The organism is Pseudomonas sp. F-14 TE3482, from assembly GCF_053629455.1.
Window position 1 is genome coordinate 4,491,424 of record NZ_JBRJII010000001.1, and the last position, 56,482, is coordinate 4,547,905.

General features: G+C 57.0%; 53 protein-coding genes and 2 tRNA genes (1 of these 55 cut by a window edge). 23 read left to right on the plus strand and 32 right to left on the minus strand.

Translation table 11 applies throughout. From position 1 onward, the window contains the following. Together AB7M26_RS20155 and AB7M26_RS20160 are read right to left on the minus strand one after the other, a co-directional pair. Positions 1–205 carry the start of an RraA family protein gene (locus AB7M26_RS20155; RefSeq protein WP_123494800.1) on the minus strand. Its footprint begins 458 nt before the window's first position, so 205 of the gene's 663 nt are visible here — the first part of the coding sequence; it begins with the start codon at positions 203–205; its stop codon lies off the left edge, out of view. Next, complete coding sequence (locus tag AB7M26_RS20160) at positions 205–870, minus strand: RraA family protein (RefSeq protein WP_123494799.1); 666 nt, start codon at positions 868–870, stop codon at positions 205–207. The genes AB7M26_RS20155 and AB7M26_RS20160 overlap by 1 nt, the downstream gene beginning before the upstream one ends. A gap of 105 nt (positions 871–975) precedes the next feature. Between AB7M26_RS20160 and AB7M26_RS20165 the strand changes: the two genes are divergently transcribed. The 4 genes from AB7M26_RS20165 (at position 976) to AB7M26_RS20180 (ending at position 4,737) form a co-directional block, all read left to right on the plus strand. Continuing rightward, positions 976–1,869, plus strand: coding sequence for a LysR family transcriptional regulator (locus tag AB7M26_RS20165; RefSeq protein ID WP_429376355.1), 894 nt, complete (start codon positions 976–978; stop codon positions 1,867–1,869). Between the two features lie 199 nt (positions 1,870–2,068). Then, positions 2,069–2,887 (plus strand): alpha/beta fold hydrolase, encoded by an 819-nt coding sequence (locus AB7M26_RS20170; RefSeq protein WP_429385861.1) that lies wholly within the window; start codon positions 2,069–2,071, stop codon positions 2,885–2,887. A 176-nt stretch (positions 2,888–3,063) separates the two neighbouring features. Further along, positions 3,064–3,951, plus strand: a complete 888-nt coding sequence (locus AB7M26_RS20175; RefSeq protein WP_429385863.1) for a universal stress protein — start codon at positions 3,064–3,066, stop codon at positions 3,949–3,951. An 81-nt stretch (positions 3,952–4,032) separates the two neighbouring features. Further along, positions 4,033–4,737, plus strand: coding sequence for a phosphoribosyltransferase (locus AB7M26_RS20180; RefSeq protein ID WP_123494794.1), 705 nt, complete (start codon positions 4,033–4,035; stop codon positions 4,735–4,737). 36 nt (positions 4,738–4,773) lie between these two features. Here AB7M26_RS20180 and AB7M26_RS20185 read toward each other — a convergent pair whose 3' ends face one another. After that, positions 4,774–6,198: a homospermidine synthase gene (locus AB7M26_RS20185; RefSeq protein WP_123494793.1), complete on the minus strand. Its 1,425-nt coding sequence runs from the start codon at positions 6,196–6,198 to the stop codon at positions 4,774–4,776. Between the two features lie 241 nt (positions 6,199–6,439). Between AB7M26_RS20185 and AB7M26_RS20190 the strand changes: the two genes are divergently transcribed. Beyond that, complete coding sequence (locus AB7M26_RS20190) at positions 6,440–6,766, plus strand: hypothetical protein (RefSeq protein WP_008076480.1); 327 nt, start codon at positions 6,440–6,442, stop codon at positions 6,764–6,766. On the opposite strand, the gene AB7M26_RS20195 is transcribed toward AB7M26_RS20190, so the two are convergent. Next, positions 6,763–8,958 carry a TonB-dependent siderophore receptor gene (locus AB7M26_RS20195; protein WP_429385866.1) on the minus strand — a complete coding sequence of 732 codons (2,196 nt, stop codon included), beginning with the start codon at positions 8,956–8,958 and terminating at the stop codon, positions 6,763–6,765. The genes AB7M26_RS20190 and AB7M26_RS20195 overlap by 4 nt on opposite strands. A 149-nt stretch (positions 8,959–9,107) precedes the next feature. Continuing rightward, positions 9,108–10,010 (minus strand): LysR substrate-binding domain-containing protein, encoded by a 903-nt coding sequence (locus AB7M26_RS20200; RefSeq protein WP_063343779.1) that lies wholly within the window; start codon positions 10,008–10,010, stop codon positions 9,108–9,110. 106 nt (positions 10,011–10,116) lie between these two features. Here AB7M26_RS20200 and AB7M26_RS20205 point away from each other — a divergent pair, with 106 nt between their 5' ends. Together AB7M26_RS20205 and AB7M26_RS20210 are read left to right on the plus strand one after the other, a co-directional pair. Further along, positions 10,117–11,514 carry an MFS transporter gene (locus tag AB7M26_RS20205; RefSeq protein WP_123494790.1) on the plus strand — a complete coding sequence of 466 codons (1,398 nt, stop codon included), beginning with the start codon at positions 10,117–10,119 and terminating at the stop codon, positions 11,512–11,514. Beyond that, positions 11,511–12,785, plus strand: a complete 1,275-nt coding sequence (locus AB7M26_RS20210) for a glucarate dehydratase family protein (protein ID WP_429385867.1) — start codon at positions 11,511–11,513, stop codon at positions 12,783–12,785. Before AB7M26_RS20205 ends, AB7M26_RS20210 begins: the two co-directional genes overlap by 4 nt. An 81-nt stretch (positions 12,786–12,866) precedes the next feature. Here the strand turns inward: AB7M26_RS20210 and AB7M26_RS20215 are convergent, their stop codons facing one another. Next, positions 12,867–13,547 (minus strand): glutathione S-transferase family protein, encoded by a 681-nt coding sequence (locus AB7M26_RS20215; RefSeq protein ID WP_429385869.1) that lies wholly within the window; start codon positions 13,545–13,547, stop codon positions 12,867–12,869. 307 nt (positions 13,548–13,854) lie between these two features. On the opposite strand from AB7M26_RS20215, the gene AB7M26_RS20220 reads away from it, so the two are divergent. Next, positions 13,855–14,772 (plus strand): alpha/beta fold hydrolase, encoded by a 918-nt coding sequence (locus AB7M26_RS20220; protein ID WP_123494786.1) that lies wholly within the window; start codon positions 13,855–13,857, stop codon positions 14,770–14,772. Here AB7M26_RS20220 and AB7M26_RS20225 read toward each other — a convergent pair. Genes AB7M26_RS20225 through AB7M26_RS20240 form a run of 4 tightly spaced genes read right to left on the minus strand, consistent with a single transcriptional unit; the run spans position 14,749 to position 19,368 of the window. Then, positions 14,749–15,213, minus strand: coding sequence for a response regulator (locus AB7M26_RS20225; protein ID WP_007901111.1), 465 nt, complete (start codon positions 15,211–15,213; stop codon positions 14,749–14,751). The genes AB7M26_RS20220 and AB7M26_RS20225 overlap by 24 nt on opposite strands. Beyond that, on the minus strand, positions 15,210–17,537 hold the full coding sequence (locus tag AB7M26_RS20230) for an ATP-binding protein (protein WP_429385872.1): 2,328 nt from the start codon (positions 17,535–17,537) through the stop codon (positions 15,210–15,212). Before AB7M26_RS20230 ends, AB7M26_RS20225 begins: the two co-directional genes overlap by 4 nt. Further along, the gene (locus AB7M26_RS20235; protein ID WP_429385874.1) at positions 17,534–18,187 is read right to left on the minus strand and encodes a response regulator; all 654 of its coding nucleotides are present in this window, start codon (positions 18,185–18,187) and stop codon (positions 17,534–17,536) included. Before AB7M26_RS20235 ends, AB7M26_RS20230 begins: the two co-directional genes overlap by 4 nt. Then, positions 18,184–19,368, minus strand: coding sequence for a sensor histidine kinase (locus AB7M26_RS20240; RefSeq protein WP_429385875.1), 1,185 nt, complete (start codon positions 19,366–19,368; stop codon positions 18,184–18,186). Before AB7M26_RS20240 ends, AB7M26_RS20235 begins: the two co-directional genes overlap by 4 nt. A gap of 168 nt (positions 19,369–19,536) precedes the next feature. Between AB7M26_RS20240 and AB7M26_RS20245 the strand changes: the two genes are divergently transcribed. Continuing rightward, entirely contained in the window at positions 19,537–20,055 is a 519-nt protein-coding gene (locus AB7M26_RS20245) for an SgcJ/EcaC family oxidoreductase (protein WP_429385876.1), read from the plus strand. Between the two features lie 127 nt (positions 20,056–20,182). On the opposite strand, the gene AB7M26_RS20250 is transcribed toward AB7M26_RS20245, so the two are convergent. The 5 genes from AB7M26_RS20250 to AB7M26_RS20270 all read right to left on the minus strand — a co-directional run bounded on the left by AB7M26_RS20250 (position 20,183) and on the right by AB7M26_RS20270 (position 24,136). Continuing rightward, positions 20,183–21,151 (minus strand): bifunctional 5,10-methylenetetrahydrofolate dehydrogenase/5,10-methenyltetrahydrofolate cyclohydrolase, encoded by a 969-nt coding sequence (locus AB7M26_RS20250; protein ID WP_123494780.1) that lies wholly within the window; start codon positions 21,149–21,151, stop codon positions 20,183–20,185. Between the two features lie 119 nt (positions 21,152–21,270). Next, a complete protein-coding gene (locus tag AB7M26_RS20255; protein ID WP_123494778.1) occupies positions 21,271–22,242 on the minus strand; it encodes a TerC family protein in 972 nt (323 codons plus the stop codon). A gap of 184 nt (positions 22,243–22,426) precedes the next feature. Further along, positions 22,427–22,900 carry a copper chaperone PCu(A)C gene (locus AB7M26_RS20260; protein ID WP_123494777.1) on the minus strand — a complete coding sequence of 158 codons (474 nt, stop codon included), beginning with the start codon at positions 22,898–22,900 and terminating at the stop codon, positions 22,427–22,429. Beyond that, on the minus strand, positions 22,900–23,505 hold the full coding sequence (locus AB7M26_RS20265) for an SCO family protein (protein ID WP_008013467.1): 606 nt from the start codon (positions 23,503–23,505) through the stop codon (positions 22,900–22,902). The genes AB7M26_RS20260 and AB7M26_RS20265 overlap by 1 nt, the downstream gene beginning before the upstream one ends. Positions 23,506–23,776: 271 nt before the next feature. Next, entirely contained in the window at positions 23,777–24,136 is a 360-nt protein-coding gene (locus AB7M26_RS20270; protein ID WP_429388901.1) for a DUF6124 family protein, read from the minus strand. Positions 24,137–25,007: 871 nt separating this feature from the next. On the opposite strand from AB7M26_RS20270, the gene nirB reads away from it, so the two are divergent. Genes nirB through AB7M26_RS20285 form a run of 3 tightly spaced genes read left to right on the plus strand, consistent with a single transcriptional unit; the run spans position 25,008 to position 28,427 of the window. Beyond that, positions 25,008–27,569: a nitrite reductase large subunit NirB gene (gene nirB, locus AB7M26_RS20275; protein WP_123494775.1), complete on the plus strand. Its 2,562-nt coding sequence runs from the start codon at positions 25,008–25,010 to the stop codon at positions 27,567–27,569. Continuing rightward, a complete protein-coding gene (nirD, locus tag AB7M26_RS20280) occupies positions 27,569–27,955 on the plus strand; it encodes a nitrite reductase small subunit NirD (protein ID WP_123358847.1) in 387 nt (128 codons plus the stop codon). Before nirB ends, nirD begins: the two co-directional genes overlap by 1 nt. Before the next feature lie 31 nt (positions 27,956–27,986). Further along, the gene (locus AB7M26_RS20285; protein WP_123494774.1) at positions 27,987–28,427 is read left to right on the plus strand and encodes a CBS domain-containing protein; all 441 of its coding nucleotides are present in this window, start codon (positions 27,987–27,989) and stop codon (positions 28,425–28,427) included. Between the two features lie 86 nt (positions 28,428–28,513). Here the strand turns inward: AB7M26_RS20285 and AB7M26_RS20290 are convergent, their stop codons facing one another. Together AB7M26_RS20290 and AB7M26_RS20295 are read right to left on the minus strand one after the other, a co-directional pair. Then, the gene (locus tag AB7M26_RS20290) at positions 28,514–29,287 is read right to left on the minus strand and encodes an L-iditol 2-dehydrogenase (protein WP_123494773.1); all 774 of its coding nucleotides are present in this window, start codon (positions 29,285–29,287) and stop codon (positions 28,514–28,516) included. Between the two features lie 210 nt (positions 29,288–29,497). Continuing rightward, the gene (locus AB7M26_RS20295; RefSeq protein ID WP_123494772.1) at positions 29,498–30,808 is read right to left on the minus strand and encodes an ABC transporter substrate-binding protein; all 1,311 of its coding nucleotides are present in this window, start codon (positions 30,806–30,808) and stop codon (positions 29,498–29,500) included. Between the two features lie 322 nt (positions 30,809–31,130). Here AB7M26_RS20295 and AB7M26_RS20300 point away from each other — a divergent pair, with 322 nt between their 5' ends. The 10 genes from AB7M26_RS20300 (at position 31,131) to AB7M26_RS20345 (ending at position 38,153) form a co-directional block, all read left to right on the plus strand. Then, positions 31,131–32,036, plus strand: coding sequence for a helix-turn-helix domain-containing protein (locus AB7M26_RS20300; protein ID WP_123494770.1), 906 nt, complete (start codon positions 31,131–31,133; stop codon positions 32,034–32,036). A 286-nt stretch (positions 32,037–32,322) separates the two neighbouring features. Then, positions 32,323–32,396 (plus strand) — tRNA-Cys (locus tag AB7M26_RS20305). A gap of 195 nt (positions 32,397–32,591) precedes the next feature. Then, positions 32,592–32,678: transfer RNA gene (locus AB7M26_RS20310), tRNA-Leu, on the plus strand. Between the two features lie 160 nt (positions 32,679–32,838). Beyond that, a complete protein-coding gene (locus AB7M26_RS20315) occupies positions 32,839–34,158 on the plus strand; it encodes a tyrosine-type recombinase/integrase (protein WP_429385881.1) in 1,320 nt (439 codons plus the stop codon). After that, the gene (locus AB7M26_RS20320) at positions 34,155–34,868 is read left to right on the plus strand and encodes a hypothetical protein (RefSeq protein WP_429385883.1); all 714 of its coding nucleotides are present in this window, start codon (positions 34,155–34,157) and stop codon (positions 34,866–34,868) included. Before AB7M26_RS20315 ends, AB7M26_RS20320 begins: the two co-directional genes overlap by 4 nt. A 59-nt stretch (positions 34,869–34,927) precedes the next feature. Then, the gene (locus AB7M26_RS20325; RefSeq protein WP_429385885.1) at positions 34,928–35,149 is read left to right on the plus strand and encodes a helix-turn-helix transcriptional regulator; all 222 of its coding nucleotides are present in this window, start codon (positions 34,928–34,930) and stop codon (positions 35,147–35,149) included. A 265-nt stretch (positions 35,150–35,414) separates the two neighbouring features. Then, a complete protein-coding gene (locus AB7M26_RS20330) occupies positions 35,415–35,807 on the plus strand; it encodes a virulence-associated protein E (RefSeq protein WP_429385887.1) in 393 nt (130 codons plus the stop codon). Continuing rightward, the gene (locus tag AB7M26_RS20335) at positions 35,804–36,916 is read left to right on the plus strand and encodes an AAA family ATPase (RefSeq protein WP_429385888.1); all 1,113 of its coding nucleotides are present in this window, start codon (positions 35,804–35,806) and stop codon (positions 36,914–36,916) included. Before AB7M26_RS20330 ends, AB7M26_RS20335 begins: the two co-directional genes overlap by 4 nt. A 444-nt stretch (positions 36,917–37,360) precedes the next feature. After that, on the plus strand, positions 37,361–37,486 hold the full coding sequence (locus AB7M26_RS20340) for a hypothetical protein (protein WP_429385890.1): 126 nt from the start codon (positions 37,361–37,363) through the stop codon (positions 37,484–37,486). A gap of 130 nt (positions 37,487–37,616) precedes the next feature. Continuing rightward, entirely contained in the window at positions 37,617–38,153 is a 537-nt protein-coding gene (locus AB7M26_RS20345; protein ID WP_429385892.1) for a hypothetical protein, read from the plus strand. Between the two features lie 456 nt (positions 38,154–38,609). Here AB7M26_RS20345 and AB7M26_RS20350 read toward each other — a convergent pair whose 3' ends face one another. From AB7M26_RS20350 to AB7M26_RS20365, 4 genes are all read right to left on the minus strand, one after another. Further along, positions 38,610–39,419 (minus strand): hypothetical protein, encoded by an 810-nt coding sequence (locus AB7M26_RS20350; protein WP_429385894.1) that lies wholly within the window; start codon positions 39,417–39,419, stop codon positions 38,610–38,612. A 595-nt stretch (positions 39,420–40,014) separates the two neighbouring features. Beyond that, positions 40,015–40,725: a hypothetical protein gene (locus tag AB7M26_RS20355; protein ID WP_429385896.1), complete on the minus strand. Its 711-nt coding sequence runs from the start codon at positions 40,723–40,725 to the stop codon at positions 40,015–40,017. Positions 40,726–40,911: 186 nt separating this feature from the next. Next, positions 40,912–41,184, minus strand: a complete 273-nt coding sequence (locus tag AB7M26_RS20360) for a hypothetical protein (RefSeq protein ID WP_429385897.1) — start codon at positions 41,182–41,184, stop codon at positions 40,912–40,914. 335 nt (positions 41,185–41,519) lie between these two features. Further along, on the minus strand, positions 41,520–42,467 hold the full coding sequence (locus AB7M26_RS20365) for an SEL1-like repeat protein (RefSeq protein WP_429385899.1): 948 nt from the start codon (positions 42,465–42,467) through the stop codon (positions 41,520–41,522). Between the two features lie 1,147 nt (positions 42,468–43,614). On the opposite strand from AB7M26_RS20365, the gene AB7M26_RS20370 reads away from it, so the two are divergent. Then, the gene (locus tag AB7M26_RS20370) at positions 43,615–44,010 is read left to right on the plus strand and encodes a hypothetical protein (protein WP_429385901.1); all 396 of its coding nucleotides are present in this window, start codon (positions 43,615–43,617) and stop codon (positions 44,008–44,010) included. 645 nt (positions 44,011–44,655) lie between these two features. On the opposite strand, the gene AB7M26_RS20375 is transcribed toward AB7M26_RS20370, so the two are convergent. From AB7M26_RS20375 to modA, 11 genes are all read right to left on the minus strand, one after another. Continuing rightward, positions 44,656–47,652 carry a reverse transcriptase domain-containing protein gene (locus AB7M26_RS20375; protein ID WP_429385903.1) on the minus strand — a complete coding sequence of 999 codons (2,997 nt, stop codon included), beginning with the start codon at positions 47,650–47,652 and terminating at the stop codon, positions 44,656–44,658. A gap of 812 nt (positions 47,653–48,464) precedes the next feature. Continuing rightward, a complete protein-coding gene (locus tag AB7M26_RS20380; RefSeq protein WP_429385905.1) occupies positions 48,465–49,301 on the minus strand; it encodes an HNH endonuclease in 837 nt (278 codons plus the stop codon). An 82-nt stretch (positions 49,302–49,383) separates the two neighbouring features. Continuing rightward, positions 49,384–49,911 carry a GIY-YIG nuclease family protein gene (locus AB7M26_RS20385; RefSeq protein ID WP_429385907.1) on the minus strand — a complete coding sequence of 176 codons (528 nt, stop codon included), beginning with the start codon at positions 49,909–49,911 and terminating at the stop codon, positions 49,384–49,386. Between the two features lie 950 nt (positions 49,912–50,861). Continuing rightward, on the minus strand, positions 50,862–51,287 hold the full coding sequence (locus AB7M26_RS20390) for a hypothetical protein (RefSeq protein WP_123494769.1): 426 nt from the start codon (positions 51,285–51,287) through the stop codon (positions 50,862–50,864). A 46-nt stretch (positions 51,288–51,333) separates the two neighbouring features. After that, positions 51,334–51,618, minus strand: coding sequence for a hypothetical protein (locus AB7M26_RS20395; RefSeq protein WP_008012834.1), 285 nt, complete (start codon positions 51,616–51,618; stop codon positions 51,334–51,336). Between the two features lie 310 nt (positions 51,619–51,928). Then, positions 51,929–52,159: a hypothetical protein gene (locus tag AB7M26_RS20400; RefSeq protein ID WP_008012835.1), complete on the minus strand. Its 231-nt coding sequence runs from the start codon at positions 52,157–52,159 to the stop codon at positions 51,929–51,931. Positions 52,160–52,289: 130 nt separating this feature from the next. Further along, positions 52,290–52,547: a hypothetical protein gene (locus AB7M26_RS20405; protein WP_007900018.1), complete on the minus strand. Its 258-nt coding sequence runs from the start codon at positions 52,545–52,547 to the stop codon at positions 52,290–52,292. A 70-nt stretch (positions 52,548–52,617) separates the two neighbouring features. Next, a complete protein-coding gene (locus AB7M26_RS20410) occupies positions 52,618–53,655 on the minus strand; it encodes a DNA topoisomerase IB (RefSeq protein ID WP_123494768.1) in 1,038 nt (345 codons plus the stop codon). 75 nt (positions 53,656–53,730) lie between these two features. Next, on the minus strand, positions 53,731–54,810 hold the full coding sequence (modC, locus tag AB7M26_RS20415) for a molybdenum ABC transporter ATP-binding protein (RefSeq protein WP_123494767.1): 1,080 nt from the start codon (positions 54,808–54,810) through the stop codon (positions 53,731–53,733). A gap of 3 nt (positions 54,811–54,813) precedes the next feature. After that, complete coding sequence (gene modB, locus AB7M26_RS20420) at positions 54,814–55,494, minus strand: molybdate ABC transporter permease subunit (RefSeq protein WP_123494766.1); 681 nt, start codon at positions 55,492–55,494, stop codon at positions 54,814–54,816. Then, positions 55,495–56,253 carry a molybdate ABC transporter substrate-binding protein gene (modA, locus tag AB7M26_RS20425; RefSeq protein WP_123494765.1) on the minus strand — a complete coding sequence of 253 codons (759 nt, stop codon included), beginning with the start codon at positions 56,251–56,253 and terminating at the stop codon, positions 55,495–55,497. Positions 56,254–56,482: the final 229 nt, after the last annotated feature.

Below are 56,482 nucleotides of genomic sequence, written 5' to 3' on the forward strand. Positions count from 1 at the left end.
TGAAATCACCCACCGTGCCCGGCGGAACACTGGCCGAGACGTACTGCACGGTGAACGCCGGTCCGACGATGACCTTGCGGTAATTGTCCAGCGGCGCCACGCCGAGGCATTGTCCAGGCAGGCCAAGTTTGTCCAGCGCGTCGGAGACGCCAGGAGTGTCGAGGCCTTCAAACAAGGCGACCAGGGTTTGATCTTCAAGATTCATCAGGCGTGCTCCACATGAATCGCTTCGAACTGGGTGTCGTGCATCACCTCGGCCACCGAGCGGCCGCTGCGCACGGCCTCGACCATGCCGTCCTGACGGCGGGCGATGCGTTCGCCAAGATCGATGACCTTTTCGATATGGGTTTGGGGGACGAATACGGTTCCGCAGGTATCGGCAATGACAAAGTCATCCTCGCTGACGTCGACACCGGCCACCTTGATCGTCACCGCGGCATCGATCTGCACCACCCGGTTGCGCGCACTGATCATGGTGAGCCCACGGCCATAAACCGGGTAACCAATCGCTTCGCTGCCGTCGATGTCGCGGCTGAAACCGTCGATCACCGTGCCGCGTACGTGCTTGCCGGCCGCCGCGTTGGCGAGTATGTCGCCCCAGCAGGAAATACCTTCGATACCGCCGGCGATCACCAGCACGCGATCGTCGCTGTCGATCTGTTCCACCACTGGGGTAATCAGGTGCACGGTGGGGACGTTGTCGGATTTTGGCGCCAGCAAGACGGTACTGGCGCGGCCGACGATCTTCGGGCAGTTCCACAGCGGGCGTAGCCCCACGGTGGCGCCCGGCAGGCCGAGGAAGTCGAGCGCATCGGAGACCGTGTTGGTATCCAGCGCCGCCAAGCGATCCAGCAAACTTTTATTGATCATGGGAAAGCCCCAGTGGTGACGGAGGCGCCCAGTGTCAGCGAGACAATTTGATAGGTATATTACTAATCACAGAAGCGTTACATACGTTAAACCTATGGATTAACCATGATCAATTTCCGCTTGATTCGTCACCTCTGGTTGTTCCTGGCCGTTGCCGAAGAACAGAATTTCGGCCGCGCCGCCAAACGCCTGGGAATGTCACAGCCACCGTTAAGCGAGCAGATTCAGGTGCTGGAGCAGGCGCTCAAGGTCAAGCTGTTCGACCGCTCGCGGCGGGGAGCGAAACTGACCCCGGTAGGCGCCGCGATCCTGCCGGCGGTGCGCAAGTTCGCCGAGCAACTGGAGCGCCTGGAACTGGCCGTGGAGGAGGCAGTGGCGGGGCAGTCGGGGATGTTGACTGTCGGCGCGATTTCCACGGCGATGTTCGATGTGTTGCCCGGGTTGATCGAGCAGCTGAAGGTCGATTACCCGCACCTCACCGTGTCCGTGCGGGAGATCGACAGCGTCGAAGCCGTGCCTGCGCTGGAAGCCGGGGACATCGACCTGGCCTTCGCCCGTCTGGACGGCGACCTGGGCGCTTCGATCAAGTCGCTGCCACTGACCGAGGATCGTCTGGTCGTGGCTTTGCCCAGCGATCACCCATTGGCTTCGCGCAAGCGCATCAGCCTGTCGAGCCTGGCCACCGAGCCCCTGGTGATGTTTTCCCGAAAGGTCAGCCCGGTGTACTTCGACAATCTGATCGCGACCTGCCGCGCCAGTGGATTTTCCCCGCGCGTGCTGCATGAAGTGCGCTCCGTCGCGTCGCAAATCGCTTTCGTCAGTTGTGGACAAGGCATCGCCCTGGTGCCTGCGTCGCTGAAAAAACTGGCCCCCGATAATGTGGTGTTACGACCACTGAGCCAGCCGCTCAATGTGGTGACCACGGCGGTGGCTTGGAATGCCGATCGGCCCAATCCGCTGGTGGAGGAGGTGATTGCTCGGCTCACCAAGCGTGTTTGATAGGTTTGACCTATGACGGTATTCCCGAATGAGGAATTTACAGACGGCCCGATCCCCGCGAAATTGACGGCCTGCTGTGGCGAGGGAGCTTGCTCCCGCTTGAGTGCGCAGCACTCACAAAAAACAGGCAATGTTTGTCAGATTTCCGGGGCCGCTATGCAGCCCGGCGGTCACCCTTTTCGCTCAAGGAATCCATCACGTGTCCAAACCCGAAACCTTCACTCAAGCGCACATCCCTCTGACGGTGGAGGGCGTCCGGCTGAACATCGCCACCCTTCACCGCGACGGTGTCCTGGCGCCGATTGTGTTCCTGCATGGGTTTGGCTCGACCAAGGAAGACTACGCCGACATCGTGCAGCAGGCCGCCTTCGCCGGTCATCCTTTCGTCGCTTATGACGCACCGGGTTGCGGGGAAAGCCAGTGCGGCGACCTTTCGCGGATTTCCATCCCTTTTCTGCTGAAGACCGCGTTGCAGGTGCTGGAGCATTTCGGTATCGAGCGTTTTCATCTGGTCGGCCATTCCATGGGCGGACTGACCGCACTGATGCTGGCTCATCAATGCCCGGACCGGGTACTCAGCTTCGTCGACATCGAGGGCAACATCGCCCCGGAGGACTGCTTCCTCAGCCGGCAGATCGTCGATTACCCGGCGGACGATCCCGAGGTGTTTTTCGCCGCCTTCATCGAACGCGCCCGACACGCCCCGGCTTATGTCAGTGCGCTTTATTCCGCAAGCTTGCGGCACAAGGTTCGTGCCGGAGCGGTACGCGGGATCTTCGAGTCGATGGTCGATCTTTCCGACAACGCCGACTTGATGGGCAAGTTCCTCGGCCTGCCATGCCCGCGCATGTTCATGTACGGCGAGCAGAACGCTTCATTGTCCTATCTGCCGCATATCCAGGCCCAAGGCGTGCGGTTGGCGCCGATCGCGCAGTGCGGGCATTTCCCCATGTATTCCAACCCGATCGCGATGTGGCAGCAGATTGCCGATTTTCAGGCGAACGGCCATCGCGTATGAGTCTGCTATGGGATGCACAGCAGCGTTGTGAACTATTCTTCTCAAGTGGCCCTTTCAAATGCCTCATTCAAGGGAGTTGATATAAATCAACGCTTAAGAGGCTTTAAGGGACGAATCTGGGCCTGATGCTGGATTCTCGAGCCGGCGTCGAGAATCAACCTGTCTGGAGTCTGCCCATGAGCCAGTATCAACGGTTATTACTGATCATCAACCCGCTGCTGCGCCATTCCCCTGCGATAAACCATGGCGCTGCCCTGGCCAAGGCCAGCGGGGCGAGCTTGCACATTGCCGGCCTGATCCCCTCGTTGGATATTTTGTCATTGCTCGAAGAAGGCGACCGCAAAATGGCTCGGGCGACCTACCTGCAGGAGCACCGCGACTGGCTCGATGAACAAGCGGAAAAGATGCGAGGCCGGGGGATCGAGGTGACAACCGAAGTCGCATGGGCTGACAACATGCGCCAGGACATCCTTGACCACGTCACGCAAATGCAGCCCGATCTGTTGATCAAGCAAGTGCAGCATGAACCCGTGCTCAAGCGCGCGTTCTTCACGCCGCTGGATTGGCGTTTGTTGCGCCATTGTCCGGTCCCGGTTTATCTGGTGGGGAGTGAATGCCATGCCTTGCCGCAGAAGGTGGTAGCCGCGGTTGACGTGTCAGACACCGAGCCTTCGAACAGTGAACTCAATGACCGGATCATCTTGCAGGCGTCGGGCCTTGCGCTGCAGTGCAATGCCGAGTTGCATATGCTGTATGCCTGTGACATTTCGGCGGCTTTTCTGGCGGATCTGGGCGGCGGTCTGACGCTCTCGGAGCTGACCAGGGAGTTGCGCAGCGACCTGGAGAAGTCTTTTCTCAAGCTGGCCGCCCGATTCGGTGTCCCCTCTGAGTGTCGGCATTTCATTATGGGGCAACCGGTCTCGGTGCTGAGTGAGTTCGCCCACGTGCATCAAGTGGATGTGGTAGTGATGGGCAGAGCTCAATACCGTGGCCTGGAGCGGCTGCTCGGCAGCACCACCGAACATATTCTGTATCAGGTGCCTTGCAGCATTCTGGCGGTCTAGGGGCGGGCGCCCCGATCGGAATGATGGCCGCCGTCAAACGAACGCCCGTGTTTGGGGCTCCCGCCCCAGGGAGGTTTTCAAATGACTAGTCCTTCATTGCAAACCATCTTGCATGACCGGGTTGATGCCGGCCGAGGCCTGGTGGAGCCGTTGCTCAAATACGCTAAAAGAGCCGATGTCATCGTTCTCGCCTTACCCCGTGGCGGCGTTCCGGTGGCCTATGAAGTGGCCACGGCCCTGGAGGTTCGCCTGGATCTGATGCTGGTGCGCAAGCTGGGAGTACCGACCCACCAGGAGTTCGCCATGGGCGCAATTGCCAGTGGCGGCATACAAATCGTCAACGAAGATGCGCTGCGGGCTAACGGTATTGATCAACGCACGCTCGATGCCGTAGTTGCAAAGGAAACCCAGGAGTTGTTGCGTCGCGAGCAGCTATACCGGGCATCACGTGCACCTGTGGCGCTCAAGGATCAGGTGGTGATTCTGATTGATGACGGCCTGGCGACAGGCGCCACGATGATGGCTGCGATACAGGCCGCGCGCCTGCAAGCGCCATCGCGCATCGTCGTTGCCGTGCCGGTGGCACCGCTTGAGACGGCAGAGGCGCTGCGCGATGAAGTGGACGAGCTGATTTGCCCGCTCATCCCCGACTGGATGATCTCGATCGGGCATTGGTACACGGATTTTTCGCAGACATCGGACGAAGAGGTCATCGATCTTCTGCACCGGGCCTGGCAACGAGAGTCCGGTTCGGGCGACTCATTTCAGAACGGTTCCGGTATTTGAGCCGTTGCCTGGCGTGGAGCAAACCACGTCAGGCTTTCAAGTGATCCTGACGTTCACGAATTGCCACGGATCGGATTCATCGGTGTGCTCGGGCATCAGTGAGTGACGTCCGGTAAGCGGCGTCCAGTCGGAATAAATGCCTTCTACCTTGCCAAGGTAAGGCATGCAGATCTGCAGAATCTCCCTGAAGGGCAATTCATCCGGTTCGACAATACCGCGTTGCGGATTGCGAATGGCCCAGATCACGCCGGCCAGCACTCCCGCCGTCACTTGCAGGCTGGTGGCGCTGTTATGAGGGCAGAGTGTCCGGGCTTGCTGGATCGATAAGCGCGAGCCATACCAATAGCTGTTGCTTGCATGCCCCATCAGCAGCACGCCGAGTTCGTCACTGCCGTCGATGATTTCGTCATCGAGCAGACGCTGGCCGCTCTGGGGTTTCCAGTTGCGCTCGGCGAGTTCATGTACCGAGAGCAAGGCATCGTCACAGGGCCGATACGCGTAATGGACGGTCGGCCGGTAAGTCGGCTGCCTTCCCTGGCCAAGGGTCAGGTAGTCGGCAATCGACAGGGCTTCGTTGTGGGTCACGAGCAGCCCATGGGTTGGCCCCGTCGAGGGCGTCCAGGTTCGAACCCGCGTCGAGGCACCGGGACGTTGCAGATAGATCCCGGCCTGGCACCCGAAGGCGTGGTAATAGCCATCCTCGGGCAGCGCTTTCTCATGGCTGCCCCAACCCAACTCCGCCGGTTGGCTGCCTTCACTGATGAAACCGTCCACGGACCAGGTGTTGACGAACTCATCGGCGATTTTGTGTTGCGATGAAAACTGCGAATCGCGTTCGGCAATGTGGATGCAGCGGATATTCAGTCGGCTGGCCAGCTGCGCCCATTCTTCGCGAGTAGTGGGCTGGGGCGTTGTGTCACCCAAATCCTCAGCGAGGTTGACCAGTGCCTGCTTGATCAGGTGGGACACCAGCCCCGGATTGGCCCCGTGAGTCAAGACAGCGGTGGACAAACCTTGCGCACTTTCCCTGCGAAGCTGAAGTGCCGCCTCCCTCAATGCATAGTTGGATCTTTCGGACAGGGATTTGTCGGGGTCGGTATAACCGCCTTCCCACGGCTCGATACAGGTGTCCAGATACAGCACGCCTTTACGCTGGGCGAACTGAATCAGCGACAGGCTCGAAACCCCCACCGAGAGGTTGAGCAGGAAATCGCCAGCGCTCAAAAGAGGGTCGAGCACCGCCTCGTAATTGTTCTGATCCAGTTGCTCGGCTTGGTGGGCAACGCCAAATTCCTGCGCGAGCAAGCGTCCATCGTCATCGGGGCTGAGGATCAACAGTCGCTGCGGTTCAAGTTCAAGATGGCGCAACAGCAGCGCAAGTACGCCTTTTCCGATACAGCCAGAGCCGATCATCACCAACCTGGCATCAAAGGGCTGAATGACATGCTCAAGATCTGACATCGATAGCCTCCACCGGCTGATCGCGCGTTCGCCGCAAATGACCTGTCGATAACCACGACGCTCTCAAACTAGAGACTGCAAGGCTCAGTTAAAGCTCAAAAAAGTTTCGGACACCGTCAAGGAGATTCTGCTATGCCGATCGAGACCAAAAAACAGATGAGAATGAGGCGAACTGCTGGCCCACCGATTTCCGTTTCGTTGTCAAACTTGCTTTCTTTTCAGAAGGTTAGGCATTGGCGATATGCGGACTTTGGTATGGATGGCTGTGACGTTTGCCCTGATGCTCTCGCTTGAGGCTCAGGCAAAAGACCTGAGCAAGAACAGTCGTTTCGTCTGCAGCTGGGGCTCGGACATAGCCGCAGATGCACAAGCGGCGAAGCTTTCCGGTTTCACGCTTTACGGGGCACGCAAGAAATTGCAATCGCGAAAATTCCCCCGGCCATGGATGCGCATGACGGCCATGGGGATTACCGAACAAACCTATAACAGTCCCTCGCGCCTCAAGCCTGCTGCTATCAAGCAAACGTACTACGAGCAATGCATCCGGCATGAGTTGGCCCGACGCTAGAAGTTGATCGAGGCGCTCAGCCGGGCGGTGAGTGGGGCGCCCTGGAACAGGTAGCCATCGCCCATGTATTCACCGGCGTCGCGCCAGTAGCGTTTGTCGAACAGGTTGTCCACGGTCAGGCGAAAAACAGTGTCGTATCCGTCGATGCGAGTACTGTAGCGGCTGCCGATGTTGAAGATGGCATAGGCACCGGTCTGCACTTCACCTTGGCGGTTGGCGTACTTGCTGGCGCTGTACTGCACTCCGCCGAGCAGCGCCAGGCCATCGAACCAGGGCAGGGCATAGTCGCCGTAGAGGTTGGCGCGCAAGGTCGGAACGTTGATTGCCTGGTGACCTTCATAAGCTGGCGTGCCGCTGTCGGTGACCCGGGCGCGGATCGCCGCGACACTGGCGGCGATCTGCAGGCGCTGGCTGGCCCAGCCATTGGCCGAGAGCTCCAGCCCGGTGTTTTTCTGTTCGCCCTGTTCGGTGAACGTGAACGTACCGTCATCATTCGGTCGCGAGTACTGGTAGGCCTGTCGAATCTGGAACAGCGCCGCGGCCAGACTGATGCGCTGCCAGTCGTATTTGATCCCTGCCTCGATTTGTCGCGATACGGTAGGCGCGAGGATTTCATAGGCATTGGTGGTGAACCACGCTGCTTCGCCGCCCAGGGACAGGCCCTTGCTGTAGCGGGTGTACAGCGACAGGTTTTGCACCGGCTTGTAGATCAGCGCGGCCTGGGGCAGGAACTCATAGCGTTGGGTGTGCCGGGTGGTGTCGCCCTGGCTGTCGAAGGTCTCTTCATCCAGGCGCACTTCGCGCCCGCCCAGCACTGCCTGCCATTGCTCGTTGAAACTGATCCGGTCATTGAAGAACAGCCCGTACTGGCGGCTGTCCAGGCGACGGTAGGAATCGTTGAGCGGGCCATCGTAAGGGGCAAAATCAGCCGGTTCGCTGTTGATGTTGGCGCTGCCGATCATCTGATTGATGGCATCGCGTTTGTCCACCACGCGGCGGAACGCGCTAGTTCCGACGCTGAGTTCGTGGCCCAGGCCACCGGTTTCGAAGTGGCCGCTGAGGGCTGCCTGCACTTCATCGTTGCGGCGGGTATCGTCGGGGCTGCGGAAATCGTAAATGTCGTAGTCGCCCTCGGGGCTGAAGTAGTTCGGCACCGCCGCGCCGGCGCAACTGGCGGAGCCGTAGCAGCCCCAGGCGAACGCGCTGTAGTCATCGATCACCACCCGGCTGCGCGAGGCGCTGAGGTTGCCTTTCCACTGGTCGCTGAAGCGGTATTCGAAATTACCGTTGAGGTTCAGCGCATCGGTGGTAACCGGCTTCGAACCGCTCTGGTGTGCCAGCAGCTTCTTCGGCGAGGCGTGGTGCGGCAGGCTGGAACCGCCGAGCAGTTGATAGCCTGGTGCAGAGCGCTGTTCCTTGGTCTGGTACTCGGCGTCCAGTTGCAGCAGCGCATTGGGGCTGATGTTCCAGTCGAAGGCCAGCGAGGCGAAGTCGCGCTGGCCATTGGTGTGTTCGACGTAGGAATGGAGGTCTTCGTGGGCCAGGTTGGCGCGCAGGCCGAACTGCTGCTCGCTGCCGAACCAGCCACCGACGTCGGTCGCCAGGTAACCACTGCCGCGATCGTCGGTAGAGACGGTGACCGAACGCACGTCGCCAGGCCGTTTGGTCACGTAGTTGACCAATCCGCCGGGCTCGCTGACACCGCTTTGCAAACCGGAAAGGCCCTTGAGCAACTCCACCTGCTGTTTGTTCTCCAGCCCGACATTCTGCTCGCCAGTAATGGTGCGGCCGTTGATCTTGTAGCTGCTGGCGGAGTTGAGGGAGAAGCCCCGCACGACGAAGTTTTCGTAGTAGCCGACCGGCGCGTAGCTTTCACCCACCGAGGCGTCGTTGCGCAGTACTTCGCTGAGCAGGCGGGCCTGCTGATCCTTGATCATCGCCTCGTTGACCACCGAAATCGAGGCCGGCGTATCGAGCAATGGCGCCGCCTCGAAACCACCGACCGAAGCGCTGTCGGCCTGATAACCGGAAGTATCATCGCCGGTGACGGTCACCGTCGGCAGTTCGGTCGCGGCGGCCCAGGCCGAAGGCACGGCGCTGGACAGCAGCAGGCCCAAGCCCAGGTTCAGGGGATTGAGCGCGAACCGCGGGGCGGCCACTCCCTGGCGGGAGGTCCGGTAAAGCCTATTCATGAAAAATCCTCGACGACTGCGGGCCCGGGTTTGGCGAGATTTAGCCTGTGGCTCACGCTTGAAAGCGGGGCATCATACAAGAGCAGCGATCATGAAATGAAAGTGTCATCGCGACGATCGCCGGGTAACTGCGGCAGCTCCGGGGTTCCTCACAACCCCCAGCCATCCCTCACAGCCTTACGAATTCCCTCCAGCAACATCGCAAACGCCGGGTTGTCGTTGTTCTCACGCCAGATCAAATGCAGTTCACTCTGTACGCCTTCGCCCAGATCGATATCGCGAAACACCACGTTCTTGAACACAACACTGGTGGCGCAGCGAGGTACCAGGGCCAGGCCCATTCCGGCGTTGACCAAGGCCAGGATAGTCAGGGACGAGCCGAGCCACTGCACATATTCCGGGGCGACGCGGGCCGAGCGGAGCATGCCGGTCAGCAGTTCGTTGAACGGCGGGTACGCCGCATGGGAGTACATCAGGAAGGGTTGAGCATCCAGATCTTTGACGGACACGGTGTTGGCGCTGGCCAGCCGATGGTTGTGGGGGACGGCCAATACGAAAGGTTCACGCACCAGGCATTCGGTGGCATAGCCTGGCTCAAGCAACGGTGCGCGAACGATGCCCAGATCGATACGGCGGGCGCGAAGGGCTTCGTGTTGCTGGTAGGTGTTCATCTCCGACAGATCGATTTTGACTTGAGGCTGTTTGAGCCGCGCTTCCGCGATGACCTTGGGCAGGAACTCGTAAACCGCGCTACCGACGAAGCTGATATTGACCGTACCGATGTCCCCTTCGGCGAAGCGCCGAGCGGTTACGGCGGCTTGCTGAGCGCGCTCCAGCAGGTTCTGTGCCTCGATAAAAAAAGCGCGGCCGGCGGCGGTCAAGGCGACGCTGCGCGTGCTGCGGGTGAACAACTCGACGCCCAGGTGATGTTCCAACAGTTGAATCTGGCGACTCAGAGGTGGTTGGGTCATGTTCAACCGTTCGGCAGCCCGGCGGAAGTTCAGTTCGGTGGCCACGGTGGTGAAACAGCGCAGTTGCGTCAGTTCGAACATTGATCTAATCCAGGTATCAATCGAGTGCCAAGTTAGATTAGACGGGATCAATAGGCGCGTCCATGATCGTTTCTCCCCTAAAAAAACAATGAACGGGAGTCGCCCTTTGAATACCCATAAGAGTCCGCCGGACCCGACCGTCCTCGCCCGAGCAGCGGCCAAGGTCAAACGTCACGTACTGCCGCTGTTCGTGGTGATGTTCATCGTCAATTACATCGACCGGGTCAATATCGGCTTCGTGCGCAGCCACCTGGAAACCGACCTGGGCATTGGCGCCGCGGCCTATGGCTTGGGTGCCGGGCTGTTTTTCATAGGTTACGCGATCTTCGAAGTGCCTTCCAATATGCTGCTGCAACGCTACGGTGCCCGCGCCTGGCTGACGCGCATCATGTTCACCTGGGGCGCGGCGGCGATGGCCATGGCCTTCGTGCGCGGCGAAACCAGCTTTTATGTGCTGCGCTTCATTCTCGGCGCCGCCGAAGCGGGTTTTTTCCCAGGCATCATTTATTACTTCACCCAATGGCTACCGTCGACCGAGCGGGGCAAAGCCATGGCGATCTTCCTCAGCGGTTCAGCCATTGCCTCGGTGATTTCCGGGCCGGTATCCGGCGCGCTGCTGCACGTCAGCGGCCTCAGCCTGCATGGCTGGCAGTGGATGTTCCTGATTGAAGGCTTTGCTTCCATCGTGCTCTGTGGGTTTGTCTGGTTCTGGCTGCAATCCCATCCACGCGAGGCGAGATGGCTGAGCGCCGAAGAAAAGGATGCACTGGTAAGCGCCATTGACTTGGAACAGCAGGCTCGCGAAGCCGTGCAGACAGTTAAACCGTCGATGTTCAAATTGCTCGCCGATCGGCAGATCGCCCTGTTCTGCTTTATCTACTTTTCCATCGCCCTGACGATTTATGGCGCCACGTTCTGGCTGCCCAGCATGATCAAGAAGATGGGCAACCTCGGCGACTTCCAGGTCGGCCTGTTCAACTCGATCCCGTGGATCATCTCCATTCTGGCGATGTATGGCTTCGCTGCCATGGCCAGTAAATGGAAATACCAACAGGCCTGGGTGGCCGTGACATTGGTGATTGCCGCGTTCGGCATGTTCATGTCAACCACCGGCGGGCCGATCTTTGCCTTCGTCGCCATCTGTTTTGCGGCCATTGGTTTCAAGGCGGCTTCGGCTTTGTTCTGGCCAATTCCCCAGGGCTATCTGGATGCGCGTATCGCTGCGGCAGTGCTGGCTTTGATCAACTCCATCGGCAATCTCGGCGGTTTCGTGGCGCCGACCGCGTTCGGTTTCCTGGAGCAGACTACCGGCTCCATCGAAGGCGGTTTGTACGGCCTGGCGGCGACTTCGCTGGTCGCGGCCGTAGTGATCTTTTTTGCCCGTACTGCACCGCGTGGCGACACGCGCAGCTCGCTCACCGGTAAACCGGTCGACGCCGCAGCCGCAAAAAATTCTGTCGGTCATCAAGCCTTGAATACCGAGCCAAAGGGAGCTGCCTCTTGAAAATCAAACGCGTTACCGTCACCCCCATCGCCTTTCGCGATCCGCCGCTGCTCAATGCCAGCGGTATTCACGAACCCTTCGCGCTGCGCTCGATCATCGAGATCGAGAGCGACAATGGCTACATCGGTTTGGGCGAAAGCTACGGCGACGCCCCGGCACTGGCGATTCAACAGCAATTGCAAAGTCAGCTGATCGGTCTCGACCCATTCAACCTCAATCAGTTGCGCGCCATCGTGCAGGCCACCGTGGCGGCGAACAAAACCCAGAGCATCGCCGGTGCGGAACTGGCGCCTGGCTCTCACGCCAGCAAAGCGGTGAGCAACGCGTATTCGGCGTTTGAAGTGGCGTTTCTCGATCTACAGGCGCATTCCCTGAACGTGCCGCTGGTGGACCTGCTGGGCGGGGCGATTCGTGATGAAGTGCCGTTTAGCGCCTATCTGTTCTTCAAGTACGCGCAACACATCGATTCACCGTACAAACCGGATAACTGGGGCGAGGCGCTGAACGAAGAGCAGATCGTCGCCCAGGCCCGGCGCATGATCGAGGCCTACGGTTTCAAGAGCATCAAACTCAAGGCTGGGGCACTGCCGCCGGAGCACGAAGTGTCGTGCATCAAGGCGCTGAAAAAGGCCTTTCCCGGTTACCCGTTGCGCATCGATCCGAACGGCAACTGGTCGCTGGAAACTTCGATTCGCATGGCAGAGCTGCTGGGTGATGACCTGCAATATTACGAAGACCCGACACCGGGCCTCGACGGCATGGCCGAATTGCACAAACGTACCGGTCTGCCGCTGGCGACCAATATGGTGGTCACGGATTTTGATGAGTTTCGCCGCAGTGTGGCCCTGAACAGCGTGCAGATCGTGCTCGCCGACCATCATTACTGGGGTGGCCTGCGGGACACCCAGGCGTTGGCGAAAATGTGCGACACCTTCGGCCTTGGCGTGTCTATGCACTCCAATTCGCACCTGGGCATCAGCCTGATGGCCATGGCACATGTCGCCGCTTCAGTGCCCAATCTCGATTACGCCTGCGACACTCATTACCCCTGGCAGGAACCGGATGAAGAGGTGATCAAGGGCGGCAAGCTATCCATCGTCGATGGCTGCGTGAAAATCACCCGTGCGCCTGGGTTGGGTCTTGAGCTGGATCACGATCAACTGGGCAAGCTGCATGATCAATACCTGAGCTGCGGCATTCGTCAGCGCGATGACGTGAAACAGATGCAGCGTTACAAGCCGGAGTGGAAGACGATCAAACCGCGTTTTTGATCGCGCATTCCCGAACAAATCGGTGACTGTCCTTCGCGCTTCGTACCGACTGGTATCAGGCGCGAAGGCTATGGACGCGGATCATGCGTTGTCCGGCGCCTGGCAAAACCGCTGTTCGATCGCCTCTGCAAACGGGTAGAACGAAAACCAGGGCCGGGCTTCATTGATCACGCGCTGAAATGATGGTCTCTGTACCAACCTCTCGAAATAGGCGCTCAGGTGGCTGTAGTCATCGGGGAACGGCACAAGCGTCCGGGCATAGAAAAGTGCCGGGGCAGCGGCGCAATCGGCCATGCTGAAGGCCGGGCTGGCCACCCAGATTCTGGATGCCATCCGGCGTTCAAGCATGCCGTAGGCCGTTTTCAGCATGGATCGCTCTTTGGTCAAATCGCCGTTGGTCGCCTGTAGCCGATCACTGACAATCTGTTGCATCGGCACTTGTACATAATGGTCGAAAAAGCGATCCCATAATCGGACTTCCAGCGCGGTCTCCCAATCGTCTGGAACCAGATTGTGCGTGCCTGGAAATCGTCTATCCAGGTACTCGATGATGATGCTGGACTCCGGCAGATTCAGCTGATGAACAGAGTCAAAAATTATTGGAAACTTTCCGATTGGCCACAATGCCTGAAGTTCTGCGCTGTCGGCAGGGTCACCGAGATCGATGATTCTTCTCTCGAATTCGATACCGTTTTCGTAGAGCGCGATGAGTACTTTGTGACAGAACGACGCCAGTGGATGGTAGTAAAGCGTCAGCGACATCTTTCAACTCCTCATTTGACGTGAGGGGGCGAGAGCCCTGGAACTGATGAAGGTGGGGGCAATGAATAATCATAGGCGGATGTTGGCGATGCGTCAGGGCCGCCACTTTCAAGCGTGCGTACTTGCACACGGGAAAATCCCTGCTTTACTGTGAGCCACTGGTCGGTTTGTGACTTATTGGTCATGGCGTTCATCTCAGCGCCCTTGTACCGTTGTCGCTGGTTTGTGCTGTCAGGCTTGCCCGGAGGAAGCCGGACGGTCAATCAAGCTGTGTGTCTGATCCAATTTGTTCAAGGAATAGAATGAAATGACGTTGAAAACTGCGATCGTCCAGATTGGTAAGAAGTACAGGGTTTATACCGAGCATTACCTCAACGCCACCGCCGACAAGACCATTATTCTGGTCAACGGCTCGCTGGCAACGACCGCCTCTTTTGCCCAAACGGTGCGCTACCTGCGGCCACGCTTCAACGTAGTTCTCTACGATCAGCCCTACGCCGGTCAATCGAAACAACACAACCAGCATGACCAGCCGATCCGCAAGGAAGACGAAGCCGAAATATTGCTGGAGTTGATCGAGCACTTTCGGGCGCAGCATGTGCTGTCCTTTTCCTGGGGCGGCGCGGCGACTTTGCTGGCGCTGGCCCAGCACCCACGACGAATCGAAAAAGCGGTGATCAGTTCATTCGCGGCGCGAATCAATACGCCGATGCGCGATTATCTGGAGAGTGGCCGGCACTTCCTCCAGGCCTGTGATCGGCGCAATGTAGGGCGCTTGATCAACAGCACGATCGGCAAGCATCTGCCGTCGCTGTTCAAGCGTTTCAACGAACGCCATGTCAGCAGCCTTGACGAACACGAATACCGGCAGATGCATTTTCACGTCAACGAAGTGCTGACTCAGGACACTCATTGCTACGTTTCCTGTGCCGATGCCATCGAAGTTCCGCTGCTGTTTATCAACGGCGAACGGGATGAGTACACCTCGGTGGAAGACGCCCGTCTTTTTGGCGCTCATAGCCGTCAGGCTCAATTTCAGACCATCAAGAACGCCGGGCACTTCCTCGATATGGAACACCCGACGGCCTGGAATGACACCCAGCAGGCCTTGCTGGGCTTTCTACAACCGGTCGCCAAAATACCGAGCCAGCCCCGTGACCTGACTTTCAGTAGCAAAGCGTCAGTGATTCCGCCCCTTCAGTCAGCTAACTGGGTGCGGCTTTAACTGGCGCAGCAACTCGATCTGATCCGCCGGGACCAAGGTACGCAAGGCTTTATACAGCGCGCGGGTCTCGAGCAGGTTCCAGACGCGCAGCATGGTTTCCAGGGCGTCCAGTGGCTTGCTGATGAAGTCTTTGGCGCCCAGGGCCAGCGCGCGCAGGCGGGTATCGCGGGTGGCGTCGGCGGTAAGCACGAGGATTGGCAGGTATTCGCCGGTCGGGATGCGCCGGTTGAGTTGTTCCAGTACGGCAAAGCCGTCGAACTCCGGCATGTGCAGGTCGAGAATTACCAGGTCAGGCTCGAAGCTGTTGAACAGGTCCAGGGTTCGCAGCGGCTGGGTACTGCTCAGTACATTGGTCAGCCCTTCGCGGACAAGCAACTGCTCCATCAAGTCGAGGTTGGGCCGCTGGTCGTCGATGATCAGAATGCGCAGGTCGGTGTTCACACAGGCTCCGGTAGATGCTGGTCAAGATGGGCGAGGAATGAAGGGATGTTAATCGGCTTGGTCAGCACCGCCGTCGCTCCCGCTTCCAGCAAGGCCAGATGCCTGAGGTCGCTGGCATCGGCGGTAATCATCAGCACGGGAATGGCACGGGTGATGGAAGACTGACGCAAGCGTTGCAGCACATTGAAACCATCCAGATCCGGCAGCGCCACGTCGAGCAATATCAGCTGCGGCGCATGTTGACGGGCCAGGTCCAGACCCATTTGCCCCTGCATGCTTGAAAGCAACTGGATGTGCGGCCGACGTTGCAGCAGGGTTTCGATCAGGGCCAGGCTCGAGAGATTGTCTTCGATGCACAGGACTTTGCCCTGGTAATCGGGAGCGGCGAGGGCGGCCGTGACCGTTGGGTGACTGATTCGTGCAACCGGTGGCTCGGTGATTGGCTGCAGGCGCACGAAGGGCAGTTCCAGGGTGAAACTTGCGCCTTCGCCGGGTTGGCTTTTGACGGTCAGACTGCCGTTCATCATTTCCAGCAGACTCTTGCTCAAGGCCAGGCCCAGGCCGGTGCCTTCCACGTTCGGATCAGTCTCCAGACGCTCGAACGGCTTGAACAGTTGCTCCAGGCGATCGGCCGCAATGCCCTTGCCGGTGTCGCAGACCGACACCGCAATTCGCTGTTGAATAACCCTGACTTCGATATGCACCTGGCCCTGGGGCCGGTTGTATTTGATCGCGTTGGACAGCAGGTTGAGCAGTACCTGAACCAGGCGTTGCCGATCGGCGACGATTCCGCTGTCGGCGGCCAGCATCGGCAACTCGACCAGTTGAATGCCAGCGTCGCAGGCCATGGGGGAAACCAGTGTCAGGGCTTCTTGCAGCACCACAGCCAAGGGCACGGCTTCAACATTCAGCGGCAGGCGCCCGGCTTCGATCTTGGCGATGTCCAACACCTCGTTGATCAGGGTCAGCAGGTGTTGTCCGGCCCGCAGGATATGACCGATCTGTGCCCGCTGCCCCTTGGGTGAGTCCATGTCCAACAGTTGTGCGAAGCCGAGAATGGAGTTGAGCGGGGTACGCAGTTCGTGGCTCATGCGCGACAGGAACTCGCTTTTGGCGCGGCTGGCGCGTTCGGCTTCTTCCCGTGCGGTGCTCAGTGCTATCTCGGCCACGCGGCGATCGGTGATGTCGCGGGTGATCTTGGAGAATCCGCGCAAGGCGCCACTGCTGTCGTATTGCGCGGTAATCACCACGCTGGCCCAGAAGCGGCTGCCATCCTTGCGGCAACGCCAGGCCTCTTCCATGTAATGACCGTCGCGAGTGGCCTCGCGCAGCGCCATGTCGGGATGCTGCGGGCATTCTTGCGACAGATAAAACACCGAAAAATGCTGACCGACGATTTCCTGTTCGGTGTAGCCCTTGATCCGTTCGGCGCCCGCATTCCAGCTGGTGACGAAACCCTGTGTGTCGAGGGCGAAAATACCGTAGTCCTTCACGCCGTCGATGATCAGCCGCAGACGCTCTTCGTTGTCGCGCAACGCTCGTTCACGTTCAGCCAGCAACAACCCGGCTTCGATCAGGCGCGTGCCCAATTGACCAATCTCATCGTTCTCCGGCGGCTGCGGCAGTAATGGCTGACCGAGAGCCAGACGTTGTGCGTTGCCCTGGACCTGTTTGACCCGGGCGACGATGCCCTTGGACAGGAACAGCACCGCCACGATGGCGCCAAACAGCCCGCAGGCCGCGGCCAGCAGGGTGGAGAACAACAAACGCTGGCGAGTCGAGGCGGCCGCCGCGGTGCGCTCGGCCAGCAACGTATCCTCGAGGGTGCGCATGGCGCTGATGCGTTCGCGCAACTCGTCGAGGATGTGCTTGTTGTTGATCAGGATGGTGGTGATCGACTCGGGTGTGGCGCTGCGATCGTCGAGCAGTTCAACCAGACCCTCGACCTTGGTCTCGATCAACGGGGTGATCGCCTCCAGATGTTTGCGCACCCGCTCATCGCGAACGTTGCTGTCGAGCCGTCGCAGGGCTGATTCGATCAAGGGCTTGGCTTGCCGATAACCCGGCAGGAAATCCTCACGACGGGTCAGCAGATAACCGCGCACGCTGGCGGCAGCCTCGGCGAGCAGGGTGTGCACGGCCTGAATGTCGCCTTGCACCAGCAGCACCCGGCGCACGTCCTCTTCCGCGCGTGCGGTCTGACGCTCGGTGATGTAGATCAGCACCAGCGAGAGCAACAGGATTACCAACGGCAGGGAAATCACCACGAGGGCTTTGCCGCGTAATGGCAGATCGGCCCAGCGTCGAGCATTTGAAACCTTCATGACTGGGTCACCAGCCCCAGGGCCATGCCACGAACGGCCGCCTGGGTTCGGTCGGCGGCGCCGAGTTTACCGATGACCCGTTCCACGTGGGCTTTGGCCGTGCCCGTGGTGATACCGAGTTCTTCGCCGATTTCACGATTGCTGAAGCCGCTGGCTACCAACCCGAGGACCTGGCGTTCGCGGGCGGTCAAGGTTTCGGCAGGCGCGGCGCCGTTGGCGTTGCGCTCGGTCATGCGACGTAGCAGGCGGGCGCTGACGGCGCTGTTGAGGGCTTCCTCGCCCGCGGCGACGCGTTGCAGGGCGTCAATCACTTCATTGCGGCTGGCGTCTTTGAGCAGGTAACCCACGGCACCGGCATTCATCGCCGCTTCCAGGTGATCCGGGCTGTCGTCCATGGTGAAGATCACCACTTTCAGGGCCGGCAGGCGCTGCTGAAGAATCCGCGCCGCGCCCAGCCCGTTGAGCACGGGCATGCGAATGTCGAGGATGACGATGTCGGGCCGCAAGCGCTCACAAACGTCCACTGCTTCCTGGCCATCGCGGGCCTGGCCGACCACTTCGAATTGCGGATGGCCCGCCAGCAGCGCGACGAAGCCGGTCCGGGTGACCTCATGATCGTCCGCCAGAACCAGACGTAAAACTTCAGTCATTGAGCTGTTCCATTGAGGTCGGAGGGTACGGTGGCGCGCAGTTGCGTCCCACCCTGCACATGGCTGACGCAAGTGAAATCGCCGCCCAGTAGGCTTGCGCGTTCCTTCATCGCCGCGAGCCCCAAGTGCCGGGCGCCGCAGGTGTCGAGTCGTTGTTCCATGGCAAAACCTTTGCCGTTGTCGTCCAGCCGTAGCGAGGCTTGTCCTTCGTGCAGCTCCAGCGCCAGGACGACGTGGCTGGCCTGCGCATGTTTGAGAATGTTGTTAATGCCTTCCTGGGTGATCCGGAACAGGGCGATTTCCACCTGGCTGGGCAAACGTGCTTCGCAACGCATGCTCCAGTTCACTTTGATCCCGGCGTCACGCAGGCGATCCGCTTCTTTGTCGACCGCCTTCAGCAAGCCAAAGTCGTCGAGTACCGTCGGGCGCAGGCCGCTGATCAATTGCCGGCCTTCGCCGACGCAGTGCTGGGCCAGTGCAAGAATCGTCTGTAAGTCTGCGCTGAGTTCGTCGGGCAGTGGCGGGCAGCGGCCGGCAAAACCTTGCAGGCGCTGATGCAGCCCGGCGAGGGTTTGCGCCAGGCCGTCGTGCAAGTCGTAAGCCATGCGTTTGCGTTCGTCTTCCTGTGCCCTGAACAGCCTGTGGACCAGATCGGACATGGTGCGCTCGCGGGCCACCAGTGCATCCAGCAACCGCTGGTTTTCCAGGTGCGCGGCCAGCAGGGTGGCGAGCAATTGCAGGGATTCGAGGTCCTCGGTGTCCGGTGCACTGATGCTGACACTGTTGGCCAGCACCAACGCACCGAAGGCCGCGCCATCGCCGCCGCGCAACGGCACCCGCAGCACATTGGGCAGAACCGCGCTGGGCTGCTCCTGCCATTGCGGGGTGCGCATCGCGGTATTGGCGAGGTGTTCGAGGCTGCATAAACGATCACGGCTGCCGTGACTGGCGGTGGTCTTGACCTGCGCATCCACGTCCCATTCCAGCAGTAACGCGTGGTCCATCGCCAGGAACGCGCAGGCCCGTTGCAGCACCCGTTGACGCATGGCCTCGGGGGCCAGTTGCGTCAGTTCCTGGCCGGTATCCACCAGCAACCGCAGTCGCGCGGCGCGACTTTGCGATTGCCGATACTGGGTGCGAATGGCCAGGGCGCTACCGGGGTCATGATCAGGGTTTTGCATGGACGGATTCCGGCGGGCACGCCCGTTCGGGCTGGGGCGTCATTAAACCTTGTTGACGGGGCAGGGCGCTATCTGCCGAATGGCATAGGCAAATGACTCCGGTTGGCCGATGGCGGGCGACGCTTCGAACGGCACAGTGTGGCCATCGACCACCATTGGAATCGCGCAATGAAATTCAAGACCTCAACCATCGCCCTGTTGTTCGCCCTGACCACCCCGTTGGCCCAGGCGTTGGAGGCAGTGCCTTACGTCTACAGCAGCGTGGCCGAACAGCCCGGTAACGTGAAGGATCGTGAAATCGCCGCGCTGTTTGATCAATGGAATAGCGCATTGAAGAGCGGCAATGTTCAGAGCGTGGTCGACCTGTACGCGCCGAACGCCGTGCTGCAGCCGACGGTTTCCAACAAGGTGCGCACCACGCCGGCACAAATCAAGGACTACTTCGATCACTTCATGGCGCTCAAGCCGGTGGGCCAGATCAACTTCCGTGAGATCCGTCCATTAGGCGCCAATGTGGCGATGGACAGCGGCGTCTACACCTTTTTCCTGACCGAGGCCGATGGCAAGACTCGTCAGGTGCAGGCGCGCTACACCTTCGTCTATGAACAGGTTGGCGGGCAGTGGAAGATTCTCAACCACCACTCTTCGGCGATGCCGCAAGCGCAGGTGCTGCACGCCGGGAAGTAACGGCCAAGCACAATCCCTGTGGGAGCGGGCTTGCCCGCGATAGCGGTGTATCAGTCAACATTGATATCGACTGACTCGCCCTCATCGCGGGCAAGCCCGCTCCCACAGGTTTTTCCGTGCGTTGTGCTCAGTTCAACGCCAGGTCGTCCACAGGCTGCTGCCCGCGGGCCTGTGCGGCGCGTTGCAACTGGCTGGCGATCAGGGTGTTTTTCAGCAGATAGGCAATGGTCATCGGCCCGACGCCGCCCGGCACCGGGGTGATCGCCCGGGCGACGGTGCGGGCGCTGGCGTAGTCGACATCGCCCACCAGACGATCGCCGGACTCGCTGGCGATGCGGTTGATGCCGACATCGATGACCACCGCGCCGGGCTTGAGCCAACTGGCGTCGATCAACTCAGGCCGACCCACCGCTGCGACCACGATATCCGCCAGCCGGCACAACGCCGGGGCGTCGACGCTACGCGAATGCACCACGCTGACCGAGCAGTTGGCCTGCAACAACAAGGTCGCCATCGGTTTGCCGACAATGTTCGAACGGCCGATGACCACCGCGTGCAAGCCGCTCAAGTCATCACCGCAGGTCTCGTGCAGCAGGCGCATGCAGCCACTGGGCGTGCATGGGGTCAGGACCTCCATGCCTTGCACCAGCCCACCGACATTTTCCCGATGAAAACCGTCCACGTCCTTGATCGGGTCGATGGCATGAATCACTGCCTGCTCATCGATAGAGTCCGGCAAGGGCAATTGCACCAGGATGCCGGTCACCGAGGCATCGGCGTTGAGTTGCGCAATCAGTTCCAGAACCTGGGTCTGGCTGACGGTTTCCGGCAGGCGGTATTCAAGGGAGCGGATACCGACTTCCTTGGCGCGCAGCAGTTTGTTGCGCACATAAACGTGGCTGGCCGGGTCGTCACCGACCAACAGGACCGCAAGGGCGGGATAGATTTGCTGGCCGGCCAGGGCCAGAACCTCCTCCCGGACCTCGTCGAGAACCTGGGCAGAGATGGCTTTGCCGTCGATATCGCGGGCCAGTGATGGGGTACTGCTGATCAAATGCGTCACCGTCGTCTTGATTGAAAGGGGTGAAGTGATCATCAAGGCGCCGATGATCCATCAGAGACATGCAGGCAGGGACGCACAGGCTACCAGTTGAGGGCAGGCCAATACCACCGCAACACCGAAAGATAAGACCGGCAGGGGATCGTGGGCAGCGCCTACAGGGAGCGCATTTGATCCTCTTTGCGGGTCAAGACCAGACTCAACAGCACCGAAGTCAGAATGATCCCGCCGACAACGGCCAGCGACCATTCAACCGGCATGTGAAGCCACGGCATCAGCGTCATCTTGGCGCCGATGAACACCAGTACGATCGCCAAACCGTATTTGAGCAGGTGGAAGCGGTCAGCCATGTCGGCCAGCAAAAAGTACAGGGCGCGCAGGCCCATGATCGCGAAGATGTTCGAGGTGAACACAATGAACGGGTCGGTGGTAATGGCGAAGATTGCCGGGATGCTGTCGACCGCAAACATCAGATCGCTGGCCTCGATCAGCACCAGCACCAGAAACATTGGCGTCGCCCAGTGCCGCCCCTTTTTCATCACAAAAAAGCGATCGCCACGAAACTCGTCGGTGACGCGCAGATGGCTGTGTATCCAACGCAATATGGGGTTTTTATCGAGGTCAGGCTGCTGATGGGCGAATACCAGCATCTTGATCCCGGTGATGATCAGGAACACACCGAACACATACAGCAGCCACGCGAACTGCGACACCAGCCACACACCGGCGAGAATCATCGCCCCACGCATCACGATCGCCCCGAGCACGCCGTACAGCAACACTCGGCGTTGCAACTCTGGCGGTACGGCGAAGTAGCCGAAAATCATCACAAAGACGAACATGTTGTCGATCGACAGCGACTGCTCGATCAGATAGCCCGTGAGGAATTCCAGGGTTTTGCGTCGCGCAATCTCCGGCCCGAACTCGCCATTCAAGTACCACCAGAGCAATCCCGCGAAGGTCAGCGTTAGCGCGCACCACGCAATCACCCAGGACGAGGCCTCGCGCACCGATACCCGATGCGCCTTGCGCCCGCCGAAAACAAACAGATCCAAAGCCAGCATGGCGATGACGAAGGCAATGAAGGTGACCCACATCCAGAGTTCACCGATGTTCAGGGGTTGCATGTCGTTCTCCCTGTCTGGACTTGTTCTGGAGCCGACAGGGTCATGCTAGCGGGGAGATTGCAGCGAAGAAAAATCGAATATTCTTTACCAATAATTCGTTATTTACGAAGTGTCGCAGAAAACTCTCAGCGCGAGCCGAACACCACCGCGACAGTGGCGTTCAGACGGGCCGGGATTGAGTCTCTCAATGCATCTTGCTGTGATCCTGCATGCCGAGCGCCCGAGTCTCGGCGTCAACCTTGATCGTCTCTTTTTCGCCCTTGGCGTTTTCCACGGTCAGGGTCAAGGGCACTTTGTCGCCTTCCTTAACCTGAGTCGTCAGGTCCATCAGCATGATGTGGTAGCCATGGGGATCAAAGCTCACCGGTTTGCCGGCCGGCAGCGCGACGGACTCGACCTGGCTCATGCTCATCACATCGTCTTTCATGCTGGATTGGTGAATTTGCACGGTGTTCGCCACCGGCGACTGCACGCTGAGCAGTTTGCTGTCGCTGTCGGCCTGAAGGGTCATGAAGGCGCCGGTCGAATGCTGGCCGGCCACCGTCGCACGGACCCAGGCGTCGTTCACCTGGGTTTGAGCGGACACCTGCCAGGCCATGCCGATCAGGAAAAGGCCCAGGGTCAGCTGTTTAATACGTGGTGCGTAGATCGAAGTCATCAGCAGACCTCCATGACGGTGAGCAGGTCTTCTGCACACTCTTGAGCGGTAAGGGACGCGGACAGCCCCAGGCGCAAAGTGCCTCGGGAGTCGAAAACGAAGCTGGTCGCGGTGTGGGAGAGGGTATAGGTCGAGCCGCTCGGGATCTTTTCAAAGAACACACCGAACTCCTTGGCGGTGGCGGCGGTTTCTTCCAGCGTACCGTGCAGCGCCTCGAAACTTGGATCGAAGGCTTTGACGTAGGCGTCGAGCATTTGCGGCGTATCGCGTTCGGGGTCCAGGGTGATGAAGATCACTTGCAGGCGTTCGCCATCGCGGCCCATCAGTTTTTTCGCCTGTGCCGCACGGGCCAGCGTCGTCGGGCAGACCGCCGGGCATTGGGTGAAACCGAAAAAAACCATCGGCATCAGGCCCCGGTAGCTGCCCAGCATCCGGGTTTCGCCCTGGGCGTCCTTGAGTTTGAAGGTACGCCCCATGATCTTGTCGCTGAGGTCCTTGCCGTACTTGAACGACAGCTTGCTGCTGTCATCGCATCCGGCGAGCAGGCCAAGGCTCAACAGGCTCATGCCTTGCAGGACCGTGCGACGGGTATACAACGTACTCATGGAAAAAAGCATCCTGTGTAGCGACCGGGAATCTACAGTGACTGATCAATCAGACGAAAAAAAGCGCACGGATGTTAACAAACTGTTGCGCTATGGCGCTCAATCGATGGCCCGCCGGTCATGCGCCAAAAGGTCGCGGCTTCGGGATACGCTACTGGGAACAAACACCGAGAAACCTGTGGCGAGGGAGCTTGCTCCCGCTGGGTCGCGCAGCGGCCCCCAAAACTGCACAACCCTGCGTCAGTAACTCACTCACCACAACAGCCCATACCTACTCAGGCGTATTAATGTGATCCAGCACCCGGTTCGCGGTGATCTCCGCCACCATGATGCTGTTTGAAATGCCCAGCAGGGCGTGACGCGACTCACCCTCCAGATGATCCACCAACTGATGGACCATCACATCGACCGAGGCCAGTGTCTCGACCAAAAAAACCGCCAGGGTTTCGGTAGTCGCCTCTGGGGCCACAGCAAACAGCTTGCTGGGTTTACGCGCGGTGGATTTGATGTCGGCATTCGACGGGAAGTGGAAGTTCAGAGCCCGCTCGGCGGCCTCATTGAGCTTCTTTGAATTGGGCTCGTATGGAGACACCGAATCGATGTCCGGTGGGTTCGGCGTAACTTTGAACATAAGCTGGCTTCTCTGATTGGGTGCCAACCCTCCTGCTGCTAAACGAGAGGGAGGCAGCTGTACGCAGGTTAGCAGACCGGGGAAGCTAGCAAAGCCGGCGCGCCCGAAGGCGCCCTGCGCACAACCACCATCAAGTGCAGGCATGGGAATGCCTGACTGACAAGAGCTTGTGCACTTGCTTGTAACCCCGGGCTGCTAAACCCGATCACTGATGGGCAGTGACAGGAATCAAGTTACCGAGCGGCCCCAAGGCGCACAAGCCGGCGGATTCTGGCGTAAGCGTAGGCAACGGCGCAAGGTCTTGTAGCTTTCAGGAAGTAACCTTGATGGCGCTTAAACAGGCTCCTTTAATCGATGTTGAATGATCTGGCGCGCACTTCCTACACGCGGTGAAAACCTCGAAAAAAAACCGCTACATGCACTTTTATAAAGCGCGATGCCATAAAAACGTGCACCCGCCGCGAACGGTGCACCGGGTTTTCTCCTCTGCCAGTGCCCACATCCGCTGTTGCCAACGATCCACGCAACCCCTTCTGAAAGACCGTCCTCCCGCTAGAACACGCCTATCCCACGGGTCGCCAAGCCTATTCGCCGATTGTTCAGCGTGAGGTTTTCAGCGCGAGTGAAGTATCAAGCGGCAGACTGGCACAAAGGCTGCATTGTTCCCCTCAGGTCCATCGAAAACAGATGGGCAGCCCACTCGATCAACGATGATCGAGCGGCCGAGCAGGTCGTGGGCAATATCGGTGGATCCGGCGAAGGCGCCAGGTCGAACACCGCGAAGAACAGGCAAAGACGCCTGAAACCGAGAGGTTTCAGGCGTTTTTTTTTGCTTTTTTTAACCGTGATTGGCTTTGGCTGGGTGCTTACTATGAATTCCAATGTTGCCGCGTTGAACAAACTGCAAACACTGATCGTGATCGGCAATGGCATGGTCGGACATCATTGTGTCGAGCAGCTCATCGAGCGCGGCGCCCTTGACCACTATCGCCTGCATGTCTTCAGCGAAGAGCCGATGCGCGCCTACGACCGGGTGCATCTGTCCGAGTATTTCGGCGGTCGCGATGCCGAGTCGTTGGCCCTGGGCGAAGCCTCTCTGTACCAGACGCCGGGCGTCACTCTGCATTTGGGCTTGCCGGTGCTGGAAATCGACCGTGACCGCCGTCAGGTGATCACCGCACAAGGTTGCGTCTCGTACGACAAACTGGTTCTGGCCACCGGCTCTTATCCGTTTGTGCCGCCTATTGAAGGTGCGGAAGGTGACTCGCGCCTGGTCTATCGCACCCTCGAAGACCTCGACGCGATTCGTGCCGCGGCGGCCAATGCCCGGCGCGGCGTAGTAGTCGGCGGTGGCCTGCTTGGCCTGGAAGCCGCCAACGCCCTGAAAAGCCTGGGCCTGGAAGCGCATGTGGTGGAATTCGCCCCGCGCCTGATGCCGGTGCAGCTGGACGAGCAGGGTGGCCTGGCGCTGAAGGCGCAGATCGAGCGGCTCGGTGTGGGTGTGCACCTGTCCCGTGGCACACAGTCGATCAGTGCCGGCGAGCAGTACCGCTACCGGATGAACTTTGCCAATGACGAATTTCTTGAAGCCGACCTGATCGTGTTCTCCGCCGGCATCCGCGCGCAAGATGCGCTGGCCCGCCAATGTGCGCTGGACATCGGTCCCCGTGGCGGCGTGGTGATTGACGATCAGTGCCTGACCAGCGATCCGAACATCTACGCCATCGGCGAGTGTGCGGCCTGGAATGGCAGCCTCTTCGGTCTGGTCGCTCCCGGTTATCAAATGGCCCGTGGCGTCGCATCGCTGCTGTGCAATCAAGTGGCGGAGCCGTTCCAGGGCGCGGACATGTCGACCAAGCTCAAACTGCTCGGCGTTGACGTCGGCTCCATCGGCGATGCTCACGCCCAGACGCCGGGTGCGCGCAGTTATCAGTTCATCGATGAAGCGACGGCCAGCTACCGTCGCCTGGTGGTGGATGCTGACAGCAAACGCGTGCTCGGCGCGGTGTTGGTCGGCGACAACAGCTATTACGACACCCTGCTGCAATACATGCAGAACGGCATTGCCTTGCCGTCGGAACCGGCCAGCCTGATTCTGCCGTCGTCTACCGGCGCGCCAACCTTGGGCCCGGGCGCGCTGCCTGAGGCGGCGACGGTATGTTCGTGCCATAACGTCACCAAGGGCTCGATCTGCTCGGCCATCGACGGTGGCTGCACCGACCTCGGCCTGCTCAAGTCGCAGACCAAGGCTTGCACCGGTTGCGGTGGTTGCGCGGGGCTGCTCAAGCAAGTATTCGAACATGAATTGATTGCCCGTGGCGTCAGTGTCGACAAGAGCCTGTGCGAACACTTCGCCTACACCCGTCAGGAGCTTTATGCGCTGGTGCGGGTAGAAGGGGTGATCACCTTCGAAGAACTGCTGGCCAAGCACGGTCGCGGCCACACCGGTTGCGACGTATGCAAACCGGCGGTGGGCTCGATCCTCGCCTCGTGCTGGAACCAGCCGATCATGGACGCTTCGCTGGTGCCGTTGCAGGACACCAATGACACTTTCATGGCCAACATGCAGAAAAACGGCACCTATTCGGTGGTGCCGCGCATCGCCGGGGGCGAGATCACAGCCGACAAGCTGATTGCGATTGGCGTGGTGGCGAAGAAATACGACCTCTACACCAAAATCACCGGCGGCCAGCGGATCGACCTGTTCGGCGCGCAGTTGCATCAGTTGCCGGACATCTGGTCCGAGTTGATTGAGGCCGGTTTCGAAACCGGGCATGCCTACGGCAAATCGACCCGCACGGTGAAGTCTTGCGTCGGCAGCACCTGGTGCCGTTACGGCGTGCAGGACAGCGTGAAAATGGCCCTGACCCTCGAGGATCGCTACAAAGGCCTGCGCTCGCCGCACAAGCTCAAGTTCGCCGTCTCTGGCTGCACCCGTGAATGTGCCGAGGCGCAAAGCAAGGACGTGGGCGTGATCGCCACCGAGAACGGCTGGAACCTCTACGTGGCCGGTAACGGCGGTATGCGTCCGCGTCATGCCGAGCTGTTCGCCACTGACCTCGACGATGAAACCCTGATCCGTTACATCGACCGCTTCCTGATGTTCTACATCCGCACCGCCGATAAATTGCAGCGCACCTCGGTCTGGCGCGAAAGCCTGGAGGGCGGCCTGGATTACCTCAAGGACGTGGTGATCAACGACAGCCTGGGGCTCGGCGCGGAACTCGAATCGCAAATGCAACTGGTGGTCAACCGCTACGAATGCGAATGGGCCAACGCCCTCAAAGACCCGGAAAAACTCAAGCGCTTCCGCACCTTCGTCAACGATCAACGCCCGGACCCGGACATCCATTTTGTTCAGGAGCGCGGTCAACGCCGGCCGATCATGGCCGCCGAACTCAACCTTATCCCTGTCACCGAGGAGAATGCCTGATGAGTCAGTCCAATACCCAGCGTGTCAACGCCCTTGCCACGGCCGCCAATGCTCAGGCGTGGCAGGCGGTGTGCAGCCAGCAGGATCTGGTCAGCAACTCCGGCGTCGTGGTCTGGCTCGACGGCGCGCAGGTGGCGCTGTTCTACCTGCCGCAGGCCGAAGGTCGCACCCTCTACGCCATCGACAACCATGATCCGCAATCCGGCGCGAACGTCATCGGCCGTGGACTGATCGGCAGCCTCAAGGGTGATCTGGTGGTGGCGTCGCCGATCTACAAGCAGCATTTCCGTCTTGAAGACGGCAGTTGCCTGGAGTACCCGGAGCAGCGCCTGCGAGTGTGGCCGGTGCGCCTGAACGCCGGCGTCGTGGAAGTCGCGGCGGCTTGATCGCTGCCCTGAACCGTATCGGAGAACGTTGATGAAGACAGCCGCACAGTTGCTCAAACTGAAAGTCGTGCAAAACCAGCAGGTGCACAGCATCGCACCGGATCAGATGGTCCTCGACGCCCTGAAAATGATGGCCGAGAAGAACGTCGGCGCGTTGCCCGTCATCGAAGACGGGCAGGTGGTCGGTGTCATCAGCGAGCGCGACTATGCGCGCAAGGTGGTTCTACAGGGGCGTTCTTCGGTCGGCACACCGGTGCGCGAGATCATGAGCACACCGGTGGTGACCGCCGACAGCCAGCAGAGTATCGAGCGCTGCATGGCGGTCATGACCGACAGTCATTTGCGCCATCTGCCGGTGCTGGAGAGCGGTGAACTGATCGGGCTGTTGTCGATTGGCGATCTGGTGAAGGAAGCCATCGTCGAGCAGGCGGATTTGATTCGGCAACTGGAGCACTACATTCGCGGGCATTGAGGGCCGGACGGGAACGAGAAGGCCATGTCTAAGGTGCAGTAGACATGGCCTGTTCGGTAGGGGCTTTAATTCGGGTTCGATACTCGTCAGTTCATCCAGTTGCCGCCATCGACGTTATAGGTTTGCGCCACGACATACTCACTCTCGTTTGATGCCAGGAAGATCGCCATGCCGACAAGATCGTCTGCCGTGCCCATGCGTCCATAGGGTACTTCCTGACCCGCCAGCCTTTTCTTTTCCCCAAGCGGCCGGTTCTCATATTTGGCGAACAGCGCATCGACGCCATCCCAATGCTCACCATCCACCACGCCCGGTGCGATGGCATTCACGTTGATGTTATGGGGAATGAGATTGAGACCGGCCGATTGCGTGAGGCTGATCACCGCCGCTTTGGTCGCGCAATACACCGCGACAAGCGCTTCACCGCGTCGACCGGCCTGACTGGCCATATTGATGATTCTGCCGCCATGGCCCTGGCGGATCATCTGTTTGGCCGCGGCCTGCAGGGTGAACAGGGTGCCGGACACGTTGATCGAAAACAGCCGTTCGTAGCTCTCGCGAGAAATTTCCGTAATCGGTGCGAGATCAAACAGGGCCGCGTTGTTGATCAGGATATCGAGCTTGCCTGCGGTGGCGATGACCGCTGCGATAGCGCCGTCGATTGACTGCTGATCGGTCACGTCCATCTCGACCGCATAGGCATTCGGCCCCAGCTCGGCCGCAGTGGCTTGCGCGCGTTCCAGGTTGATGTCTGCGATCGCGACCGTAGCGCCTTCGCGGATATAGGCTTGCGCGAACGTTCTTCCGATGCCTCTGGCAGAACCGGTGATAAGGGCGCTTTTTCCTTCCAGACGTTTCATTTTTTCCATCCAATCGTTAGAGCTAAAGAGATGCCCGTTGAGGGCACTAAAAGCGGTCGTCAATCTGCGAAGCCCCCCTGTAGGAGCGAGGCTTGCCCGCGAAGAACGATGACGCGTAATACCTGAAAAACTGCGGCGCATTCTTCGCGGGCAAGCCTCGCTCCTACAGGTTCTCCCACTGGTTCTGCGTCTTAATTTATCGGTATGTTGCTATTTTGGATAACCAGCGCGTTTCATCTCGCGTTCGGTGGTTTGCTGGGCGGAGGCCAGAGCCTGCTCAACCGGCATCTGCCCGGTGAGCGCCGCAGACAGCAGCTTGCCGACCGACGTGCCGATGGCCTGGAATTCAGGAATGGTCACGTACTGGATACCGACATAAGGCACGGGTTGGACTGACGGGTGTGCAGGGTCGGCGTTCTGCATCATTTTCAGCGTGACAGCGGCGAAGGGTGCAGCCTGCAAATAAGCGTTGCTGTAGGTGGACATGCGAGTGCCCGGCGGTACGTTGGTGATGCCATCCTTATCGGCGATCAGTTGGATGTAGTCCTTGGAGGTCGCCCAGGTCACAAAGGCTTTGGCGGCTTCCTTGTGTTTGGACGTCGCAGGGATGGCCAGCGACCAGGCATAGAGCCAGGACGAGCCCTTGTCGGTGACCTGCGTGGGCGCCGCGACGAAGCTGACATTGTCAGCCACTTTGCTTTGGGTTTTATCGGTGATGAAGGACCCGGCGACGCTGGCATCGACCCAGATCGCGCACTTGCCGCTGTTGAACAGGGCCAGTGTCTCGTTGAAGCCATTGCTCGAAACACCCGGCGGGCCGTACTGCTTGAGGGTGTTGACGTAGAAGTTCGCGGCAGCGGTCCATTCCGGCCCAGTGAGTTGCGGCTGCCACTGCTCGTTGAACCAGCGCGCGCCAAAAGCGTTGGACATGGTGGTCAGCAGCGCCATGTTTTCACCCCAACCAGCCTTGCCGCGCAGGCACATTCCATACTGCTCTTTGTCCGGCTGGTGCAGCTTGCCGGCGAACTCACCGAGCTGCGTCCAGGTCGGGTGCTCGGGCATGCTCAGGCCGGCGTTCTTGAACAAGTCGGTTCGGTAATAGGTGATGGTACTTTCGCCATAAAACGGCAGGGCATAGAGCGTGTCGTTGACTGACAGTCCCTGACGGACCGAGGGGAAAATATCCTCGAGGTCATAGCTGGCGGGCAGATCCTTTATCGGTTCCAGCCAATGCTTTGCACCCCACAGCGGTGTTTCGTACGTGCCGATGGTGAGCACGTCGAATTGACCGCCCTGAGTGGCAATGTCAGTGGTCAGGCGCTGACGCAACACGTTCTCTTCAAGCACCACCCAGTTGAGCTTCACGTCCGGATGCTGCTGTTCGAATGTTTTGGACAGCCGCTGCATGCGGATCATGTCGCTGTTGTTCACGGTGGCGATGGTCACCGTTTCGCCAGCCTGGCAGAGCAGGGCAGAGGACAGGCCGGCGGATAGAAAAAATGCGCTTGGGATGATCTTCATCGTGTTCTCCGCTCTGCGCCTTGGGCGGCAGAGGCACTTATTGTTGTTGTAATCCACGGTGCGAGCCATGGCCGCAACGGGATGAACACAGGATTACAGCAACCCAAGTGGTGAACAAATGAACGGCATACACCGCACTGATACTTTTTTAACCGGGCAGGACAGTGGAAAAAAAGTATCAGTGACCGCCACACAGGACGCTAGGCTTGCTGTCTGCTTAGTGTGAATCTGATAACAGCGCCGTGGAGTTTCGAATCTCGTCGATTCGTCCCGGCTTCGCGGTAGCCTTGATAAAACCAACAAAAATGGAATCGCCAGGGTGATGAACCATCACGTAGCCGCAGACAAGCCGCCCGCGCTTGAAGTCATTCTGAACGAGCCCCAGCACAGCTTTCGTTGGTATGAGCATGACTATCCCTTCGACCTTGCGCGTTGGAATCATCATCCGGAATTCGAGATCCACCTGATCCGCGAAGGCAGTGGTCGGCTATTGGCGGGTGACTACATCGGCCTGTTCGAGGCCGGCCACGTCGCCCTGATCGGCCCAGGCCTGCCTCACGACTGGATCAGCGACCTGGGCAAAGGGGAGGTGATTGCCGGCCGCGACGTCGTGTTGCAATTCGATGGTCAGATGTTGATGCAACTGCACGACAAGATCCCTGAACTCAGCGAATTGCAAAGCCTGTTTCGTCAGGCGGCCCAGGGCATCCAGTTTCATGGCGTGACCCGTAAAAAAGCGGCCCGACTGCTGGAAGAAATCGGTCAGTGCCAAGGATTGCAGAGGCTGTGCCTGTTCCTGTCGTTGCTGCAGTTGTTGGCATTGGCCCCCGACACCGAGCGACAGACGCTCGCCAGCCTGCAATATGCGCCGATGCTCGACGCATTGACGGCCCAGCGCATGAGTATTGTCTTCGACTACATCCTCAACGATCTCGCGGATGAGCTGCGGATGTCCGTCATCGCCCAGCGCCTGGACATGAACGAGCCGGCCTTCTCCAAATTCTTCAAGCGCGCCACTGGCCATACCTTCGTCGACCTGACACGTAAACTGCGGGTCCAGCGTGCCTGCCGTTTGCTGGCGCAAAGCAGTTTCAGCGTTGCAGATATCTGCTTTGAAGTAGGTTATGCCAACCTGTCGAATTTCAATCGACACTTCCGCCATGAAATGCAGGAAACTCCCAGTCAGTATCGGCAGCGGTTGCAACGGGTGGTGGCGGTCAGTCATTAAAGGGCACAAGATCAAAAGATCGCAGCCTTCGGCAGCTCCTACGGATGTACGCGACCCATGTTGGAGCCGCCGAAGGCTGCGATCTTTTAAGGCTGACGGGACGGACCTGGAATTATTTTTCTCCAGTTCTTGACATGCCTTTCGAACCAGTCCAGAATTGCGTCCATTCCTGCTTAGGGAACACGAAAACCCCTTAGATTTCAAAGGGTTGGATACTAGATTAGAATCTTGTTTCCAGATACGAGTTTACACGTTTGATGTTGTGCTACTGACATCAGATGTTTGAGGCCGAATAGCAAAATGGTTATGCAGTGGATTGCAAATCCACCTACGCCGGTTCGATTCCGACTTCGGCCTCCACTTTAAACGAGCTCCGTAGATCCATGATCTACGGAGCTTTTTTATTTTCGCAGTCCTGCAAGATTTAGTCTTGAAAAGGATCTTTGTGAACTTGCTTCACCGGGGCGGGATGTATATATTTCCCCCTCTGTTGCACAAGCGTAAGAACTGCCAGATTGTTATTGGTCAGTCTTCAGACCGCTTTATCGCGCTACCGCCCGAATGGCGAAACTGGTAGACGCATGGGACTTAAAATCCCCCGCTCGTAAGGGCGTGCCGGTTCGATTCCGGCTTCGGGCACCAATAGTATGATTTCAGATGTTCCTGTAAACACCTGAAGCCTAGAGAAACCGGCCTTATAGCCGGTTTTTTTGTGTCTGAATATCCCCGTATGTTCCTGTACAGCCCCACGATTTAGGTATACGTTTAGGTATATATCGGTTCGATATCGAGGCGTATACCTATGGCGCGCACCGTAACCCCTCTTACTGACCCCAAATGCGAGGCCGCCAAACCCCGCGCAAAGAACTACACCCTGTTCGACGGGCAAGGGCTTTTTTTGCTTGTAAGGGCTACCGGCACCAAGGTCTGGCGCTTCAAGTATAAAAAGCCAAGCGGTAAGCCCGGTCTGGTCACGTTCGGCAACTACCCGGCTCTCACTCTGAAGGCCGCCCGCGCGCGTCGAGCCGATGCACTCGAGTTGCTGGCGCATGGCCAAGACCCCATCGAGAGCGCTAAGCAAGCAAAGATCGAGGCGGCCAATGAGGCGGGGAACACCTTTGAGGCGCTGGCCCTGGAATGGCACGCCAGCATGGCTGGCAAATGGTCGAAGGATCACGCGGTCAGGGTGCTGAAAGAGATCGAGGTCGATCTTTTCCCCATGCTGGGCAAACGCCCTGTATCCGACCTGAAAACCCGCGACCTGCTGGCCTGTCTGAAGGCGGTAGAGAAGCGCGGCGCGCTTGATGTGGTTGGGCGACTGCGCCAGCGCATCGCCGGAATCATGCGAATCGCCGTTCAGCGCGAGTTTATCGAATACAACCCGGCGCTTGATCTGGTGGGGGGGACTGCCACCCGCAAGACCAAACACCGCCCGGCCTTGCCTCTTGAGCGGTTGCCGGAGTTGTTGCAACGCTGCGAGGCTGACACCGGACGACCGCTTACCTGTCTTGCTGTAAGCCTCGCTCTACTGGTGTTCATTCGTTCTAGTGAGCTGCGCTTTGCCCGCTGGACTGAGTTCGACTTTACCCGGAGCATGTGGACGATTCCCGGCGAACGGGCACCAATCGAGGGCGTCAAGAGGTCGCACCGAGGAGCCAAGATGGGGACTCCGCACCTTGTCCCGTTGTCACGCCAGACGCTGGAAGTACTAGAGCAGATACACCGGCTAAGCGGGCGTTTTGATCTGGTGTTGCCGGGCGATCACTACCACTGGCGGCCAATGTCGGAGAACACCGTAAACAAGTCACTGCGCCGTATGGGGTACGACACCAAGATAGAGGTTTGCGGGCACGGTTTCCGCACTATGGCCTGTTCCGCGTTGGTCGAGTCCGGCCTATGGTCGCGTGACGCGGTTGAGCGGCAAATGAGCCATCAAGAGCGCAACGGCGTGCGCGCGGCTTACATCCACAAGGCTGAGCACTTGGAAGAGCGCCGACGGATGATGACGTGGTGGGCTGACTACTTGGACGCCAACCGGGAAAAGCACATTACGCCCTACGAGTTTGCGCAGCATAAGGTCAGTGTTGGTGAGCCCAGAGCTCTAGGGGCGGTGGGAGCATGATAAAACCTGACATGCTGCCGATCATTGAAGCGCACCTTACGCAATGGGATTGCGGGGAAAGTGAGTACACGCGGGACTTTCTGGCCGGGGTCATCCTTCGTGCTGAGATTGAACGAGCGCCAATTGATATTGACCTCGCATTTGAGATGCCTTGTCAGGAGCTGGCCGGGCGAGCCCTTGACTGCTTGGTAAAGACCACCGGGTACAGTCCTGACTGGTTCGAATCATTGAGCGATTGCCAACACATGAAGTTTTCCACCTTCGGCTTTCATTTGCCCAAATATGTCTGCTCGCTGCTGGATGTCCGATCATCTTGTCTATTGGTGCTAGGCCATATCAAAGAAGCGCGGCAGTTTGATCCAGACAGCCATGCCGAGTGCGCTGTTGAGGAGGTTCGAGAGCTGATCAAACGGTTGCAGTCACTTGAAATGGCAGTAGCGGAGCGCCATTTTTTGCAAAAGGACCTGCACTCCACCGTTGAAGCTGAGCAGGCAGTCAGGTCTGAGATTGCCCAAAAGTACAAGCAGAAGATGGAGACGGCCCGCGCCGGACGAACCGCCCTTCACGATTGGGCGGCAGTCGCCAAGCTGGAAGCGGAGTTGTTGGCTACCGGCAAGTCGCGGCGCGATTTCGCAAATATCATCGAGCGGCGTTTAAAAATCCCGAAATCAACCTATCGAGAGTGGCGGCGTAAACAAACGACGGGGTAATTATTTGGCCGTTGTTTCGATAACTATCTTGTGAGCGTCACCCATACGGAGGCGCTCAAATGCACCCTGCAACGACTCCCGCAAAAGCTCTAATCCGCCAGCCAGCGCTGTGTCGCTGGTTGGACCTATCCCGCTCGGGCTTGGACAAGCTCCGCAAGAAAGACCCGACCTTCCCGAAGCCGATCAAAGACGGCGACACCCGCCAGGCTGCTGCGTATTACGTCTTGGCTGAGGTGGAGGCATGGCTGCGCGCCAAGATCGAAGCGAGGGACGCAGCATGAAAATGGCCGCCTTTGCGAAGAAAAATGGCCTCGTACTAATGCAGGCTCAGTCAAACCGAAATGCGTGCTCGAGTGCCCGGGTGGTAAACCGTCGTGCAGCTGTCTTCAAATCTCCATTCGGAGCACCGCCCTTGAAGCACGATGCTACGTGCAACTCGTCCGCACTCCACAGTCGCGCCACTGACTTGCACCGCAACGAGTACGCCGTCGGCCTGCAGCCCCACTTGGTCCTGATCTCTCTGTGCTGGTTTTGCGAGGTACAACTATGATGCCCGCCGACAAGCTGTTGCCGCTTCTAAATAAGGTGCACCTCCTTAAACCAAGCCAGTGGGTCGCCTGTTGCCCGGCTCATGATGACCGCAATCCGAGCCTGAAGATCACGGAAACGGGAGACGGCACGCTACTGTTGAAATGCTGGGCTGGCTGTTCGGCGGCGCAAATTGTCACGGCTATTGGCCTGGAGATGCGCGACCTGTTTCCTGATGGCGGCCAGCGCTCCTCCCGACGAGGGCCCAGTCGTGCGGCAGTTGAGCACGAGCGTTACATCGTCGCGATTGGCCTGTCCCTGCAAGCTCGAGGCGAGAAGCTGCCGAAGTCAGATCTAGACCGCTTGGAGATGGCACGTCGCCGTCTGGCTCAACGGGAGGAGCGTGTATGAATGCAAAGGTACAAGACCGTTATGGCGACCAGTGGGCCGAGGTTGACCAGCGTCTGCACAGCACAAGGCCGTTCCGGTTCGTTGCCGCCTGCGACATGCCGGTGAAACCTGTCGCGTGGCTAGTTCGCGGATACATCGAGGAGGATGCGCTTGCTGTAGTGTATGGCCCTCCCGGCAAGGGCAAATCCTTCTTGGCCCTGGATTTGTCGTGCTGCATCGCTATGGGTATCCCATTCCACGGGCATGATGTGAAGCGGGGAACAGTGTTCTACATCGCGGGCGAAGGCCACAACGGGCTGGCGCGACGTTTGCGAGCATGGGCTCAGCACAATAGCACCGACATGCCGGCACTGTTATTCGTGTCCGATGCCCCCACCGACCTATCCAGCGCTACCAACGTGGCGAAGATAGCCGAGTCGGTTCAGCAACTCGCAGACGCAACCGGCGAAGCCCCGGCTCTGATCGTTATCGACACGATGGCCCGCAACTTCGGCGGCGACGAAAACAGCGCAACGGAAGTTGGGCTGTTTGTGCGCAATGCCGACGCGCTACGTCGACACTGGAAGGCTACCGTGCTGATCATCCACCACAGCGGTAAGGATGGGGAAAAGGGCGCGCGCGGGTCCTCCGCCCTGAAGGGGGCCGCTGATGTCGAGTACGAAGTCAGTCGGAGCGACGTAGACAATCTGATCCGACTGACTCCGCGCAAGATGAAGGACGCAGAAGAGCCGCTGCCGCTCGCCTTCGAGCTAGTGTGGGTGCCGGTGCACGACGATAGCGGAAGTTTGGTTGGTGGCGCGGCGTTGAAGTTGACTGAGTACACCGCACCAGCTCCTACGACGAGGCCGCAAGGGAAGAACCAGCAGAAGGCCCTGGACGTCCTGAACCAGATGTGGGGGGAGGTCACCACCCGGCTTGCCAAGCAGGGCCGAGAAGATCATCCGATCAACATCCTCTTCGATGACTGGAAGGTGCGCTGCGAGGTTGCCGGGCTGGAGCGCAACCGCGCCAAGGAGGCGTGTGAAGGCTTGCAGAAGCGTGGAATAGTTGAGCGGGACGGACCCCATGTCCTGGTAGCTGAGTCTGTCCGAAGAAAACGAAACCCTTAGGGACTTCGGACTATTCGGACGCCTACAAACCTTTGCCTTTCGGGCATATCGGACAGGAGTCGGAGGTGTATAGAAGGGGAGTCGGACAGGTCGATGAATTACCCGACCTCGAGGAGTTTTGACTATGGCCACCTTGGACTACTTGCGTCGGGCCCGCCTGTCGGTCGAAGCCAATGGCGAAAACGTGCGTTGGCGCCCCGTCGAGCACATCTGCCCGGCCAGAAGCGGCCAACGGACAAGCTGTCTGGCATGTCGCCAGCATTGTTTGATTTGCCGCCTACACTGATCTAGCAGTTTGGCCTTGCCATCCGCGTCGTGTTTCTCCTCGGATAGTGTCGCGCTCGCCGTGACCACCTTCAGGAAAACAAGGGCTTACAGGACGACAAGCAACGTTTTACGACATAACGGTCGACTAATAATAGTTAGAGAACAAAGGAGAGTTCCATGATGACCGAATTTGAAGACATCAAGATCGTGTCGTTGGACGATAAAGCATCCTACAAGAGCGACCCAAGTTCGACGTTGAACATCTTGAGTCTGCGCTTGAGGCTGCCGCATCGCACTTTGTGACTACCGACACCACCAGAATAGAAATAATCAGGAGGGCTGCTAGCTTATGGCCGGAATCGAAACCGGTGGTAGATGCGGCCCGAATCTGTTGCCTTCCGTCTACTGCTCTTGCGGCAGTTACAGGAGTAGCGTGAGCCCGCCCAACAGGAAGGCATTAGGGACAGGCCACGTTTTCTCTACTCCACAAAGCGTAGCAATAGTGGCCTGCCCCTATTATCCATATTGCCTATTAACTGGAGATAAAATGAAAAATATTGCACTCCTCAGCTTGCTGTTATCGTGCCCCGTGATGGCAAATGAATTTTCATGTGGTAATGCGATAATTGAGCAATTTCATAAGGCTCGAGAACTGTATCTTTCAATACAAAGTATCCATGCAGAGGGATACCAAAATCCAAAGATAGCAACATGGAAATCAGAAGTTGACAAGCTGAGGCAAAAATGTGGCTCAATTTCAGATATAGACTTGCCGTTTGACAGAGCCATAGGTGCTCATAATTTATACGACTTAATGGGGGCATATATCGACGGTAAAGGGATCGAAGAATGGCAAACAAAATTCTCGCTAGCCCTTGTTTGCCACGAAACCCCTGATGCTTGTTCAAAATATATAAATCAAGCCTCGCCCAAAGAGCTAGAAGACTTGTTGACTAGCATGGCTAATTGAGAAGTTTGAATCGCCAGGTTTTCCTAGACGACTTTAAGCGTCAGCTTTGGGTCGATTACAGCCCTTAGCAACAAGCCACTTTCGGCCAAAAGCGGCCATTTTCGTTCAGTTGCGACAGACTAATTTCGACAGCGTGCTTCGTTGCTACTCCAGATCTTTGCCCTGAGTGGGTACTGAGCCTATCGGGGTTCACCTCCCAACCTTCTCAATGCCACATCTGTCGCAAGTCATATCGCATGATAATTGAGTATCTGCAACAAACTCACGCGACATCGTAAAGCCGTTACCGTCAGACCCGAATGAGTCGTCGCATAACTCAGAACTTCTGCGACACGCAAGAAAATTTACTACTTCGACTGGGACGCTTGATCAGTTCCATCGAGCGCCAACGAAGGGATGGATTGGTGAATACTGGCACGGCTCACCATCATGTAAGACGTTAGATGCTGGCATTCACTATTGCTTATTAGTTGCCGATAGGTATTTGGAGTATACGGAATTCATAATATGGGAATAAGCTATACATACATCATTGTATGTGCAGGATGTGGCAATCTCAGGCATTTTTATTGCTGAATCTTCCGACATCCTCCCAAACATGTTGTGGTTATTCAGCAAAATATCCTTAGATCCATCAACCGTGACAAACCAACAGTAGCGCTCTTCTCGCTTTCCGACTTCGCGTGACGTGCACGTGGCAACTACCCATTCCGTATTTGATGGTAGTGTGAAGTTAAATTTTCCGCTCGCATCAGATTGTGTGGTCAAAAAAGGAGCCTGAAGGGAGCTCAGGTACCGCTCACCAGACGAACTGTTGACAAGATTACGCAGTAGTTTGTTTCTTGCAAAAATCATTTTTTCAAACTCAGCCATTTTTTTGTCCGATTCTTTTTCTGAACGATAGCCCCTCTTCTTGTCCCTTTCCATAGTGCTAATTATGTCTTGCTGCATGGTAATTAACCTTGGGGCTAGATCAACTACATCGACAGCAACCACCTTCTGAAGAGGTACAATAATCTTTTTGAACTCATCAAGCCTGTGAATTGAGATCATGACCCCCCCTAGTGGGAGGCTTTCCCCATCGCGCGTCACGACGAATATTTGCCCACCTAAATTGTTTTTTACAACGAACGGAATGGGTTCATTTTTCGAGGGTGATGTTTTTACTTGACTCACAACCTCCTGATATTTTGCATACAACGTGATGGTTGAAGCCCCAAAGGCAATTGTGAGTGAAGAAAGGATAAACAGGAGTATGTTTTTCATCGACTCGTCCCTGGCAAGGTATTGATGAGGAGTCTAGATCCAGATTCAGAATCTGTGAGAATACGTCCGGTGCGAGAGGTCTTCGCACGTTGACCTGACCCCTACCAACGTCCCTTAGGGACGGTCTGAAGTAGGGGCGAATAGAGAAAACGTAAATTTTTTTACGCTAAGCGCACTGCCTGTCATGTTGAGGTCGTGGGTGCGGCGCACTTCCTGACGCGAAAGCTGGCCGGGGTGAGTGCGGAAATGTACTCGCCTAAAACATGAAACGGGTCATGAAAATCATCGGCGCTCACGGTTTGATTAAGGCGCTGTCGGCATAAAAAGGCTGATTCTGGCCCATCCCAGAGACTGTAAAAACAGCGTTGACGTGTTCCAGGTCGCGACCGATGCGACCCCGCAACATTGACCGTGCAATGGCTCAGCCAACGAACGTCGATGCTCCAAGACGATGAGGCCATGAGCGTTTTTACACACTCTGGACCGGTTTCTGCCTGTCCCCACCGGCCGCTTAGGGTCGTTATCTGCCTGTTGCATCTCTGCCGGATGCAAGTGATGGTCAGCACACCGGGTGGAGTCAGTGACGACAGAAGGACTAGCTCACCTCGTACGCATTACTCGGCTCAGTCGGATTGGTCAGGATTATTTTGTCCCAACGATGATTGAGGAGCGGAAAGGTTCGGGACTCCTCCTTTTCTTCATCACTTAGCCCATGGCTAATATAATCCAGAAGAACAAGCCACCATACTTTGTACTTTTGGCGATAAGGCGCGATCTTTTTTTCTTTCTCAGTGACCACGATTACCAAGTTACGGTAGAGCTCGGACAAGACAAATCCGCCAGTATCAAGGTCAATTACAGAGCCCAGCCGAAATGTTGAAGGAAAGAGCTGGCCCGCTCGCTTGAGGTCAATTTGCACGGTAGGTGTGACCTGAATCTTTCGCGGAAGCCACTCTGGCTCCCGAAGGAATTCTTCAAGAGAGTGCCGAATTTCCGGTGCAAGCCTTCCCCATGGCTGCAAAGGGCGACTAATTTTCAAACGGACAAACCATGACTCCTGAGGTGGAGTGGGGCCGATCGTATCCAAGAGTTTTTCTATGCCTTGCCAGATCGGAATGGACACCTCCTCTAAGCCTTGCTTTTTTCCCGACTTAATGACGTGGTTCTGATTTAGGCGGCGTACTTCGACAGCGATGCTTCCGTTGATAAGGAAGTCAGGTGGAACTTTTCCATCAGGCTCGTGGACTACATTCTTGTAGCCAAGCGAGTTAAGGTATTGTTTAGCTAGGATTTCGTCCTGATTCATAAAAGTATCTCCCTTGAAAAAAGGGACGGATTTATTTTTTGTGCGCACCTGCGTAGAGAAATAAATCCGTCCTCTTTTTTCTCGTTTTTCCTTTAGGATGTCCCAGTGAGCGGAGCAAACAACTTGAACCACATGTTAGGTTTTGAGTGTCGCGATGCGGCTGGCATGTGTTTGCATTTTGTGGGTTCAATGCAAAGTTGCACACGCTGCAGCAGTCTCTGAAATTTTCATTTGATCAAGGCCTCCATCACCTGCTGTTTCATCAATGCAGGCAATGAGAAATGATTCTGAAACCCCGGGTCTGCTCAATTTATCGGCTATCATCTGGGCCAGACTTGATTTTTCTGAGAGGGTTGCGCTCCTCCAGTCGCCTAAAGTGTCACTCGTAGATAGCGCATATGTAGTTGTTGAGAGTGCAAGTGCAATGATGGCAGAAGTCATTTTTACTTTATTTTTCATGGGTTGCTCCTTGCTTTGTTATGTTTACCTAAATGTGCTCCCCGTGAGCACAGCACTGTTCGAGGAGAAGTACGATATGGATGGAAAACCCGAACTGCTCGATCAGTATAGGCGGCAAATCAAACTACGCTGCTGACATGCCCAAAGCTTGTTCATTGTTCGCGATTAACCAAATCGAGCCGGTCACGACCAGCACAGAATGACCGTTACCGGTCATCCGCCGATGTCACACCTGAAGTTTCAGTAAGGGTTCAACTCACACCGCAATTCTAGAGCCGCCAGCAATACGGGTTTAATCCGCCCCACAAGGATTCTTCGGGGGTAGCCAGTGAGGTTCAGAGCTTTTTCATTGCAAGATACCTATCTATGGCCTCGATGGGATGGTCAGACATTTCTCGCGTCAGGTTCTGCCCCGCTTCGATCTCCTTTTTAGTTATTACAGCGGCAAACAAATCGCGGAGTTTCACAATTGAGTCATCGCCAGAGGGGGCACTCGCTGCCGCCAGGTTGAACAGCGCATAAGCCACCACATGATCTTGCGGCACGCCTTGGCCCTTGGAGTACATCACCCCGAGGCTGGCTTGCGCGGGGACATAACCCTGCTCAGCGGCGAGGCGACACCACTTGCTGACCTCCTTGTAGTCCTGCTGCACGCCGAGGCTCTGAGCGTACATCAACGCAAGTTCATATTGAGCGCGGGCATACCCTTGCTCAGCTGCGAGGCGATGCCACTTGATAGCCTGCTTGTAGTCCTGCGGCACGCCATGACCTTTGGCGTACATCACCCCGAGGTTGTATTGCGCACCGGCATGCCGCTGCTCAACGGCGAGGTGGTACCACTCGATAGCTTGCTTGTAGTTCTGCGGCACGCCTTCGCCGTTGGTGTACATGAGCCCAAGGTTGATTTGAGCGTCGGCATTCCGCTGCTCCGCGGCTAGGCGAAACCACTTGATGGCCTCCTTGTAGTCCTGTGGTACGCCAAGGCCTTCGTAGTGCATTGCACCGAGGATGGCTTGTGCGTGGGCATCCCCTTGCTCCGCGGCGAGGCGAAACCACTTGATAGCCTCCTTGTAGTCCTGCGGCACGCCGAGGCCTTTGAAGTACATCCCCCCGAGCTTGTATTGCACAAGGGCATCCTTCTGTTCAGCTAAAGGTTGCCATTCGCGTAAGGCGATTTTGAAATTCCCTTGTCGATAAGCCAATAAACCTTCAACGAGACCGGCGTAGGCCGTGTTCAGTGCGCCTACCAGCACAAGGCAAATCAGGATATAGCGGGTTCGCATGGGCAATTCATACTTGGCAGTTGCAGAACTGGGGGCGACACGGCTGCTGAGCCTCAGGGGCGTATCGCTCTGCAATCCCCCGCGCCTCCGCCCTGACTTTAGTCGGATATTTCCAGATCGTAGGAAGTTAGTCGCGCAGGCTTTGATAGAAACATATGACTGACCGTTTCTGGTCGATTCTGTTGAAAAAGTCGATCATGGTTTCCACGGCTGAAAAGTACGTGCTTGAGGTTGAAATCTTTGCCTTGAACACAGGACTCCGGGCTCAGATTTCGCGTAGCTGCGCGCAGTAAAGGCGTTTTCAGCAGTCCGTATGCAGGCAGTCTTGAGGGATCGACTTTTTCAACAGAATCGGTCAATAGCTGCCTGTCATGGAAATGATTGCTTACATTGGACGTTGCTAAGGTTGCCGACTGCTACCCCAGCTTTGGCCCGCAATAACCGCCCCGCGTCCCCGCTCAGCTAGATCGACGCACTCAGTCGGGGGAGGGCCTTCAACAGGCAAGCCCCTGCTTGATATGGCGGTATGGACGGTGTGTTAAGGCGGACTTTAAAGGTGAGCGGTGCAAACTCGTCGATGATTTTGTAATGCCCGATCGTTGTCGCGGTTTAAGCAGCGCAGATCAAGAATTGCGCGAAGGAGTGATTGAACATCAAACTGATGAAGATCAGATTCTGAGCGAGTGAATACATGAGTGTCAGCAAGATAACTAAGTAATTAGCATAGTTCCTTTGAGAGACAGATCTACGTATGCCAGGCAAAGCGCAATTGCTTAAAATTCCGGGCTAGAAGAAGCGCTATTAGAGTTTTTGCAGCAGACCCAATAGATTCTGATGATGCCGAAATACTCGGCATGGCAGTCACCAGGTCTCTAGCGCTCACCGCCGCCAGTGAATATCCCGCCTCCACTTTTTCTGATTTGCAGCAGATGATGTGGTTTTTTAGGCTCTAAGGCTCATTTTGGCGGGACTGACACATAGCAGTGAGTACATAATTTTTTATCGAAATAATTATTGTTATTTTTATTTCTTTTTGTGCTCAACTCCAGATTCGCTTTGGTGCTGGCTAGATGCTATATATTTCCTATGTCTTAATTTTATGGTTGCTTCGAATTATTCTATCTGATGCCATTGAATGGAGCTGCTCATGATGTTTTTTCGCGCTATTATTGTATTATGGATGGGGAGTATTTCTATTGTATCGGCTACCGATGACCCATCTATAAATCGAGAGTTAATGAAGCGTGCTGAGTACTGGGATAATCAGGCTAAACAAATTGGTCTATTATTAAAAAAGCTGTGTCTGGCCGACAAGGTGATGGTAGAAGTCGTAGCTGGGCTAAGAGATAATGGACTTGATGAAGAAAGTCTAGTATCTAGGGCTGAGTATAAATTTAAAGGAACGACAATGAATGATGCGGATATTAAGCAGAAGATAGATCTGATTAGATTCACATATAGTCGGCCTCGGGCGTCAGCGTCCGAGTTGGGTGAGCATGTTTATAATGGTTGTCTTGAAAGGCATCATATTACTACGAGATGAAGGGGTTTGGGAATTCGTCTTTATTGTATGTTTTCTGTTCTGGTATCTGAGCTTTCCGTGATTTCATGGATGTTTTTAATTCTCGAATTAAGGGCGCACCTCGATTTTGATATTGACAGCTAGTGGTGAAGTCTATGAGTGCCCCCTTAGGTGGGTGTAGTCGGTTCTGATTTTCAGTGGGATTAATCAATAATGCTATTGATGACTGATTTCTATTTTTTAACCGATAAAAAACCCACTTAATGATACGGTTTGGTATCGACTGAATTGGTTTTAAGCGCTCCTAGGTTTGTAGACAACTTCAAGCCTTGCAACAAGGCGCTGCAAGAGGTGGATCACCGTGATTTCTTATGCGGAATTGGCGGCAGCTATTGCCCCAGGCTGTGTAAAAACGTTTTAGAGCAAGTTTGACAATCAGTATCGGAGCGAAAGTCGCGTTCCTACGCAAATTTCAGGTCTGCTGACTAACCAAACGCTGGCAGATTTTACGTAGCAACGCAGACTTTAAAACGGTACATGTGTTTTCACACAGCCTGGCCCAACTCCTGCGTCGCCCCATAACTGCCACTGAGGAACGGCAGCTATGGCCAGCAGATCCACCATGTCTGCTAGCCATATAGATGTAGCTCCTTGCAGTTCTTACTTCTACTTGGGTTGTATTTTTCGATCAAACGCCATGTCTTCGTTAAAGCCATCTGGCACAGGCTTGAAGCCGCTGGTAGGAGACCGGTGGCTGGACTGGAATTGGCGAAGGGCTGTCACGTCTATCTCGCCAGTTATGCAATAGTCGTGATTGCCGCCCTTGACGCGCAGGATATCGCGTTTCCAACGGTCTTTGTATGGTGCGCGGATGCGGCTATCGCCGTATCGGCGGTTGTTGCACTGGATAATGTAGGCATGGATATCCAGTGCAGCAGACTCCACAAGAGCGTTGAAGGTGTCAGTGTCGGGGTTCCATTCCGGAACGAACAGAGCATCGACTTGACCGCGTAGATCCGCGCGGTAGCGAATGTTGGTCAGCTCGCTGCAGATCATGATGGCAAAGCGGAAGTCACCATGCTGTATGACTGGGGGCTTTTGCCATTGCTGTTCCTGAGCAGGTTGCATATACAAGCCAGCAAGGCGAAAGAGTTCTTGTTCTTCATGAAAAGCGGGTCGCTGTTTGTCCTGACGGTAAAGCATCAGCGAAGGGAAACCGAGGCCATCATGGGTAAGCGACGCCCAGACCTGATGCCGCACGCGTTTTTTTGGCGCGTGCAAGTACTCCACTCCAGTGATCAGGGAGATGCCTCGTCTTTTAAGCTTGTCAGCGATACGCATAAACCACTGCGGCGGTAGGGCGACTTCCGGCAGGATTAAGTAACCAGCCCCGTCGGGCCGCGAAATTACCTCGTTGATCAGGCGATTGATACGCTGGTAACGACGGTGTCCATCCGGGTCGGGCAAGCGCATGATGGCGGCGGTAAAGCTTTCATCTTTGGTCTCCCAACTGGTTACAGCGATGGTCTGTTTGGATTTGGGTTCACCATTGGGGATATGCAGCACCTGTTTTTTGTCGATGTGGGGCATCTTGTGCTCTGTGAGATCAAAGCCACGCAGGGCTTTAACGACTGTGCCCAAGATCTTGCGGTTACTCGCTACAAACGGGGCGGGGGCGACTAGGTAAAGCTCATTCAGGTTGAAGGGGCGGGTGGCGAAGACCAAGCCTGCAGGGGTGCCGCGTTTGAACTTCAGCCAGCCTGTCAGGATGTTGATGCCGTCAAGCATCTCATCGGGCAGTAACCCGTCCATGGCTGCTGTCGTGAGGTTTTTACGTAATGGTATACCGCGCTGGCTGACCATCTCGATGGGTAGGCCGGTGAAACGAAGGGGAATATGGGCGAGGTCCCGGCTGAACAATCTGGATTGGGTCTTCTGCAGTTCGCTGGCGCTACTCATCCAATAGCCTAAGGCTAATGTAATCCGATGAGCGCCGAGTAAACCATTTTTAATTTCGTATTCAAAAGCCTTCCAGGCAACCTTGCCGGAATTGGAGAGGCGGGGCGGAAAGGCTGAAACGATGTTCTCTGAAAGGGCTTCTAACAGCGCCGACCACCAGCGTGTATGGCAGTCCAAGGGGAGCGCCTTCTTATCATCGAGTCCCTTGATGACCAGCTCACAGCTCCGCGTCACTTTGGCAACCAGAGTATCTAGTGCTTTGATGATTCTTCCCAAGTGCTCAAAGTCTTCACAGGCGACGGCCATCCGAACTACGCGGGGTAGGTACTGGGCCAGTTCGAAGAATTTGATTGGGGTCAAGAGATGCTCGATGACCGCCGAGAAAAAGGCATGACGGTGAGCTTGCCAGTCCTCTGGTAGCAGATCACGTTCGAAGGCCTCGTAGTCGCGCAGACTAAGAGCAAAACCGGCACGGTGCAGGGTAAGTGCGTCAGTTTTACGCAAATTATCTGCTTGTTCGCCACCGAGGTTGGTGGCTTTGAGTAGATCCGTGGCCACGCTGCTGGGTGAATCCGGCAGGTCCGGGAGGGAACGCCATTCGCTTGCGCGCTGGTTAATCTGCTCCGATATTGCGTTGACTAGAGCCAAGCCTGGTGAGCCAGCGAGGATGAAAAGTTTGTTCTTTGCGTTTTCGAAAGCTATGCGGCAACCGTCAAGGTAGTCAGGTTTGAACAGAATGCTGCGATTGTCGTTCTTGAGCAGATCTCGACCACCGTCTCGGTTGAAGACCCAGTCCCAGAACTGCTCAGTGGTTTTGATATCGCTGGTGTTTTCCATGACCAGTAAAATGTCATCCACGTAGCGGCCGTAATACAATGGCACCACTTGCCGCTCGATGAACTGATCGAGCTTTAGCAACGCGGCATTGGCCACCACGGCGGAAGCGGGCAAGCCAACGGGTAAGCCCTTTTCGAGTGGAGTTTGTTGTGCCCAAGCCAGTAATGCGTTGATAAATATGCGGTTGAGCTTTGCCTGCGTTTCGGTCAGATGTATACCTGCTAAAGCGTGAAAGGCATGATCAAGCATGAAGCCGGGGTTTAGTTCGTGGTAGAAGCTACTGACATCGGCGGTCAGCGCCAAAACCTTTTTCTTGTTGGCCAAGGCAGAACTCATGGCATTAATACCTCCGTCCCGCCACTCGCGGAAGGGGCGAAGGTAGGGCTTGAAGGAGCCCAAGGCCCAAGTGTTGATCTTGTCGTGCCGGTTGCGCCGAAGACGGCTGCCGTAGACGTTGGCACTCAGCTGTTTGTCGAAAAGCGCGCCGATTTCCATCATCCACAGTGCCGATAGCACATGGAAATCTATGCTGCATTTGGCCATAAGCCGAAACTCGGCGATAGGTTTTTTGCTTGCTTCGGTAATGCTGGCCCATTCAGTCTCAGGCGAAGCGAAGATCAGGCTTGTGCTCGGCGTCTTTTCTGCGGCCTTGATCTGTTTGGGGGCAAGCCTCCATGTACCTAGAAACTCGGGGTTTTTGACCCAGGTTTCGTCTATGGATTCGAGTTGCGCCATCAGCCTAGCGAGGTTAATGGCCAGCTTATCTTCATAGTTGGCGATGTCTAGGAGCGACGGGTTGGTCGAGTAGTAGAGGTCAACCTTTGCCTTTCGGTAGGCGAGGCCCAGTTTAGGGAGCGACACAGTCATGAGTGATCCTTTGTCAGGAAAGCACTGGAGTCACTTGTGCAGATCAAGGTCCTTGTTGGTCCTGATACGATCAACATCAAACGTACTGATATCTTCACGAGGACTTCCTTTTCATTAGAGGTGAATAGATTATCGGCGAAAGGCCATGATGTGTAATTAACTTGAATCTCGCAGTTTTGAAGACACTTTGAGATTCAAGAGGCTCACGAGCAAGAGCCATGAACGAGCTCGAGTTCGCCAGTATGTTGTAGAAGGAAGCGGAAGCGCGTAGCGCTCAAGGTTCAAAGCCGCTTCACGCGAACGTCTGCTTCTGGCCCTGGCCGTGTAAAAACGTTTTAGAGCAGGTTTGACGCCCAGAACCAGAACGAGAATCGCGTTCCTGTGCAAATTTCAGGTCAGCTGATTGACCAAGCACTGGCAGATTTTACGTAGCAACGCAGACTTCAAAACGAGGTCTGCGTTTTTACACAGCCTGGGCCGTTTCCTGCCTGTCATGACTGACCGAAATCGACCTATTTCTGTTGAAAAAATCGGAGAGTCGCGACAACCAGAGGTTGAGGCAAAAAAGCACATAATTTGCGCAATGGTACGAAAAACAAACCACGTTTGTCGTTCAAAACACGGCAGATTCAACCTCCGTTGCACCGGTTTTTGTGGCGACGATTACTGCGGGCTGTTTTCAACAGAATCGACCCCAAGCAGCCATTCGCTATAAGGAACTGTCGCAGACACGGACATCCGTGAAAGCGAACAACTTGAGCGCTAAGTTAGGCAGGGTGCTCAGTTGAACGATGTGATTGTACTTCGCACAGCTATCTAGGGCTCCAGTCACACCTGCCTCCATATGCTTGGAAATGGTCCATTAACCCCCTAGGGTCTGGATGGTCTTTAGGATCGGAAGGAAGCCGCAGAAGCTGTCCTTCGTACTGACGATACGTAGTTCCCAGCGAGGCCGCGACGACAATTTTGCCGGAACGAGGGTTCACCGATATCATCCGCAGGTCAAACAGCGTATGAATGTCCGCCCTTAGAAGAAGACCATTGCGTGTCCTGTAGTCTTCATCTGAAGAGTGCGGCGTAATGTGTGCGGCTTCGAGGGCTTCCATGTCTGCACAACCCGAAATTGCGCACACCCCGTACGCTCGAATGAGCGCCGCACGAAAGGCCGGCTGACCTCTGCGAGTTTGAACTTCACGAAGGACTCGTTCATCGACATCATGAGGCGAGGCTTGTAGAGTCTCCTCTGTTTCTGGAGTGGCAGTTGCCAGTGATTTCCCAGAATAAAGTAGCCGAAAGTCCTCATGGATCTGGTCTAATTGAGCGAGTGATCTCAGCGTAATTCGAGGCCACCACAGCGGTGACTTAGCCTTGGCGGTCGGATAACGCTGTTGTAGGCTATCCATCCAGTGTTCAACCGAGTTAATTGGGATACTCAACTCTTCGGCGATATTCTGGTAACCAACTGCAACTTCGATAGCGCCCAAATTCTCAGGATCGAGGCGGTCGTGATAGACCGTCATTACCGTCGAATTCAGGTGATTCTTGTACTCAATGCCGTTACCCGACTCAGCAATGGGGTAGCCCTGCAAATGAAGTCCTGACGTAATGTCCCGGAGCGCTCGCAGGGCTTCGATTTGAAAGGAGCTCATTTGTGGCACCTAACGCTTGGAATGAGAGTTGAGTGAAGGCCACAGGCTGGAACTAGTCCAGTCGAAGGAAGGGATAGTTATCTCAGCGCTCTGAGTCAATATTGAACCAAGGTCGCCAGGCTCCTACAAGACGGTCCTCCTCGAAGAAGCGTTCAGCAATTGCGTTATCGACTAAATCTGTTCGATACGAAAAGCCGACGGATGTAGAGATCAGCGCCAGAGGGTTTGTTTCATTCGGAAAGATGTGCTCAATGCCCCAGCGTAACTGGCATGAGGTCGTATTGGGTTTGGCTTTGTGGTGCTCAGGGTGTGCCGCGTGAAGGCGACCAGGGGAACCGCGCTTTAGGTGGAGTGAGAACCGCTTTCGAATGTTTGTGGTTTTTCCGACGTACAGGCATGGATAGACGAGCTCCTCAGGCCACCAGTCTCGGTACTCGACTTCAACAAGCTGCTCGCTGGGCCCTTTGAGGATGATGCGGCGATTCGCAGCAAGCAACTGATCAAGTTCGCCAATCCACCAAAAAGCGTAGATACCCGGGTCTGCAGGCAGGTCAATGGCGCGCTCGGCAACCAATTGCTGAACGGAGCGTATACCTTCGGGATGGTGCATTCGAGATACCTAGCAATTCAGTTAACAGATGAGCCAAAGCGTAGCTTTTGTGAATCCAGTGAGCGAAGCGAATTGAATTGCTCCGGCTTTCCTAGATATTTTCAGGCGACTGCTTTTGGCCACTCTCGGCCAATCATCGCCCCTGAGGTTGGTCACCATACCGGGGCTTGTCCAGAGCAAGCCACCCACCTGAGTCCGATAGTTCGAAAGGTACCCCTGACTCACCCCCCTATGCGGGTAATTCGAGGTCCGGCGCAGGGTCGCATACGGCAGGGCGTCGCGGATTGGTTGTTGATCCGTAACTCTCCATCGGGCAATGTAACTAGGACAGTTGATACTGCTCGATGAAGCCATTAGGGAGGGGGGAGGTCAAAAGTCTGGAGCCTTCGCCTCAAAGACCGGTCCCTGTCTGTTTCAACCATAAATCCGTAGTTTTTTGGCAGATCGCCGTCTTGGGCGAGCATAAGGGAACTTCGGGAGGTGCTGTGTCAAAAGTCGGAGCGTTCGCAGTATAAGCCCTCGCGCCCAAACTATTTTTCCATCTTCAGATTTCATATTCCTAATCACCATCCTTAAACGGGGAGAGCGCTGATGATCACAAGCGCCACCCGGTGACGGCGAAACGGGGCAGGTCGCCGGCACGATAGGCGACCGGCTGGAGGCGGAGAAGGCGGGGGTACTTCCCGGTTTAGGTATACGTTTAGGTATATATGGCGAATTAAAATATAGAAGAATCCAGTAAATTAGCGGTCTTTAGGTGGTATGTTCGACCCCGGCTTCGGCACCATATTTATCAAAGGCCTGCATGAGGTTTCTCATGCAGGCCTTTGTCGTTTCTGCCTCTCAATTTTTGACAGGCCTATCGTTAACACCCATCACTTAAGAAATTCAGCCGCGATGCTCGCTATCTCGCCTGTATCGACCCTGAGTACCTTCAGCTCATAAAACAGCTACTTCTGCGTCCATTTCCCACCACCGGTTTCGCAATCGATCTTGGCCTGCGGCAGGTTCTCGATGCTGTAGTAATACGTGATGACCTGGGCATTGTCGGGAATGTTCAGTGGTTTGCTGTTCTTGTCCTTGCTTATCGACTGAGGGTTGGCCAGCGCCTCTGCAGTCAATGTGCCCAGGCAGGTGGCCCGATAGTGATCGCCGCACTGTGCGACTTTTTTCTTGGTGTTGGTCAGCATTTCCTTGCTCTCATTGCTGCAGGACCAATCGATGGAGTCCACCGGCATGCCTTCGTATTCATAGCAGGAGTGTGTTTCGATCACGGGGACCGAAGGGCTTTGGGATCGGGTTTTGACGTCGCACCCTTGTGCCATCGCCAGCCCGGGGCACAGGCAGACGATCAGAAGCAGAAGAAGTCTGTTCATCGGTATTTTCTCTCATCTAGCGCCCCATGGAGGATCAGGGAGTCAGCTACACAAATGGCTGGCCGGTAAAACCACGCGGTAATCTTTGCAAACCGGGCATTTCGATCAGCCGCTGGGTCCAGGCTGCGCGCCAGTCATTGGCGGTGTGGGTGGCTTTGGCCTTGCGTGCGGCGCGACGGGCAGCGTTGCGTTCGGCTTTGCGTGCTTCTTTGAACGCATCGGTGTTTCGGCAGCTTCGGCATTTCACCCGGGTCAGTATGCTGCTTGACGTCAGGTTGCTGCCTTTGTGTCCGCAGGCCAGGTGCCCGCCGACTTTGAAGTGAGTGACCATGGGGTATCTCCTTCGTGATGTGTAATCGTTCGACAGGCAGGCGAGGGCGTTCGTTCGCTATATAACAGGCAAAAAAAGGCCCGCATGCGGGCGGGCCAGGGGGATTTCTTGAAAGGAGTGGATGCACTGTAGGGGATGAGTTGTGAAGGCCATGTGAAATGGGAAAAGACACAAACAAAAAAAATCCCGGCAAATTTGGCCGGGTGGGTGTGTAGCGCTGACTGGCAGGCAGGTATAAGCCTGGTGACGATTGTCACCGTTCAGGTGCCCTGAAGGGGGCTTTGTGCATGGCTCAAGTACTGGGGTCGACTCATCTGAACCGAGGCAGCGGCGGCTCTACAGGTTTGAGTGAAGACAGCGCGCTGCGAATCTGCGGCGTGTCTTTCTCGATGTCATTCAGACGATCGCGAATCCTGAGGGCTGTCGGATGCCCCCCTTGATTATCAACCCAGTCGGCGATTTCCTTGCAGGCAGCGGCAAGGCGCGCCTGACGGGAGTCAAGCAGGGTCAGCAGGGTGGTGATGGACTCTTTCTCGGACATGACATACACCTCCGTTCAAAGAAATCGGGTAAAGGGCAACAAAAAGCCCGCGGGGAGCGAGCTTTCTGCCGATGGGTCGCTGATCCTTCAGCACCTCTAAGTATAGACCCGGAAATAAAACAGGCCAGCTTCAGGCCTGCCGGGACTTCGGCGAGCTGACCGCGTTAAGCCGCCGACATTCGCGCGCGGCGTCCTCTTCAAGATCAAAGCCATCACCGATGAAGCCGCGAGTGCGGGTATCGGTAATGCGATACCAGACGGCAGCATCGGGTGGCGGGTGATCGGGTTCTCCGGCCCGGCGGCCATGAATGATGATCTTGTTGCAGCGTTTCACAACGAAAATGTCTTCCATGGCGTCACCGAAGCTATTCGTATTCAGATCAAGCATAGAAGCCCTTTGCAATCACGCAAAAAAAGGACAGGTCAGTTCGTCGGTTTGGTTCGCCTCGAAAGAGGTCTTAGGGTGTTTCAGCCGTCTCGATCAGCTTCTCCAGAAGCACAGCCAACGCGACTTCTTCGGCCCTCAACCTTTTACGTCCTCTTGATCGCGGCAGTTTGGATAATGCGCCCTGCATGAAACCATCGACGACCGCCGGATGGATGTAGCACTTGCGGCAAACCGCCGGAGTGTTGCCCAACTGTCGGGCGACGTTCTTGACCATTTCCACCACATGCCGCTTCGCGTCGGCTTCCGATTCCCACTGCAACTCGCGCAGCACCGCCAATGCCAATGCACTGCCGGCCCAGGTGCGGTAGTCCTTGGCGGTGAAATCGGCGCCGGTCAGCGTCTGCAAGTAGGCGTTGACGTCGGAGGAACTGATGGTGTGCCGCTCGCCGTTTTCATCCAGATACTGAAAGAGGTTTTGCCCGGGGATTTCCAGGCAGCGCTTGATGATCCGCGCCAGGCGCCGGTCTTTTACGGTGATCTGGTGCTCAATGCCGCTCTTGCCGCGAAACTGGAACACAATCGCGCTGCCGTTGACCTCGACATGCCGGTTGCGCAGGGTCGTCAGGCCATATGAGCGGTTGTCCCGGGCGTACTGCGTGTTACCGACCCGGATCAGCGTCGCATCGAGCAAGGTAATCACAGTGGCCATGACCTTGTCGCGGCTGAAGCCGGGGGCCGCCAGCAGCGCCTCCAGTTGTTTGCGCAGTTTCGGCAGGGCCAGGCCGAAGTCCCGCAAACGCGAGTATTTGTCGGCATCGCGCACTTCTCGCCAGCGCGGGTGATAACGGTATTGCTTGCGACCGCGAGCGTCACGGCCGGTAGCTTGCAGATGGCCGCGCGGGTCGGGGCAAATCCACACGTCGGTGTAGGCGGGCGGCACCGCGAGTGCATTGATGCGTTTGATTTCATCCGGATCGGTAATGCGTTGTCCCGCCGGGTCGAAGTAGCAAAACTTGCCGCGCAGGAGTTTGCGGGTGATGCCGGGCTGGCTGTCATCGACGTAATGCAGGTCGGGCGGCAGAACATCGGGCAACGCGGTATCTGGCATGGCGGGCAATCCTGGGCGACGAATCATGGGGCGTTAAGCCATTGACCGCGCGCCATCGTTGGGGTGCCGACGGATTCAGGCCAGCACCGCCACCGCTTTGATTTGCGCCCAGAGTTGCTGTCCGGGGTACACGCCCAGTTGATCCCGGGAATAGCGGGTGATTCGCGCCAGTAGCGGTGTGCCGGCCGCGTTCAGGCGGATCAGTACGTGAGCGGCGTTATCGGCACCGATTTCACTGATCACCGTGACCGGCAGGCGATTGAGAATGCTGCTTTGCTCGACGCCTTGCAGGCTCAGGCTGACATCCCGCGCCTGGACCTTGCAGCGCAGTGCCTGGCCTTCAGCCATTGGCGAATGGGCGACCCGAATGTTCAGGTCCGTGTTGGGCAGTTGCAAGGTCAGCAACTGGTAGTCGGCGTCATAGGCGCTGACATGCCCTTCGATCACCACGCCGGCATCGTCGCCCAGCGCCAGCGGCAGATCGAGCCGGGCCAGGGTTTCGCCGATGGCGCCGCAGGCCAAAGCCTTGCCGTTGCTGAGCAGAACGAGGTGGTCGGCGAGCCGCGCGACTTCATCCTGGGAATGACTGACGTACAGCACGGGGATGTCTAGCTCATCGTGCAGCCGTTGCAGATACGGCAGGATTTCGTTTTTACGCTGGGTATCGAGTGCCGCCAGCGGTTCGTCCATCAGCAATAGTTTCGGGCTGGTGAGCAGGGCGCGAGCGATGCCGATCCGCTGGCGCTCGCCGCCAGAAAGGTTCTGCGGATCACGGCCCAGCAAATGGCCGATCCCCAGCAACTCAGTGGCATGGGCCATGTCGACACGGCGCTGTTGGCGAGGGATGCGCTTGAGGCCGAACTCAAGATTGCCTCGCACCGACAAATGTGGAAACAGGCTGGCTTCCTGGAAAACGTAACCCAGGGCGCGTTTATGCGGCGGTACGAATATCCCTTTGTCGCTGTCTTCCCAGACTTCATCGTTGACCTGAATAAAACCCTGCTCGGCCCGTTCCAGGCCGGCGATGCAGCGCAGGCACGTGGTCTTGCCCGAGCCGGAATGGCCGTAAAGCGCCGTCACTCCGCGGCCGGGCAGTTGCAGGTCCACATCCAGGGAGAAGCCCGAATAATTCAGTTTCAAGCGCGCATGAATCATCGATCAGCTCCAGACCGCTTTGGTTTTACGGCTGGAGTAGAGCGCCAGCAATACTGCAAACGAGAACACCAGCATCACCCCGGCCAGCCAATGAGCCTGGGCGTATTCCATGGCTTCGACGTGATCGTAGATCTGCACCGAGACCACGCGGGTTTTGTCGGGAATGTTGCCGCCTATCATCAGTACAACGCCGAACTCGCCGACGGTATGGGCAAAACCGAGAATGGCCGCGGTGATGAAACCGGGGCGGGCCAGCGGCACAATCACGCTGAAGAACGTGTCCCAGGGATTGGCGCGCAAGGTTGCAGCCACTTCCAGTGGGCGAGTGCCAATGGCAGAAAAAGCATTTTGCAGCGGCTGGACCACGAACGGCATCGAGTACAGCACCGAGCCGACCACCAACCCCGCAAAACTGAATGTGAGAGTGCCAAGGCCCAGCGATTGGGTGAACTGACCGATCCAGCCGTTCGGGCCGAGCGCCAGCAACAAGTAAAAACCGATCACCGTCGGCGGCAGCACCAAGGGCAGGGCGACGATCGCCCCGATCGGGCCGCGCAGCCAGGACCGGGTGCGCGACAGCCATAACGCAATCGGAGTGCCGATGACCAACAGGATCACGGTCGTCAGGGACGCCAGTTTGAGAGTCAGCCAGATGGCGGAATAATCGGCACTCGATAGCGTCATTTAGAGTTGGTAACCGTAGGATTTGATGACAGCGGCGGCTTTCGGACCTTTGAGGTAGTCAACCAGCGCCTTGGCGGCCGGGTTGTCCTTACCCTTATTGAGGATTACCGCGTCTTGTTTGATCGGGTCATGCCGATCGGCCGGCACGATCCAGGCCGAACCGCTGGTGACTTTGCCGTCTTTGTAGATCTGCGACAAGGCCACAAAACCGAGTTCGGCGTTGCCGGTGGAGACGAACTGGTACGCCTGAGTGATGTTCTGGCCTTCGACGATCTTGTCTTTGACCTTGTCGGTCAGGCCCTGCCTGGCCAGCACTTGAGTGGCAGCCAGGCCATACGGGGCGGCTTTCGGGTTGGCGATGGACAGATGCTGATACTGATTGTCGCTCAGCACCTTGCCCTTGGCGTCGACATAACCGTCCTTGGCCGACCACAGCGCCAGGGTGCCGATGGCGTAGGTGAAGCGTGAGCCTTTGACCGTGTCGCCTTCGGCCTCGAGTTTTTGCGCGGTGGCGTCGTCTGCCGAGAGGAACACTTCGAACGGCGCGCCGTTCTTGATCTGGGTATAGAACTGGCCGGTTGCACCAAAGGAGGTGACTAGTTTGTGCCCGGTGTCTTTCTCGAAATCGGCCGCGATGGCCTGGATCGGCGCGGTGAAGTTGGCAGCAACGGCGACCTGGACTTCATCCGCCTGGGCGGACCCGAAAGTGAACACGGTGAACAGGCACGCGGGGGCAATACGTGAGGCACGAATGATCATGAAACGGCTCCGTGGTAGGCGAGTGAGACGCTATATAGCGGAATATATAGCGAATTGCCTGTAAACGGAACTTGCCGGATGCAAAGCGCGACATTGGCACCGGATTGTGGCGAGGGGGCTTGCCCCCATTGGGCTGTGTATCGGTAGGCCGTTTAACACAATCCCTGTGGGAGCGGGCTTGCCCGCGATAGCGGTGAATCAGACCATTTAAGTGTGACTGACAGGGCTC

Bases quoted from the DNA above. Each gene is read 5' to 3' on its own strand.
- AB7M26_RS20160 (WP_123494799.1), bottom strand. From the start codon at position 870: ATGATCAATAAAAGTTTGCTGGATCGCTTGGCGGCGCTGGATACCAAC.
- AB7M26_RS20165 (WP_429376355.1), top strand. From the start codon at position 976: ATGATCAATTTCCGCTTGATTCGTCACCTCTGGTTGTTCCTGGCCGTT.
- AB7M26_RS20175 (WP_429385863.1), top strand. From the start codon at position 3,064: ATGAGCCAGTATCAACGGTTATTACTGATCATCAACCCGCTGCTGCGC.
- AB7M26_RS20180 (WP_123494794.1), top strand. From the start codon at position 4,033: ATGACTAGTCCTTCATTGCAAACCATCTTGCATGACCGGGTTGATGCC.
- AB7M26_RS20185 (WP_123494793.1), bottom strand. From the start codon at position 6,198: ATGTCAGATCTTGAGCATGTCATTCAGCCCTTTGATGCCAGGTTGGTG.
- AB7M26_RS20190 (WP_008076480.1), top strand. From the start codon at position 6,440: ATGCGGACTTTGGTATGGATGGCTGTGACGTTTGCCCTGATGCTCTCG.
- AB7M26_RS20195 (WP_429385866.1), bottom strand. From the start codon at position 8,958: ATGAATAGGCTTTACCGGACCTCCCGCCAGGGAGTGGCCGCCCCGCGG.
- AB7M26_RS20200 (WP_063343779.1), bottom strand. From the start codon at position 10,010: ATGTTCGAACTGACGCAACTGCGCTGTTTCACCACCGTGGCCACCGAA.
- AB7M26_RS20215 (WP_429385869.1), bottom strand. From the start codon at position 13,547: ATGTCGCTGACGCTTTACTACCATCCACTGGCGTCGTTCTGTCACAAA.
- AB7M26_RS20220 (WP_123494786.1), top strand. From the start codon at position 13,855: ATGACGTTGAAAACTGCGATCGTCCAGATTGGTAAGAAGTACAGGGTT.
- AB7M26_RS20230 (WP_429385872.1), bottom strand. From the start codon at position 17,537: ATGAAGGTTTCAAATGCTCGACGCTGGGCCGATCTGCCATTACGCGGC.
- AB7M26_RS20235 (WP_429385874.1), bottom strand. From the start codon at position 18,187: ATGACTGAAGTTTTACGTCTGGTTCTGGCGGACGATCATGAGGTCACC.
- AB7M26_RS20240 (WP_429385875.1), bottom strand. From the start codon at position 19,368: ATGCAAAACCCTGATCATGACCCCGGTAGCGCCCTGGCCATTCGCACC.
- AB7M26_RS20245 (WP_429385876.1), top strand. From the start codon at position 19,537: ATGAAATTCAAGACCTCAACCATCGCCCTGTTGTTCGCCCTGACCACC.
- AB7M26_RS20250 (WP_123494780.1), bottom strand. From the start codon at position 21,151: ATGATCACTTCACCCCTTTCAATCAAGACGACGGTGACGCATTTGATC.
- AB7M26_RS20255 (WP_123494778.1), bottom strand. From the start codon at position 22,242: ATGCAACCCCTGAACATCGGTGAACTCTGGATGTGGGTCACCTTCATT.
- AB7M26_RS20260 (WP_123494777.1), bottom strand. From the start codon at position 22,900: ATGACTTCGATCTACGCACCACGTATTAAACAGCTGACCCTGGGCCTT.
- AB7M26_RS20265 (WP_008013467.1), bottom strand. From the start codon at position 23,505: ATGAGTACGTTGTATACCCGTCGCACGGTCCTGCAAGGCATGAGCCTG.
- AB7M26_RS20270 (WP_429388901.1), bottom strand. From the start codon at position 24,136: ATGTTCAAAGTTACGCCGAACCCACCGGACATCGATTCGGTGTCTCCA.
- nirB (WP_123494775.1), top strand. From the start codon at position 25,008: ATGAATTCCAATGTTGCCGCGTTGAACAAACTGCAAACACTGATCGTG.
- nirD (WP_123358847.1), top strand. From the start codon at position 27,569: ATGAGTCAGTCCAATACCCAGCGTGTCAACGCCCTTGCCACGGCCGCC.
- AB7M26_RS20285 (WP_123494774.1), top strand. From the start codon at position 27,987: ATGAAGACAGCCGCACAGTTGCTCAAACTGAAAGTCGTGCAAAACCAG.
- AB7M26_RS20290 (WP_123494773.1), bottom strand. From the start codon at position 29,287: ATGAAACGTCTGGAAGGAAAAAGCGCCCTTATCACCGGTTCTGCCAGA.
- AB7M26_RS20295 (WP_123494772.1), bottom strand. From the start codon at position 30,808: ATGAAGATCATCCCAAGCGCATTTTTTCTATCCGCCGGCCTGTCCTCT.
- AB7M26_RS20300 (WP_123494770.1), top strand. From the start codon at position 31,131: ATGAACCATCACGTAGCCGCAGACAAGCCGCCCGCGCTTGAAGTCATT.
- AB7M26_RS20315 (WP_429385881.1), top strand. From the start codon at position 32,839: ATGGCGCGCACCGTAACCCCTCTTACTGACCCCAAATGCGAGGCCGCC.
- AB7M26_RS20320 (WP_429385883.1), top strand. From the start codon at position 34,155: ATGATAAAACCTGACATGCTGCCGATCATTGAAGCGCACCTTACGCAA.
- AB7M26_RS20325 (WP_429385885.1), top strand. From the start codon at position 34,928: ATGCACCCTGCAACGACTCCCGCAAAAGCTCTAATCCGCCAGCCAGCG.
- AB7M26_RS20330 (WP_429385887.1), top strand. From the start codon at position 35,415: ATGATGCCCGCCGACAAGCTGTTGCCGCTTCTAAATAAGGTGCACCTC.
- AB7M26_RS20335 (WP_429385888.1), top strand. From the start codon at position 35,804: ATGAATGCAAAGGTACAAGACCGTTATGGCGACCAGTGGGCCGAGGTT.
- AB7M26_RS20340 (WP_429385890.1), top strand. From the start codon at position 37,361: ATGATGACCGAATTTGAAGACATCAAGATCGTGTCGTTGGACGATAAA.
- AB7M26_RS20350 (WP_429385894.1), bottom strand. From the start codon at position 39,419: ATGAAAAACATACTCCTGTTTATCCTTTCTTCACTCACAATTGCCTTT.
- AB7M26_RS20355 (WP_429385896.1), bottom strand. From the start codon at position 40,725: ATGAATCAGGACGAAATCCTAGCTAAACAATACCTTAACTCGCTTGGC.
- AB7M26_RS20360 (WP_429385897.1), bottom strand. From the start codon at position 41,184: ATGAAAAATAAAGTAAAAATGACTTCTGCCATCATTGCACTTGCACTC.
- AB7M26_RS20365 (WP_429385899.1), bottom strand. From the start codon at position 42,467: ATGCGAACCCGCTATATCCTGATTTGCCTTGTGCTGGTAGGCGCACTG.
- AB7M26_RS20370 (WP_429385901.1), top strand. From the start codon at position 43,615: ATGATGTTTTTTCGCGCTATTATTGTATTATGGATGGGGAGTATTTCT.
- AB7M26_RS20375 (WP_429385903.1), bottom strand. From the start codon at position 47,652: ATGACTGTGTCGCTCCCTAAACTGGGCCTCGCCTACCGAAAGGCAAAG.
- AB7M26_RS20380 (WP_429385905.1), bottom strand. From the start codon at position 49,301: ATGAGCTCCTTTCAAATCGAAGCCCTGCGAGCGCTCCGGGACATTACG.
- AB7M26_RS20385 (WP_429385907.1), bottom strand. From the start codon at position 49,911: ATGCACCATCCCGAAGGTATACGCTCCGTTCAGCAATTGGTTGCCGAG.
- AB7M26_RS20390 (WP_123494769.1), bottom strand. From the start codon at position 51,287: ATGAACAGACTTCTTCTGCTTCTGATCGTCTGCCTGTGCCCCGGGCTG.
- AB7M26_RS20395 (WP_008012834.1), bottom strand. From the start codon at position 51,618: ATGGTCACTCACTTCAAAGTCGGCGGGCACCTGGCCTGCGGACACAAA.
- AB7M26_RS20400 (WP_008012835.1), bottom strand. From the start codon at position 52,159: ATGTCCGAGAAAGAGTCCATCACCACCCTGCTGACCCTGCTTGACTCC.
- AB7M26_RS20405 (WP_007900018.1), bottom strand. From the start codon at position 52,547: ATGCTTGATCTGAATACGAATAGCTTCGGTGACGCCATGGAAGACATT.
- AB7M26_RS20410 (WP_123494768.1), bottom strand. From the start codon at position 53,655: ATGCCAGATACCGCGTTGCCCGATGTTCTGCCGCCCGACCTGCATTAC.
- modC (WP_123494767.1), bottom strand. From the start codon at position 54,810: ATGATTCATGCGCGCTTGAAACTGAATTATTCGGGCTTCTCCCTGGAT.
- modB (WP_123494766.1), bottom strand. From the start codon at position 55,494: ATGACGCTATCGAGTGCCGATTATTCCGCCATCTGGCTGACTCTCAAA.
- modA (WP_123494765.1), bottom strand. From the start codon at position 56,253: ATGATCATTCGTGCCTCACGTATTGCCCCCGCGTGCCTGTTCACCGTG.